Origin of the sequence: Citrobacter sp. Cy070 (genome assembly GCF_030332245.1) — a bacterium.
GTDB classification, from domain to species: domain Bacteria; phylum Pseudomonadota; class Gammaproteobacteria; order Enterobacterales; family Enterobacteriaceae; genus Citrobacter; species Citrobacter youngae.
The window spans coordinates 1-40,545 of the sequence record NZ_JAOWIG010000054.1; the positions used below are offsets into that span (position 1 = coordinate 1).

65 protein-coding genes are annotated in these 40,545 nt (G+C 49.0%); 4 read left to right on the forward strand and 61 right to left on the reverse strand.

The genetic code is table 11. The annotated features are described in order from the left end of the window. Positions 1–49 precede the first annotated feature (49 nt). The 16 genes from OGY19_RS08480 to OGY19_RS08555 form a co-directional block, all read right to left on the reverse strand. Complete coding sequence (locus tag OGY19_RS08480; protein WP_246917680.1) at positions 50–310, reverse strand: hypothetical protein; 261 nt, start codon at positions 308–310, stop codon at positions 50–52. Positions 311–351: 41 nt separating this feature from the next. Next, on the reverse strand, positions 352–525 hold the full coding sequence (locus tag OGY19_RS08485) for a hypothetical protein (RefSeq protein WP_009653096.1): 174 nt from the start codon (positions 523–525) through the stop codon (positions 352–354). 64 nt (positions 526–589) lie between these two features. Beyond that, the gene (locus OGY19_RS08490; RefSeq protein WP_009653090.1) at positions 590–814 is read right to left on the reverse strand and encodes a hypothetical protein; all 225 of its coding nucleotides are present in this window, start codon (positions 812–814) and stop codon (positions 590–592) included. Positions 815–951: 137 nt separating this feature from the next. Then, a complete protein-coding gene (locus tag OGY19_RS08495) occupies positions 952–2,583 on the reverse strand; it encodes an AAA family ATPase (protein ID WP_008786582.1) in 1,632 nt (543 codons plus the stop codon). A gap of 40 nt (positions 2,584–2,623) precedes the next feature. Next, complete coding sequence (locus OGY19_RS08500) at positions 2,624–3,109, reverse strand: hypothetical protein (RefSeq protein WP_172745723.1); 486 nt, start codon at positions 3,107–3,109, stop codon at positions 2,624–2,626. Between the two features lie 39 nt (positions 3,110–3,148). Then, a complete protein-coding gene (locus tag OGY19_RS08505; protein ID WP_007372313.1) occupies positions 3,149–4,153 on the reverse strand; it encodes a ParB family protein in 1,005 nt (334 codons plus the stop codon). After that, on the reverse strand, positions 4,150–5,403 hold the full coding sequence (locus OGY19_RS08510; protein WP_007372312.1) for a ParA family protein: 1,254 nt from the start codon (positions 5,401–5,403) through the stop codon (positions 4,150–4,152). The genes OGY19_RS08505 and OGY19_RS08510 overlap by 4 nt, the downstream gene beginning before the upstream one ends. A gap of 663 nt (positions 5,404–6,066) precedes the next feature. Further along, positions 6,067–6,336, reverse strand: coding sequence for a hypothetical protein (locus OGY19_RS08515; protein WP_008786584.1), 270 nt, complete (start codon positions 6,334–6,336; stop codon positions 6,067–6,069). A 46-nt stretch (positions 6,337–6,382) separates the two neighbouring features. Further along, positions 6,383–6,904: a hypothetical protein gene (locus OGY19_RS08520; protein WP_007372310.1), complete on the reverse strand. Its 522-nt coding sequence runs from the start codon at positions 6,902–6,904 to the stop codon at positions 6,383–6,385. Positions 6,905–7,359: 455 nt separating this feature from the next. Beyond that, positions 7,360–7,590: a hypothetical protein gene (locus OGY19_RS08525; RefSeq protein ID WP_172743054.1), complete on the reverse strand. Its 231-nt coding sequence runs from the start codon at positions 7,588–7,590 to the stop codon at positions 7,360–7,362. 442 nt (positions 7,591–8,032) lie between these two features. After that, the gene (locus OGY19_RS08530; protein WP_007372307.1) at positions 8,033–8,875 is read right to left on the reverse strand and encodes an HNH endonuclease signature motif containing protein; all 843 of its coding nucleotides are present in this window, start codon (positions 8,873–8,875) and stop codon (positions 8,033–8,035) included. Positions 8,876–9,442: 567 nt separating this feature from the next. Further along, complete coding sequence (locus OGY19_RS08535; RefSeq protein WP_007372306.1) at positions 9,443–9,607, reverse strand: hypothetical protein; 165 nt, start codon at positions 9,605–9,607, stop codon at positions 9,443–9,445. A 286-nt stretch (positions 9,608–9,893) separates the two neighbouring features. Further along, a complete protein-coding gene (locus tag OGY19_RS08540; RefSeq protein WP_007372305.1) occupies positions 9,894–10,337 on the reverse strand; it encodes a hypothetical protein in 444 nt (147 codons plus the stop codon). 59 nt (positions 10,338–10,396) lie between these two features. Continuing rightward, positions 10,397–10,675 carry a hypothetical protein gene (locus OGY19_RS08545; RefSeq protein WP_007372304.1) on the reverse strand — a complete coding sequence of 93 codons (279 nt, stop codon included), beginning with the start codon at positions 10,673–10,675 and terminating at the stop codon, positions 10,397–10,399. Next, positions 10,647–11,489 carry a hypothetical protein gene (locus tag OGY19_RS08550; RefSeq protein ID WP_007372303.1) on the reverse strand — a complete coding sequence of 281 codons (843 nt, stop codon included), beginning with the start codon at positions 11,487–11,489 and terminating at the stop codon, positions 10,647–10,649. Before OGY19_RS08550 ends, OGY19_RS08545 begins: the two co-directional genes overlap by 29 nt. A 41-nt stretch (positions 11,490–11,530) precedes the next feature. Continuing rightward, a complete protein-coding gene (locus OGY19_RS08555; protein WP_007372302.1) occupies positions 11,531–11,848 on the reverse strand; it encodes a hypothetical protein in 318 nt (105 codons plus the stop codon). Positions 11,849–12,002: 154 nt separating this feature from the next. Here OGY19_RS08555 and OGY19_RS08560 point away from each other — a divergent pair, with 154 nt between their 5' ends. From OGY19_RS08560 to OGY19_RS08570, 3 genes are read left to right on the forward strand one after another with little or no spacing between them, the layout of a single operon-like run. After that, positions 12,003–12,443: an Xre family toxin-antitoxin system antitoxin gene (locus OGY19_RS08560; protein ID WP_007372301.1), complete on the forward strand. Its 441-nt coding sequence runs from the start codon at positions 12,003–12,005 to the stop codon at positions 12,441–12,443. After that, positions 12,440–12,898, forward strand: coding sequence for an RES family NAD+ phosphorylase (locus OGY19_RS08565; RefSeq protein WP_007372300.1), 459 nt, complete (start codon positions 12,440–12,442; stop codon positions 12,896–12,898). Before OGY19_RS08560 ends, OGY19_RS08565 begins: the two co-directional genes overlap by 4 nt. Positions 12,899–12,941: 43 nt before the next feature. Next, positions 12,942–13,172 (forward strand): hypothetical protein, encoded by a 231-nt coding sequence (locus tag OGY19_RS08570; RefSeq protein ID WP_007372299.1) that lies wholly within the window; start codon positions 12,942–12,944, stop codon positions 13,170–13,172. Positions 13,173–13,239: 67 nt separating this feature from the next. On the opposite strand, the gene OGY19_RS08575 is transcribed toward OGY19_RS08570, so the two are convergent. The 4 genes from OGY19_RS08575 to OGY19_RS08590 all read right to left on the reverse strand — a co-directional run bounded on the left by OGY19_RS08575 (position 13,240) and on the right by OGY19_RS08590 (position 15,172). Further along, positions 13,240–13,506: a hypothetical protein gene (locus tag OGY19_RS08575; RefSeq protein WP_007372298.1), complete on the reverse strand. Its 267-nt coding sequence runs from the start codon at positions 13,504–13,506 to the stop codon at positions 13,240–13,242. A 49-nt stretch (positions 13,507–13,555) separates the two neighbouring features. Next, the gene (locus tag OGY19_RS08580; RefSeq protein WP_007372297.1) at positions 13,556–14,110 is read right to left on the reverse strand and encodes a hypothetical protein; all 555 of its coding nucleotides are present in this window, start codon (positions 14,108–14,110) and stop codon (positions 13,556–13,558) included. 158 nt (positions 14,111–14,268) lie between these two features. Further along, positions 14,269–14,610, reverse strand: coding sequence for a hypothetical protein (locus OGY19_RS08585; protein ID WP_007372296.1), 342 nt, complete (start codon positions 14,608–14,610; stop codon positions 14,269–14,271). A gap of 118 nt (positions 14,611–14,728) precedes the next feature. Further along, entirely contained in the window at positions 14,729–15,172 is a 444-nt protein-coding gene (locus tag OGY19_RS08590) for a hypothetical protein (protein ID WP_007372295.1), read from the reverse strand. Positions 15,173–15,409: 237 nt separating this feature from the next. Between OGY19_RS08590 and OGY19_RS08595 the strand changes: the two genes are divergently transcribed. Next, complete coding sequence (locus OGY19_RS08595) at positions 15,410–15,748, forward strand: hypothetical protein (protein WP_007372294.1); 339 nt, start codon at positions 15,410–15,412, stop codon at positions 15,746–15,748. A 362-nt stretch (positions 15,749–16,110) separates the two neighbouring features. Here OGY19_RS08595 and OGY19_RS08600 read toward each other — a convergent pair whose 3' ends face one another. The 41 genes from OGY19_RS08600 to OGY19_RS08800 form a co-directional block, all read right to left on the reverse strand. Continuing rightward, positions 16,111–16,437: a hypothetical protein gene (locus tag OGY19_RS08600; protein ID WP_007372293.1), complete on the reverse strand. Its 327-nt coding sequence runs from the start codon at positions 16,435–16,437 to the stop codon at positions 16,111–16,113. Between the two features lie 83 nt (positions 16,438–16,520). Continuing rightward, positions 16,521–16,919: a hypothetical protein gene (locus tag OGY19_RS08605; RefSeq protein WP_007372292.1), complete on the reverse strand. Its 399-nt coding sequence runs from the start codon at positions 16,917–16,919 to the stop codon at positions 16,521–16,523. Positions 16,920–16,929: 10 nt separating this feature from the next. Next, complete coding sequence (locus OGY19_RS08610; protein WP_016241556.1) at positions 16,930–17,217, reverse strand: glutaredoxin family protein; 288 nt, start codon at positions 17,215–17,217, stop codon at positions 16,930–16,932. 301 nt (positions 17,218–17,518) lie between these two features. Next, positions 17,519–18,049: an HAD domain-containing protein gene (locus OGY19_RS08615; RefSeq protein ID WP_016241557.1), complete on the reverse strand. Its 531-nt coding sequence runs from the start codon at positions 18,047–18,049 to the stop codon at positions 17,519–17,521. Between the two features lie 22 nt (positions 18,050–18,071). Beyond that, on the reverse strand, positions 18,072–18,689 hold the full coding sequence (locus tag OGY19_RS08620; RefSeq protein WP_007372289.1) for a hypothetical protein: 618 nt from the start codon (positions 18,687–18,689) through the stop codon (positions 18,072–18,074). A gap of 69 nt (positions 18,690–18,758) precedes the next feature. After that, complete coding sequence (locus tag OGY19_RS08625; protein ID WP_007372288.1) at positions 18,759–19,313, reverse strand: hypothetical protein; 555 nt, start codon at positions 19,311–19,313, stop codon at positions 18,759–18,761. A 154-nt stretch (positions 19,314–19,467) separates the two neighbouring features. After that, positions 19,468–19,626, reverse strand: a complete 159-nt coding sequence (locus tag OGY19_RS08630) for a hypothetical protein (RefSeq protein WP_016241558.1) — start codon at positions 19,624–19,626, stop codon at positions 19,468–19,470. 20 nt (positions 19,627–19,646) lie between these two features. Beyond that, the gene (locus tag OGY19_RS08635) at positions 19,647–19,955 is read right to left on the reverse strand and encodes a CcdB family protein (RefSeq protein ID WP_007372286.1); all 309 of its coding nucleotides are present in this window, start codon (positions 19,953–19,955) and stop codon (positions 19,647–19,649) included. A 2-nt stretch (positions 19,956–19,957) separates the two neighbouring features. After that, on the reverse strand, positions 19,958–20,197 hold the full coding sequence (locus OGY19_RS08640) for a type II toxin-antitoxin system CcdA family antitoxin (protein ID WP_007372285.1): 240 nt from the start codon (positions 20,195–20,197) through the stop codon (positions 19,958–19,960). A 138-nt stretch (positions 20,198–20,335) separates the two neighbouring features. Next, entirely contained in the window at positions 20,336–20,800 is a 465-nt protein-coding gene (locus tag OGY19_RS08645; protein ID WP_008786596.1) for a hypothetical protein, read from the reverse strand. Further along, the gene (locus tag OGY19_RS08650) at positions 20,797–21,471 is read right to left on the reverse strand and encodes a hypothetical protein (RefSeq protein ID WP_008786597.1); all 675 of its coding nucleotides are present in this window, start codon (positions 21,469–21,471) and stop codon (positions 20,797–20,799) included. The genes OGY19_RS08645 and OGY19_RS08650 overlap by 4 nt, the downstream gene beginning before the upstream one ends. A 457-nt stretch (positions 21,472–21,928) precedes the next feature. Then, positions 21,929–22,561 (reverse strand): hypothetical protein, encoded by a 633-nt coding sequence (locus OGY19_RS08655; RefSeq protein WP_007372282.1) that lies wholly within the window; start codon positions 22,559–22,561, stop codon positions 21,929–21,931. A 15-nt stretch (positions 22,562–22,576) separates the two neighbouring features. Further along, positions 22,577–22,717: a hypothetical protein gene (locus tag OGY19_RS08660; protein WP_007372281.1), complete on the reverse strand. Its 141-nt coding sequence runs from the start codon at positions 22,715–22,717 to the stop codon at positions 22,577–22,579. A 147-nt stretch (positions 22,718–22,864) separates the two neighbouring features. After that, entirely contained in the window at positions 22,865–23,323 is a 459-nt protein-coding gene (locus OGY19_RS08665) for a hypothetical protein (protein ID WP_009653093.1), read from the reverse strand. Between the two features lie 52 nt (positions 23,324–23,375). After that, positions 23,376–23,633 (reverse strand): Lar family restriction alleviation protein, encoded by a 258-nt coding sequence (locus OGY19_RS08670; protein WP_306083951.1) that lies wholly within the window; start codon positions 23,631–23,633, stop codon positions 23,376–23,378. Next, a complete protein-coding gene (locus OGY19_RS08675) occupies positions 23,596–24,291 on the reverse strand; it encodes a hypothetical protein (protein ID WP_007372278.1) in 696 nt (231 codons plus the stop codon). Before OGY19_RS08675 ends, OGY19_RS08670 begins: the two co-directional genes overlap by 38 nt. Before the next feature lie 130 nt (positions 24,292–24,421). Continuing rightward, the gene (locus OGY19_RS08680) at positions 24,422–24,613 is read right to left on the reverse strand and encodes a hypothetical protein (protein ID WP_016241560.1); all 192 of its coding nucleotides are present in this window, start codon (positions 24,611–24,613) and stop codon (positions 24,422–24,424) included. A gap of 181 nt (positions 24,614–24,794) precedes the next feature. Next, the gene (locus tag OGY19_RS08685; protein ID WP_024196081.1) at positions 24,795–25,190 is read right to left on the reverse strand and encodes a hypothetical protein; all 396 of its coding nucleotides are present in this window, start codon (positions 25,188–25,190) and stop codon (positions 24,795–24,797) included. Between the two features lie 26 nt (positions 25,191–25,216). Continuing rightward, complete coding sequence (locus OGY19_RS08690; protein ID WP_007372277.1) at positions 25,217–25,381, reverse strand: hypothetical protein; 165 nt, start codon at positions 25,379–25,381, stop codon at positions 25,217–25,219. Between the two features lie 81 nt (positions 25,382–25,462). After that, the gene (locus OGY19_RS08695) at positions 25,463–25,885 is read right to left on the reverse strand and encodes a hypothetical protein (protein ID WP_024196082.1); all 423 of its coding nucleotides are present in this window, start codon (positions 25,883–25,885) and stop codon (positions 25,463–25,465) included. A gap of 87 nt (positions 25,886–25,972) precedes the next feature. Then, positions 25,973–26,293, reverse strand: coding sequence for a hypothetical protein (locus OGY19_RS08700; RefSeq protein WP_016241561.1), 321 nt, complete (start codon positions 26,291–26,293; stop codon positions 25,973–25,975). 20 nt (positions 26,294–26,313) lie between these two features. Then, entirely contained in the window at positions 26,314–28,386 is a 2,073-nt protein-coding gene (gene dinG / locus OGY19_RS08705) for an ATP-dependent DNA helicase DinG (RefSeq protein WP_286596345.1), read from the reverse strand. Between the two features lie 94 nt (positions 28,387–28,480). Next, a complete protein-coding gene (locus tag OGY19_RS08710; protein WP_007372274.1) occupies positions 28,481–28,774 on the reverse strand; it encodes a hypothetical protein in 294 nt (97 codons plus the stop codon). Positions 28,775–28,786: 12 nt separating this feature from the next. Then, positions 28,787–29,092 carry a hypothetical protein gene (locus tag OGY19_RS08715; protein WP_016241563.1) on the reverse strand — a complete coding sequence of 102 codons (306 nt, stop codon included), beginning with the start codon at positions 29,090–29,092 and terminating at the stop codon, positions 28,787–28,789. Between the two features lie 154 nt (positions 29,093–29,246). Next, positions 29,247–29,519 (reverse strand): hypothetical protein, encoded by a 273-nt coding sequence (locus OGY19_RS08720; protein ID WP_007372272.1) that lies wholly within the window; start codon positions 29,517–29,519, stop codon positions 29,247–29,249. A 114-nt stretch (positions 29,520–29,633) separates the two neighbouring features. Next, positions 29,634–29,909 (reverse strand): hypothetical protein, encoded by a 276-nt coding sequence (locus OGY19_RS08725; protein WP_007372271.1) that lies wholly within the window; start codon positions 29,907–29,909, stop codon positions 29,634–29,636. 74 nt (positions 29,910–29,983) lie between these two features. After that, positions 29,984–30,460 (reverse strand): hypothetical protein, encoded by a 477-nt coding sequence (locus tag OGY19_RS08730; RefSeq protein WP_286596347.1) that lies wholly within the window; start codon positions 30,458–30,460, stop codon positions 29,984–29,986. A gap of 35 nt (positions 30,461–30,495) precedes the next feature. Beyond that, positions 30,496–30,954, reverse strand: a complete 459-nt coding sequence (locus OGY19_RS08735; protein WP_007372269.1) for a hypothetical protein — start codon at positions 30,952–30,954, stop codon at positions 30,496–30,498. A 108-nt stretch (positions 30,955–31,062) separates the two neighbouring features. Continuing rightward, positions 31,063–31,329: a hypothetical protein gene (locus tag OGY19_RS08740; protein ID WP_007372268.1), complete on the reverse strand. Its 267-nt coding sequence runs from the start codon at positions 31,327–31,329 to the stop codon at positions 31,063–31,065. Between the two features lie 92 nt (positions 31,330–31,421). After that, positions 31,422–32,015 (reverse strand): hypothetical protein, encoded by a 594-nt coding sequence (locus OGY19_RS08745; RefSeq protein WP_007372267.1) that lies wholly within the window; start codon positions 32,013–32,015, stop codon positions 31,422–31,424. A gap of 147 nt (positions 32,016–32,162) precedes the next feature. After that, entirely contained in the window at positions 32,163–32,498 is a 336-nt protein-coding gene (locus OGY19_RS08750; protein ID WP_007372266.1) for a hypothetical protein, read from the reverse strand. 792 nt (positions 32,499–33,290) lie between these two features. After that, positions 33,291–34,463 carry a hypothetical protein gene (locus OGY19_RS08755; RefSeq protein WP_048213837.1) on the reverse strand — a complete coding sequence of 391 codons (1,173 nt, stop codon included), beginning with the start codon at positions 34,461–34,463 and terminating at the stop codon, positions 33,291–33,293. A gap of 168 nt (positions 34,464–34,631) precedes the next feature. Continuing rightward, complete coding sequence (locus OGY19_RS08760) at positions 34,632–35,336, reverse strand: hypothetical protein (RefSeq protein WP_007372263.1); 705 nt, start codon at positions 35,334–35,336, stop codon at positions 34,632–34,634. A 62-nt stretch (positions 35,337–35,398) separates the two neighbouring features. After that, the gene (locus tag OGY19_RS08765; RefSeq protein ID WP_007372262.1) at positions 35,399–35,782 is read right to left on the reverse strand and encodes a hypothetical protein; all 384 of its coding nucleotides are present in this window, start codon (positions 35,780–35,782) and stop codon (positions 35,399–35,401) included. Positions 35,783–35,795: 13 nt separating this feature from the next. Continuing rightward, entirely contained in the window at positions 35,796–36,068 is a 273-nt protein-coding gene (locus OGY19_RS08770; RefSeq protein WP_016241565.1) for a hypothetical protein, read from the reverse strand. Between the two features lie 15 nt (positions 36,069–36,083). Further along, the gene (locus OGY19_RS08775; protein WP_007372261.1) at positions 36,084–36,335 is read right to left on the reverse strand and encodes a hypothetical protein; all 252 of its coding nucleotides are present in this window, start codon (positions 36,333–36,335) and stop codon (positions 36,084–36,086) included. A gap of 121 nt (positions 36,336–36,456) precedes the next feature. After that, positions 36,457–36,873, reverse strand: a complete 417-nt coding sequence (locus OGY19_RS08780) for a hypothetical protein (protein WP_016241566.1) — start codon at positions 36,871–36,873, stop codon at positions 36,457–36,459. Positions 36,874–36,885: 12 nt separating this feature from the next. Then, complete coding sequence (locus OGY19_RS08785; RefSeq protein WP_007372259.1) at positions 36,886–37,449, reverse strand: hypothetical protein; 564 nt, start codon at positions 37,447–37,449, stop codon at positions 36,886–36,888. Between the two features lie 594 nt (positions 37,450–38,043). Beyond that, entirely contained in the window at positions 38,044–38,652 is a 609-nt protein-coding gene (locus OGY19_RS08790) for a hypothetical protein (protein WP_226988884.1), read from the reverse strand. Between the two features lie 957 nt (positions 38,653–39,609). Next, entirely contained in the window at positions 39,610–40,158 is a 549-nt protein-coding gene (mobI, locus tag OGY19_RS08795; protein ID WP_286596349.1) for a conjugative transfer protein MobI(A/C), read from the reverse strand. 57 nt (positions 40,159–40,215) lie between these two features. Further along, the coding region (locus tag OGY19_RS08800; RefSeq protein WP_202096121.1) for a transposase at positions 40,216–40,545 on the reverse strand (330 nt) is incomplete at its 5' end.

Below are 40,545 nucleotides of genomic sequence, written 5' to 3' on the forward strand. Positions count from 1 at the left end.
ATGGCTCATGATGTCCCTCTGGGATGCGCTCCGGATGAATATGATGATCTCATATCAGGAACTTGTTCGCACCTTCCCTAGCGGTCACACGGCGGGCGCACCATTGATACGCTGCCTGACGTGATTCGAAAAACTCATAATCCGCGTGCAGGTAAACTGATGTGCCGTAGGAGACGGACATACGGTAACCCTTCGGCGTTTCATTGATGACTTCCCGTTCTTCTACACAGTTTTCAAACTCAGGGACATAATCCACGAATCGACGACGCAGAATGCAAAACAGCACCTTTATTTGGTTTTCATCAGTCATTTGTTATCCTCGTTATTCTTCTTATTTATCATCAACCTTTCTTAATTGTCGATGCTGAATACGGCGGAGCGGATTTCACGCTTGGCCTGCTGACGGGCGCGGTGTTTGCTTACACGAAGAGATCTATCGTATGCATTGTTTTTACGATAGCCACGCGAGCGGCACAGTGAACAAGTGCAGCCTTCTACTGAATAGAAAATCCCAAACGGTTTCATAAGTATCACCTTTAAGCTTGATAATAATGTTTATCATAGCTGGAGTTATTCAGGTGACGAATAGTTAAGGGGCGCGTTTTGCTTGGGTTTTTACACTATCGTTTATTGAGTCGATGAGGTCGGAAATAGAAAGGAGTTTTCTGCCAAAGAATAGTTTTCGTCTGGCTTCTATTTCGTAGCGGAAGGGTTCAATAATTTCATCTTCATGCATGATTACGAAACGATAGCCGTTATTAAGGAGTTTATGCAGCTTGTTTGTTTTTTTTCTTATGGGACTTAGCTTAAACATTGTTATCAACTTCTCATCATGATCACCTGAATTGTTATAACACAGTTATTTCCGACACGCTGCTGCTTTTGCTGAAGAACTCGGATTGCTTTGGGCTGGGCCAGCAGGTTGTATGCCGGGCGAACCCGGCATCGTTATCACAGGGCTTTTTCTTTTCCCTTTCGTTCTATCCCACGAAACATCGCGCATTTCCGCACAATATCCAGTGTCGGGATGCTACCACTCCCCTGCTCTTTCACGCTCATTCGCAACGTGAGCCGTAGCAACATCTTGATGTCACGTGGTGGAAGTTCTGGGTAAGTGTTTACAAGTGATCTGACCAGTTCATCAGGAATGTTCACGCCAAAGTTCTCACCCATAATCTTCCAGATCTTTTGGGCATCTGATTTCTCCGGCACATCATAGTGAATGATTGCAGCGCATCTTGGTATGATAGCCTCATCGATGTCACTACCCCGGTTGCTTGTCATGAACATCAACCCATCGAAATACTCCAGTGTACGGAGGAACTCCGCAACGATGGCATTTTGAGTCAGTGATGCTCCACGCTGCATGACAAACACATCGGCTTCGTCCAGAAGCAGGACACAGTTCCAGCGTTTAGCCCGGGTCAGAATCGTCCGCAGATTTTTCTCAATGTCATCGGCGTTGGTTCCCAGTGCGCCAGCATGAATTGAGTACAGGGGCCGTTCAATGACCTCTGCATACACTTCAGCAGTTAATGTCTTCCCAAGTCCGGGTGAGCCCACGCACATGATGATGTTACCCGCGCTTTTCCCTTCAACAATATCGCTGGTGAAAGCGCTGATATCCGTGGTCAGTATATCGAGTAAATCACGGTGGTCTTCCGGCAAAACCATCTTTTTTGGCAGTTCTTTATCATACTTGTATGGTTCTACGTTATTGGCATGTATCCAGATAAAGTCTTGCAGCGAGAGATCAAAATAACGCTGCACAGGAATTTCGGGTAAAAGGCCAAACTGGTCATCTTCAAAAAGAGGCGACTCCACTTCTGCACCGTAGGCATCGCACTCACTATCAGGCAAATCGTGTATCAGTTTATGCCCTGCTATTTCCAGATTCCGGTCGCTGTAGCTATACGATTCCATTCTGACAGCCCTGCCGGTTGCTTTAAACTGATTGCCAAATTGCCCGTCGACCACTTCCTTAAACCGCGTTAGTTGTTCCAGGTACTCTTGTTTCAGCTCATGCGTTTCATGGTAGATATCACGGTCGGCCAGTGTCTTAGCGACACTGCGCCGCGCCACCTCATTAGGCTCGAAATTCAGGGCGGTAAGCTGGGTTCCGTAAACCTTTTTGGAGTGCGAATATTCGCCGAACCCATACCAGCTGATTTGTAACAATAGTGATGGGGGACGGTCAGAGTTTTTTTCTGATTTTACTTCTTTTATTGCTGTAACAAGACCGGGGTACAGGTTGCCGTCATGACCGCGTCGGTATATCCAGCCATCAATTCGATTTGACTTCAGATACTGTAGTAACACACGACCGAATGCCGGAAAACTGCTCACAGGCTTATCGAAATCACCTTCCAGTGCAGTGATGATCGATTCAAGAGCTCGTCGATTTTTTGACTCTCCATCACCACGACATGCCTGTAAAAGTTCATTCAGATCATCCCGAGATAAACATAGCGGATCGACGGCAATCTCATCGTCAGAACTACGGTGGCTATAACGATTACGTAAAGCCTCAAATGTTGGGCTTGTGGTAGCTTTTAGTGTTTCTGTTTTTATCGTGAGTGCCATAGCCGTCCTCGTCAGTAATTTACTTTGATATGCCTTAAGTTCACATGGAAGGGGCAACTTCGAACGCATTAGGAACTCTGATCCGCGAGCCTATTTCCAGTTTAATGGTTGCCTTTACGTATTCACCCTCCTTCAGATAGGTGATGTCTTGGTTATGAAATGTTGACTTTTCATGTGTAGCCCACCATTCCATAGAGCTTGGGATTTTTAACGTTAGCCCAAGATGTTCAGTGAGATAGCATACTCCCATGTTTGAGTAGGTCTTAACGGGGTTCGGGTAGAATTGAAAGTTACCCTCTACGAGACAATCAGTACGAGGATCGATGAACGAAAGGAAAACGCTAAAAGTACCCTGACGTTTTAGCTCGGCGTAAGCCTCAAGAATCGTGAAACGCTTTAATGCGTCATTTGAAAACAGGGTTACAATTTTTTCCGAAAGCATAGCCACCTCATGAGCTGTTTTTTTCCTATTATCAACCGGTGTCTCCTCCTGACGAATAGGTTTGCGGCCAAAAAAAAACTGCACCAGGAGGTGCAGTTTCGATAATCAAGCAATGGCGAATTGTTATTTTTCGCTACTCAGTTTATCCGTAATAAATGCTTCAATTTCTGCCATGAGCTCGGTACTCATTCGGTTAAATTCAAAGCGAACTTTACGGCCTGATGCATTTTTGCTGATACGGGCGTATTTGTCCTTATTAGCAAAATTAGCCAGATCACGGGTTTCCCAACTTTTTGCAGGTGGCTTTTGATCGAGTAATTCAACCGCCTTTGTGATCTGCGCCATGACAATTTTCTGCGCTTCCGGGATGTCACTGATGTCCAGATTAGCAATTTCTTCTTTCACCCTATCAACTACATCTGCAAGAATGAAAAGGTTGCTCTCTACGTATTTCTGAAGTTTGGACAACCGGCTGTAGAAGGAGTTTGGTATACCTTCATAATCCGGGAACAGAGCTATCAACGAACCGTCAATACGCGCCGCCTGAATACGTTTAAAGACTGACACATGGCTTATGCCAAGAAAGAGGGCAAGCTCTTCATTTTTGGTGAATCCTTTTTCCTGCATTAGTTCCAGATACTGAAGCCCAACCTCTCGGTATGAGAATCGGCGTGATGTTTGTGCAGCGGTAATAATCGCCTTGATGTCCTCAGCTGATAGATCATCTGGTAGCACCCATAAAGGCAGATCTTTTTGAGCCGCAATACAGCAAAAACGTCTGCGGCTACCTTCAATAAGCAGGTACACGCCATCACGTTTAACGGCAACACCTTCAGTATCAACACCCCTTGACTCAATTTGTTGCAGGATATCTCGTACTGCGTTTGTGGTAAGCGCTTCCTGATTTCGCGGGTTCATTGGGTGAACGGCGGTCTCAGTAGCGACATTTTCAGCTGCTACAGTGACGTGCTCAGCTTCAAGTTTTCGCCCGTTATGAAGGGTAAAGAGTTTCTTAATGCGAGGGGGACTCTTAAGGTTAGCTAACCCGGAACGGTGGCCTACATCGGTTCGCTTTGGCGTATTTAGATAACGCGATTTATCGTTTCCGATATGCTGTTCATCACTCATGCGTTAACTCCTTCCTTCGCTGAAAAACTCTTTATCTCATTAATAAACTGTTGATATACGGACATTACGGATTCTTCGGCAATATCCAGCTGCTTTGGTGAACATAACTCTTCAGATTTCTTAATATCGAGAACCGACCTACCCCGTGACGCAGCTGCTTTGAATGCTTCAGAGTTTTTGATATTGGTTGCCATAAACAGGTCTTGAACGGTTCGAATTAACTTATCGAGGACTATTTTTTCGTATGGGCTTTTATCATCGACGTTAACGGCCAGTACTTTAAACCATTTAATATTTTCACCTTTATTGGGAGACTGACGGAATCGCTCACTGATCGTCAGCATAAAATCAGTTGTGGATGCATAGTCGTATTCTCGCGGAGAAACTGCGACAAGAATACCGTCAGCGGCCTCATCAGCGGCCCAGATAATTGGCGAGTCTTCTGGAGGGGTATCGAAGATAATAAGGTCATACTTAGCTTTCAGGACTGGCATTATCACTTCTTTGAATCGTAGCAACAACTGAGTGCGCTCTTCTTTACTGCACTGCCAGTATTTATCTTTGAATCTCGCATCGGTTGGGAACGCAGTAATTACATCAAGATTTGGCAGATGGGTTGAGAACGGCATATTCTCAATGATTTCAGCCTCAGAGTAACCCATGTCGAGGTATTTTTTATATTCAGAACCTTCTTCATACACGCCCAGGATTGCGTCGATTGCAGTCAGGAATACGTCGTCTTCAGATACGCTTTGAATCATACCGCTACCAATAGAGCCTTGCGGATCCCATTCAATTACTAAAACTCTGGCATTCAACTGGAGATCAAGTGCTGCTGCTACAGCCAGAGCCACTGAGGTCGTGCTTTTTCCTGTCCCACCTTTATGATTCTGAACAATGATTGTTCGGCTCTGGTAGTAATCTCTATAGCGCGGATAACCCAGGGCATCCATAATATTCTGGACATCCCAGCGGGTATAAAGGTGGTTTTTGTTCTGATAAATAGGTTGACCCACCAGCCTTTTTTCTTCGAGATCAGCGAGAATTTTATTGAAGGTAACTCGAGATTTTCCAAAGAAGTCGGAGAGATTTTTTTTATTCAGGCAGTGGTTATAGATAAGGCGATCTACCCCCTCCACACTGTCATCTGATACAGATACCCGGGAAGAAGCCAGTAACGATTCTTTCAATGAAATTTGTTCGGACTTCATGCGTTGCCCGACAAGGGCAATTTTATCTATTAGATTCATTCTCGTCATACCCTCAAACCTGAATTATGAATTTAAACGCATATGCGTATACTTTACGTATAATGCGTAAAATGACGCTCTATGCGTATAATTGTAACGGCAATCAGATTGAGACGCTAACATTCTATTTTGTTTTTTCTTCATTTTGCGATCTCGAAATGCAGTTCAATGACACATCATCTTTCTCTTCTGGCGATTAAGGGGGTTAAGTAATCCACGGGGCGGGCAGAACCCGGAGAGACTGACTGGCGATTAAGGGGGTTAAGTAACCCACGGGTCGGGCAGAACCCGGAGATGCTGGCTGGCGATTAAGGGGGTTAAGTGACCCACTGTACGGGCAGAAACCGGAGAGGCTGGCTGGCGATTAAGGGGGTTAAGTGACCCACTGTACGGGCAGAAACCGGAGAGGCTGGCTGGCGATTAAGGGGGTTAAGTGACCCACGGTACGGGCAGAACCCGGAGAGGCTGACTGGCGATTAAGGGTGTTAAGTAATCCACGGGTCGGGCAGAACCCGGAGATGCTGGCTGGCGATTAAGGGGGTTAAGTGACTTAGCGCTGGAGGATACGCCCTGCAACTATTGGTAAATGAATGACAAGGTTTCCCGTAAGACCCATCAAATAAAAAAGCCTCTGAAGTAGAGGCTCTTGGGTATTCGATATAGTTAGGCTAATTCGTCCGGGTCGTTGATGGCACTAACGAAGAACTCCGTGCGGTAATCATTCCCCCATCCCAACCAGACAGAAGGTGAACCCTCCTTTGCCAACGAACGGTCACCCGTCATGCTGTCCGCTTGGACAGGAACTGTCACGCATTCTTTAATAGTATCGGCCTCGGCAACCAGTCCAGTACTCTGGGTTTCAAATCCGGCAATTACGACAACAGCATCAGGGTCGTGTAGCTGAAGCTGGGCGATAAGCTCTTTAACTTTCATAGTGATCCTCTGCGCTAGAATTATCCAATTCTACCACGCTTGATGGTCAGGCGTATAAGTGCTTACTGTACAGCTCGAAAGCTTCATCATGTTCCAAATCGTCCAGGATAACGATATCAGGGCCATGTTCTTTTTTGATTTGTGCGATGTATGAAGCGTATTGAGCCTGGCTTTTGTAGCCCACTGTCCAAAGTCTACCTTCGCGTAAGACGCAGATTTTCTTGCGGTAAACCTTCTTGAAACTTGATTTAGTTTTCCGGTTACGCTCCTCGTCACTGACAAGCTGGTCGATTACTTCAATCAGGTTTGAGTCTATGAGAAATGGCTTGCCATTGTGTTCGCCAAGGCAGATTGGCAGAAGACCCTTCGCATATGATTCGGCCTGGCGGAACAGCTCTTTTTTTCCTGGTTCGAACAGTACGCGAGTTTCGCCACCATGCCCATCATTATCAGCTGTACCTATGCTCAGCCCGTCGAAGAGGACAGTAGCGTTAAAGCAGACTGTTTCCTGGCTCATGCCAGTATAGATTTTGAGGCCTTTCAATTTGATTCTTGTCTGAGTGTTCATTGTGTGTTCCCCGCTTTCTAATTGTGATTCTATTTTCAATCACCTTGAGCAGGTGACGAAGTGATACGGAGAAATAATTGTTGGGTCGCCTGATAGCCGGGCTGGTGGCAGCCGCAACCCTTAGTCAGTACTTCGGGATCGTAGTTCCGAAAAGCCACAACAGTCTCCACAGCGTTTTGGGGGTGTTAACCTCCATACGCTTTGAGACTTTGCCCTAGCGGGCCGCGAATTCGCCTAATCGCCCCGTGAGGGCTCTATTCGAATTTACATGTCGTGCCTGCTTCGCTTGAGAGCGAAGCTTTTGGACGGCGATTGCCCGCGTGGCGGGCAGACATTTTTACGTGCGCATTGCGCACGATTTTCTTCGGTTACATTACAGGGCTGGCTGGGGATTGGCTTATTGCAATATTCTACAACGAAGCTGGGAACGGCTGGCTGGAACGCGAAGATTTAAATCATACTCTATATCGACTGATATCAACGACGGTATCAGCGGGGTCTGTTGCCAGCTTACAGGTCACTTGACCTTCCTGATCCAGCATCAGTGTCGCGGTTAACGGTTCATTTTGAGCATCGATTACAGTGACATTCACGCGTAACCGTGTTGGAAGCATCATCAGAATTCGCGTAGGGCTCTCTGATAATGACACGTTTCTGGCTTGCAGAACCGCTAAAACACTCTTCATTAACTCTGCTTGGTCGATCATATAGTCACATGCCACTGGATGTATTGGGATGAAATCGTGCCTACCGCAGGGCTACACGAAAGATATAAATCAGTATGACATGCGGGCCGGACTCAAACCATCAATTACTGGAACCAGTCCGAAGATAGCGCTCTGGTTTTTATGCTGTTGAATTTACATAGTTGTTATTTAGTGAATTATTCGTACCTTATCATTCACTGATATCACTTAAATTCAAAGTGAACAGGAGAGGATTGGATTAAAAGTCCATAAAATGTGAATTAAAAGTGCGCTAGGAAATGCGATAAACTGATTGATTTGTTTTGATATGGTTTTTATGTGAATTATCGGTGAGTTACTTGTGTGCTACTTATCTCCATGCTGCTATGCCTTTCCAATAAATAGATTGGATAGGGCAGGGAGATGGAAGAGGGGAGAGGGCTTACTCCGCAGGTGATTTCACTTTAAATTCAAGCCATCTTGCCCCGAGCCTGTTTTTATCCAGATTGTAGAACAACGGTTTTATACAGACCCCTTCATACTCAGGGAACTCTATACCGCTGGCGAAGTGAATCTGTAGTGTATCAGGATCAATACCCATCATGTTTGTGTCAAACAGCCTGTGGAATGTTGGTGATAGCAAAATGCCGTTACTGGCGTTATAGCAGCCTGCTACGGATGTTGGTTCAATATGTGCTGCCTCCAGCACACCGTTGAGGTGTTTGCCCGATACCGCGCACAGGCTTCCGAAATTCTTATCCACCAACTCACGGAACTGAGACTGGACATGCACATCGCGAACGCTAACCTCTCGGCGGAAGCTCGGGGAGCGCATACGGATATCTGCATGGGGGAGGTGACCGCGTGGTAATGGCAATACAGCCGGTTGCTCATCCATTACTGGATTCTGCTCCTCGCAGTAGGTGTCCACGGACTCAATCAAACGGGATGTGTCATTACCAAATCGGCGAGTGAACCAGAGCCTGAAGTGAGCCAACCGTGATGCCGGAATTTTGTTACGTGCGTACTCCTGAGCATTCTCCTTTTCGATTTCAGTATTTAGTAAAGCCAGACGGGCCTGAGAAGCACGAATTTCTTCCTGGACTCTGAGATATCCTGCCAGTAGACAAACTTTGGATTCCTGATGTTCAGGCCGTCGCGGATAACCAGATCCTGTTTCAACCACGCCAAAGGCTTTGTACCGGAACATTCGGGGAAAAAGCGTTAATGCCACCCGGTTGTTACGACGAACGAGGGAACGAATCAGATTGGTTATCTTCCTCATGTTCTGAATAGTGCGGGGAGAAAAGAACGCGGCGTATTACCTCTGCTCTATCTATTCCCGACATTATCCCTCTGCGAATGACACCACGGAGGTGAGCATTATGTCTTGCCCCGCTTACTAGGCCGAACTCACGGGACAAACTGACATACTCTTTCAGGAGGTGATGCTTAGGGTCGGTAAACGCCTCTGGAGGAATCACCTGATATGCAACTGACGAAAGTATACGGAAAGTCAGTTCAGATGCTGTCCAGCCCTCACGCCGAAGCCGAATAATTGTTATAACGAGATCATCGATACCAGGCATATCCGGTTCGATATATAGGGACATCAGAGTGTCGTTCATTCCGGGAGGAAGGCTAGCAGAGTGTGACGGGTTGCTCATAGGGTAAGGTACTGATCGGACGTAGAAGAAGCGCTTATGTTACGGAATTCGCTCTGGTGGGTTTTAGCTCCAGTGGCGAACGCTGGAACTACGGGTAAAAAAATCCCCGGTTTACCGGGGAAGTTAACAACTACCTCCAGAAGGGTTGGAGGCAAAGCCGATTGGGCGACCGGCCACAGGGAATGCTACGGCTTAATGCCGAGTACTACACCGCCATAGACCAGGTACATCACGATGGCGAACAGCATGAAGAAATGGGTTACCGGGTGCGCCAGCGCGGCTGCTGCCGCATTGCTTGCGCTGAGCTTCAGTGAGCCAAAAGAGTGATTACGAACAGCTTGTGCTTTCATGGGTCGCTCCTGATAACGGGTTACATGTTGTGGCTTCTGTATCCAGTATCTGGTGAGTGACTCAGGTGACGAAGAAAACCAGGGCATAAAAAGCCCTGTATTTTCAGAAAGATAATATCGGTTTCGTTTTGTGTTGTGCTTGCTATTCCGGGCATAAAAAAACCGCCTGGTGAACCAGACGGCTTTGGGATAAACAGGCTTTACACAGACAGGTCAGTGGATCATTTAAGTCACTTAACCCCCTTAATCGCCAGTGTATTGCCACCAGCAGTACGTGGTCTAACGCTTAAATATCGTAGCGACCTTCTTTGATTTGCTGGAGCTGTTCAGCCAGCACCTTCGCCAGTGGTTCGGCTTCTTCTTCATCATCAAGATTGTCGATGAGCGTCAGATTCGACTCACCCGCACGGCGGGCATAAACCCCATACGCTCGCTGGCCGGAGATATCGGTGACCGAAGTCTGAGAGTGATCGCAGATGATATTGCCGTGACGGTCTACCGGCCCGAAGCTGATGGCTTCATAATCCGCATCGTGGCCCAATGGTAAATCGCGCAAAACAAACAGGCGTAATGGGAGAACGTCGTACTCAGCACCACATTTTGCTGCCACATCCAGATCGTTAATTTCACGGAGAAAATCTTTCGCTACCACCGAGTCAGAATGCATCCGGTAAATGGTCGATGCGGCCCAGATTGCACCAGCATAAAATTGTGATTCTTCTTTTGTCATTTAGCACCTGCTCTTATTGTCATGGGTATGCCGGTCGAACGGTATCCCCGTGCAGACCGTCAGTAAACGGTTATTTCCTTTGCGCAGCAGTCGCATTGGTATTCGTTGATACCACCAGTTGCGACCCAGTTTATTGCGCCGCAGCGGCAACTCAACAGCTGGCGCATACCAGGAGCAAGTGCCCGCTCTGAAAACGACTCAACCGGGACTTCGCCCGGGTAGTAGTAACCTTTTATCAGCTTGCTGCGTGAATGCCCGTCAGTGTCGGTGTAATGCAGATACACCTTCCGGGTATAAATCATACCCGAGTCAGTGCCGAACTGCGTTTTCAGAAGCATACATATCCTCCAGACGCTGAATACATTGTTGTGCGGCCTTATCAAGTAGTTCAGCCGTGGGTTCATCATAGATGCCACGTACCAGCAGACCAAATATTTCCGGGTCTACAGACAAATCGTACATGCATACGCGAACGCCAAGCGCTGTACGTAGCGCATAGACATGGCGGTTAGGCTTTCCGCCGATACCGGTGACTGACGCGACATTTTCAAAATTACCAGGGTTAACCAGGTTAATCACGGGGCACGATATACACTCAGGGATCCGCTTCAGAGCCACAGCATCCAGATACAGGCTGTGGCCCACTTTCAGGTTTTTTGGCAACGCTTGCAACGGCATGGCTTCGAGGGCCAGATTTTCTTCAAGATGCAGGTTATCCGGCAAAGTGGTAATACGGGTGTTTGACAGCATCATACTGCCAGCTACTTTCAGCGTATCCGGCAGATAGGCGATATCAGTACACATGATGTCCAGAACGCGGCCCACCGTCAGATTTTCCGGCAGATACTTAAGACGTGAAGAATTCGCCATGAGCGTACCGGTAATGGTCAGGTTGTCAGGGAGAGATTCCAGCTCAGAGTAGCTGATAAACAGATTGCGGGCCACCAGCCCGGCAGGGATGCTATGAATGCCCGACAGAATGGTCAGGGTGTTCGTCACGGTCAGATTCGCGGGAATATAGTCGCAGGGAATTGCCGGATCTTCTGGCTCAAGCGTAAACCCGACACGAAGATCGCCTTCAACGATGATTCGTCCGTCCTGAAGGGTAAAGGCCACACCATTCGCTGCCAGTTTATCAATGAAGTCTGTCATATCGGTTTCCTTTTAATGGCCCGACGAGCCGGGCCGGAGGTTCAGAGTTTGCTGACAAAGTTCTGCTGCGTGAACAGGTACATATCGCCCTGCTCATTGAACATGCACAGATTTTCGAGGATGCGCTTTTCAATCCAGACGACCGGCTTTTCACGCATATCCTTCGCGAGCGAAAAGGTGTTTCGCAGCCGGGTAATGCGGTGCTGATCATTGATTGCCTGGTGAATTGCGGCCTTTGACGCTGCCGCCTGCTTTTTTACGTTGTTGCGGGCACACCATAATTCGCCACTAGCGGCTGATGCCCGCGCTGCTGGCTGACGTGAGGAGTCCAGTTGGTCATAACGTAAGAGATTCGGCATGATGCCCCCTGTCATAGTTTTGTCGTTATTGACCTATTATCTGGCAGGTGGGGCTGGTGACGAAGGGCGCTGAGGTTGTCTGATGGTTAAAAGATTGCCGTTAGTGTTCCATATGGTATAATTGAATTACCAAATGGGAGGGCTAGTTATGACGATGAAAGTTTTTTCTCCAGACGTTACCAAAACGAATCAGCACTGCTTATGGCAGGTTGCTGGGCTGGATAATGACGGTATCGCGCTGATGGATAAAATCAATCACGGTCTCGATGGCACAGTAGCTAAGCACATTTCTGAATGGGCTAACATCACGCCGTCTGAGCTGCGCAAAATGTCGGGTATACCTAATACGACGTTTAATCGTAGCATCAAAGACCGTTTCACTGCCGATCAGAGCGAACGTCTGGTGCGCATTATCCGCGTAATTGAACGCGCTGTAGAGCTGTTTGAAGGTGACAAAGAAGCGGCGCACAAATGGCTGAACGAAGCGAACCGTGGTCTGAGCTGGAAATCACCGGCAGAGCTTGTTTCTTCTGAGACAGGTGCGCTTGAAGTGATGCGCCTGATTACGCGTATTGAGCACGGGGTATACTCGTGATCCTTTACCGACTGACCAAGACCCGTTATCTGATGACTGCGTGGTCTGGTCTGGGTGCGAAAGAAGCGGGGGGCCGCTGGAACAGCGTAGGCACTGCAATGGTCTACCTGTCTGAAACGGCCAGCCTTACCATGCTTGAAACGCTGGTACACATTCACGCGCCGCAGTTACTGGACGACTTTACACTGCTGAGTCTTGATGTACCGGATGATCAGATCCAGACCTTCGACATGAGCCGTCTCCCTGATAACTGGGCGAGTGAGGATGCTCCTGCTGAGCTGGCGCTCTACGGTGATAACTGGGCTGAAAGCGGTTCTTCTATCGCGCTGCGTATTCCAAGTGCGTTGTCTCCGGTTGAATTTAACTACTTGCTGAATCCGGCACACCCTGAACTCTTTGACCTGATGGCTACGGTTAAGAAAATTCCGTTCCGGTTTGATTCCCGCCTGAAATAACACACAGGCAACTCCCCGGCATTGACGAACTGAGGTGTCTCTGATGATTCAGAAAGCGAAAGTCGCTAAAGCGTTTATCTCTGTAATTGCCTTGTTCGCCTTTGTCTACTGGGGACTTGATCCCGATTCAATTTGTCAGGCAGTTGGTGACGCATCTCAAACCTGCGGTTACTCCGGCAAGAATGGCGATGCGAGTCTGGTTGGTTCCGTGTTTGCTCTGATGCTGACGGTGTTGGCGGGTGCGATGCTTTGGGCGTGGGTCAGGAAAGGCTAATCAGAACTCTTGCAACTCCCTCCGTGATGCCGGGTGACGCTCCTCACTGAGCGCCACCAGTCAGTCATTACAAACGGGTTGATGATTCAATCGCGGGCGGAAGGCTACTATTCAGCGCGTCGAACCCGCCAAATGCCCGGCCCTCTTTTGTCAGCACCAGATGCATCGGCGTTTCGTTGATATTACGGGCGATGTAATCGTTGATGAATGCCCGCGCCTGATCGGCATTTTTAACCTCTGCTGTTTCCGGCATGGAGTTATGGGAACGATTAAAGACGACAGAGACATAATTCCCTTCAATTCTTACCGGGCGAGTCGATACGGTGAGTTTCATGGTCATTTTCCTGTAGTGAGTGTTGTGTGTATTGGTGTTCTGCCACTATCTACTGCAACGTTGCGGCCACAGGGCGAAGAATTGCTATCGCCTTTGATAACGCCTGCCGCTCACCACCATCAAGGATTCTGACTGCTTCTACGCAAGCCGCTTCTGCTGTATCAGCACGTTCTACCAACGTCCTGACGGTATTTTCATATGATCCGCAATCAGGCTCCTGATTGCTGTCTTCGCTCAGCGTGTTCCATGACTCAGTGAGGTTAACTGCAACAGCGACCAATTGGTCAGTGCTGATATCACCTTTTACGCAACGGCAGGCCACTTCAGCGCCCAGACGTTCAGCAATGTCGTAGTACCAGACTCCCGGTTCTTCAGATGCCTGATACGCAGGTTCGCAGGCTTTACAGATCTGCTCTGCGGCATCCAACATCCAGTGAGCACATTCAATTTCGCCACCAGCCAGCGTTTCACAGATCATTGTCTGTACGCTGTCACAGTTGAAGGTGAGGGGGATAGGATTAGCCACTGATAATGCGGTCAGACGGGAGACTTCATGCTGGAAGCCCTGAAACATGAACATGGCGCAGATAGCTGGATTTAACATGGTAGACCCCTGTAGTTATGTGTGTTGTTCGTTTTGTTTACATAACCAGTTAACCACGCTCCCCGCAGGTGACGAAGGCTTTCGGGGCAGAAAATTCACAAAAAAAACCGACCATTAAGGCCGGTTATGATCTGGAGTATATGGGGCTGAAAACCGCGTTATGCCTTCACTTTCGCCATAAACAGCTGCATGGTTTCTTCAGCAAGCGGAGTGCCAACCTGCTCAAGAACATACTCCGCGACATGCGGGGTGAGAATGAAGTCGATAAACTCCGGCAAGGACATGCTGTTCAGGCTCGGTAGCTGTCTGGACAGTGCATTCTGGTAATTTTCCACTTCACCCAGTTTGCGCTCGGGCCAGCCCACCAGCTCAGGGTGCTTTTCCTTAAGTGCGAGGCCGCGCTCCGGGAAACTGTTACTGATGGGGTGTCTGGCGAGGGTGGGGATCAGGAGATTCGCCAGAAAATCCACTTTCTCGTAATCAAGACAGACAGAATTCATATAGGTTTACCTCTTGCCACTGGCTATGATGTTCGCTTGCTATCTGGAAAACTCTACCAAAGCGGCTGGCGATATCTCATTGAAAACGCCAGCAGAATGCGGTCATTTCCAGCAGGAGTTACCCCATCTGATAACTGTCATAAGATGCCCCGCAGGCTTCCACCAGCGCATCCAGATCACCGGTAAACTCTCTGGCCCGCTTCATCAATGCACGGTGTAATTCCGCTGGTGGAATGTCATCGCTACTCTTCGCCGGGTATTCAACACTGAACGCGATGGTAAACGCATGGCTATACCACGGCCCGGCATTCTGGTTTTCAAAGCGGGCCATCAGCTGGCTTTCGGTTGTATCGGTAGCAAATGTATCGAGGTGGACGACATCGACCGGCACGTTGAGTGCCCCGGCAGTGGTTGATGCCAGCTGCCGGGCTTCGTCTCCTCGCTCTGGTGGTGCGCAGTAGAGACATTTCCCGTTCAGTACCACCAGCGTCTGACCGTAGGTCGTACTGACGATACTCACGGTGTTAGCCGGTTGCGGGTGTGTGGTTGCAGTGTGCTGCATGGTGTTCTCCATTAGGTCACTCACATGGCAACCAGCTTACCCGGCACAATTCAGCTGACGAAATCAGGACGGACTGGTGTATATCGTTCGCAAAATAAAGATATTTTTTATCATCAGCACCGGTAGTTACGGGGCAAATTGCAGGTATCCGGTACAATGGTGATATGAAGGGCATTACATGCAGAATCGTGTGGCCCGGCAGACGGATACCGAATATCAGCAGAAGGAACCAGGACAATGCAGGAACTCGACTTTGACCATATCCAGATAAACCTGAACCCGCGAGCGTGTGCTGTCACACCTATCCCGGAAGACCTGAAAAGGGAGCTGGCTTATCTGGGCGCTATCGCAGAGAGAAAGAAATTCGCGGCAAGCCTGATTGTTAATCTCTACAACCCGGACGTTTGCGGGGCGAATATGTACAAACTCACGGCCTATTGCCGTAACGAGTCATGCGATACCCTTCGCGATGGCATGATGACCCTGATACAGCTTTGTGCATACATGGAGTCACATGAGATCTATGGCGAGACGTTTGTCAAAAAGCTGATTAAACAATGGGAGTTTCGTAAGTAGTCTGCTGCTTCAAAATACCTTTCTGACAGGGCGCTATGTGCGCCCTTTTATTTTAAAAAAACGGGAAGGTCTTGCCCGGGTATTACCTGCTATTTTCAACTACCAAACCACAACGGCAGAAGAAAATTGACCAGTCGAAGCAATTCGACCAGGAGTTCGACATACAGGAAATGGAAGTCTTTCATAACAGTCTCTTCATATAATTGGCTCGACAAAATCGTTGCATCACGACGATCGCAGGTGTGAGGTTTGTTTTCTTCGTGGGGGTTGTCAGCTATCACGACATTGAGGCAGGCAAGCGCAGGTGTCACAGTTTCGGGTATATTTTATGCTGGTGGGGTGACCACCAGCTGCGGGTATAGTTACTTAATGGTTTTCAGGAGGGTGAACTTGGTTTTGCACCGGGTGCATTGCGCTTTCAGAGACCCGGAGCGCACCTGTTTCAGTTTCCCGGCGCACTGGGTACAGGCTACGTCCTTCACACGTTGTGCCATTCGCTCATCCACAGCGAGTGTTTTGGTCGGGTTATGCTTACGCTTGGGAGCCTTCAAAAGCCCCAGCGCCCGCAACGTGGCTTTGTACTCCCGGGTGATCCATTGACCGTCGCGCTCATAGTGCAGGCCATCCCCCATCATATCGCCAAGCTGTATCAGCCGCTGATGCAGCACTTTTTCTTCTTCAGGACTCATATACCGTGCTCTCTTTAAATTATTGAGACGGAACCGAGCCGATTGATACCTCATATGAGGCCACCAGCGTCTTTACTGGCGTTTCAACGAAGCTGACGCTCTGCTGAGTAGAGTCGAATGAGAATCGCGTCCAGCGCCCCACAGAGCGCGATCCTGAAGCTTTCGCTATGACCGTCCCGTTCGCGCATCTCCAGAAGGGCATCCAGCTCGTTATCGTCAATCGGCAGTGGCCCGGAACAGAAGGTTTTCACCATGTCAGAGGTGTCAGGGTTTATACCTGCAATGCGCAGGATATCGGGAACCTCAGACCGGTAGATCACCGGTCGGCCTGATGGCGGTGTCCACGTTATCGGCTCTATCTTCAGTTGCGGTAAGCCAGCACCGGCGAGGGCGTTATTCAGATCGTCTATAAGCACGACATCCGCTCCTGAAGGAGGATGTACGCCGAGGGCCGCAGGGATTTCGACAGAGATATTGTGCATGGCGTTTACCTCAGTGAAGGACGTGATTAACCAGCGACGGGGGGATATCGAGTGACCCGACACTCCAGCCATTGGCAGTTGTCGCAATAAGATCTGGCCGGAACCCACCCCAACCCGTCACACGGCCCGAATCGTTGACCACCACCACCAGCGGCGCACCGGTATTTTGTGTCAGGCGAACGAGATCTGCGTTGTCCACCAGCGGGATCTCATTCACGTCCACCCCAGCCAGAGAAAAGCGGGTAAGCGTCATGCGACATTTCGGACAATCAGGGGCAGTAAACACAGTAATTTTCATTGGGATAGCCTGGTGTATACGGGATATATTCATTATCCCAGCTTTCCGCTTCTGACGAAGCGTTGCGCGGGTAATCAGAGCGTAAGCAGGTAAGATATTGTTGGGGCCATCCTGCAACATCAGTTGCGCCAGTTGCCTGGCTATTCGTCGCTCTCTCCATTAGAGAAAATAAACCAAATAAGCAGAACGCCTCCGACCCACATTCCAACAAAGAGGCAAATACCGATCAGGTCATAGACGTATTGTGGGATTTCATTCATAACGCATCCTCATTAATAATTTGTATTCAGCCTTAAACCGGTCATTTCATTAACCGAATCCGGTCTATCAAAGCGCTACCCTGCGTTGCATTCAGCCCCTCGTGCCGGTGAGTCAGGAACAGGGCAGGGCAGTCAGTTGGAAAGAGTCGAGCGGTATCGTCCACGAAGGTGTAATGCTGTAGGCCGAACCGTTTAACGACCGCCATGCATTCGTGATAACGCACGTGGTTATTCACCAGCCCATCCAGATCGGGATTGAGTCCAGCAATCCGATCGCGTATACCCGCAGGGAAATGACTCAGCACCATCTCCCGGGGTACGCCGGTACGCCAGTTTGTGGAAAGGATAATTCCCGTCTGCGGGCATTGCGTCAGCACGTGATCCAGCACAGGCATAAACTCCAGTGACCCGTTTTCCGCCCGGTGGAGTACACCGTCGATGTCCAGGAAAATCCAGTGACGACGGGCATCTATTTCCAGCCAGAACTCGCCCGCAGAGCGCCGGGTCGACATACAATCTATATCGTCCTGACAGGTAAACCTGACTAACCACTTCTGTAATAATCGGAACATAGAGGCCTCTCGCGGTAGTTGACTATATGCAGAACCGGCAACCATCAAAATCATACGGATTCTGTTGCCATGAAATACGGCCACACCCGGGGCAATTCCAGCGAGTCAGCCCCTTTGACTGTCGGCGATTTTGGCGTTTCAGCCAGGCAGGCATCAGCAGACCGGCCCCCTGCGTCATTTTACGGCGGTCTATCCGCTCAACACTGAAGGTAGGGCGCTTTGCAGCGTCAGGGATGTGATGGGGTAACCAGACGACATCAGGTCTATCTGCCTGTGGTGAGTCAAAAACTCTGGCAAGGGAAAAATCCGTGGTAGTACCCGCATCAGCCAGCCAGAACAGATCGTTTCCGTCCCATTGGCCATTAACGAAGCCGACATATTTGGTGGCGCTTTCGGAGAGAATGGTTTTTCCCGGTACAAACTGATGATCAACATGAAACACGAGATGGCGGTCGACTGCATCGGCATCAACCGGCAGGTCAAACTCCCGTCCCGTATTCCATGCGCGTTGTGCTTCCTCGCGGGTGTAAACCCGGGCATTACGCTGATCGGTGCTGTAACCTCTGCCGTGATGGCTATGAAAAGCGGTATTGCTACCAACGGTGTCACGCAAGCTGACCAGATAAAAACGGTCTTTCATGAAACACTCCAGAGGATGATGGCAGGAAAATAGCCCGGCGCGGCGGATACCGACACCGGGGAGGAGGGGTTAGCTTTCGATTTTGCTGACGTTTACGGTGTCATCGTCGTTACGCTTTACACCCAGCATGGTATCGCCATCGACTTCGATAATGCCGTCAAAGTAGTCGGTCATTTCGTCATAGCTGACTTCATCAAGGTCATCCAGCCGGTAGGAAGAGCCATCCGGCAGAACAAACTGACCATCCAGCGTGGCAAGGTCATACGCCAGCGGGGTAACCGTGAAGTAATACTCATCGGTGAACCAGACCGCGCCAACCACCAGTGGGTGAGAAATGTGGAATTCGACGGTGTTATAGCCCTGCGCTGCGATTGCATCCAGCAAATCAATGAAGCCGGGCATCGTATCGCCATCCCAGCCATCAGCCGATAAGGAAGGCTTGAGGTTATCCCAGTCGCTCAGACTGAAAAACACTGTGCCCTCACCGTCATCGCTGATATGGGATGAAATGTACGTCGCGCTTGCTTTTGAAGCCATTGCAAACAGGAAGTCCTCATCGAGCACGTGTTTGAGGGAGGTTTTAAAAACCTTGTCAGTGCCTGCTGCCGGGATAATCGCTAACATGAAACACCTCAGTGGTTGTGTTGGTCTGTTTTTATTATCGAACGACTGAGTCTGCTGACGAAGGAAAAAAGGGGACAAAAAGAGGCTGTTTTCTCAATAAAATCAGAAAGATTGTGACGGCCCGAATTCAGATGAAACGGGCGCAGACGGGGGGTTATTTGCTGGCGGATTCGGCTTCGTAAATGACTTCGTCGGCCCAGTCTCGATCAAATCCCGGCATCACCGGTAATGCTGCAACGACATCGGTAGGGAGGGCATCAATATAATCGCGCATGGCTTTTGCCACTTCCAGCAGTTCATTTTGCTTCATCATTTTCTCGCTCATTATCTCTGTCAGAAACCATCCAGCAGGAAGTCCACCGCACTTTTGATAGTGTGCCGGAACGGAGATGCGTCCATGACCGCCTGACCGAGCTGCTTCACGCGGACTGAAGCCATTTCATGCGTCATCAGGATAACGTCATTCCCTTCCACCTGTATGACCGGAGTTAATCGCGCAACCGGGGCCGAGGCTCCTTTTTTAAGCCGATGAAGGGGGATCACCAGGCGGGTATTTAACTCGCCAATGATGTCGCTCTGTATATCCAGCAGGTAAGGGTATGCCTGGCTGTTGCCGGGATTGCGGTAAACGGTATATTGCATTATCAGAACGTCCTGTATTCGTCAGACAGTAACCCATGCTCTTCAGTGATGCGGTTCAACTCCTGAATACCAGCACGATTCTGTCGTTTCCATTCTTCCGCTGCACTGGCCTTCAGTTTGCTCTGAAGCGCTTCTGCCAGCGTGGCGGACAAGTTAATCCCAGCGTCTTTTGCCTGCTGTACGAGCATTGGCTCAAGGGTGACACTGACGGTTTTTTTCTGGCGAGCAGCTGTAGCCTGCATGTGTCCTCCAATAAAAAAGCACGTGTCGATTACACGTGCTTTAAGTATGCGCCCATTTTATCCCACCAGCAAATTTGTTTGCCTCCGAGAGAGTCTACTGCGTCAGTTCAGCAGGTCAGATGGCCTAGACCGCAGAGGCTACGTTTTTCCAATCATGATAAGCAACACACGCCTGTTTGGCAGGTTGGCTGCAACTTTAGCTGCTTTATCAATGCTTTGTGCTGTATACACTACCCCTCTTTCTTTCAGGTTCTCCGCGTTCTGACGCAGCGTTTCCTCTGAAAAGCTGGACGACTCATCAATGCCAACTGGGCCGGGCTTTGCACCGCGCAAACTGAATGGCACAGGGCCATGCCAATCATTCTTTACCAGTAACAGTCGGGCATCAATGATCCGTCCTGGTAGCGTTCTTTCGATGAGGTAACTTTTTCCGGTTCCAGTGCTGCCAATCAGGCAAACGGTGTAACCGAAACGCAATGCCCATCGAATGATTAGAGCCCAATACCGCGCCCGGAACGCGGAAATGACAGGCATTTCACCTGGTCTAAATACCGCTGCGAAAAGACATGAATAGCTATATTTCTCAGCGTTACAATCTTTCATAAAACTTTATCCAGTGATGTGTTTTTGGGGAATTTTCTGCCCGCCCAGCAGGTAGCTGGTGTATCTGAAGTACATAACATCTTGTAGTTGCCTCTGACTATCTCTCTGGATATAGACTTATCAAATTCATTTCTATCCATATCAAATAGCCAGTAGAACCCATCAGCATAGATAATTGTGGTTCGATTGGGATCCGAAGCTACGACGCGAGCATCCGTAATCAAATTCTCCTCATAGCGCAAAGGCGAAGCGGAGAAAAAGAATATTATTAATACGAACCAACTCCCTATGAAACACGGTAAAACATGTTTTTTGCAATCCTTTAAACCATCTTTGTTGCCTTTCATTTTGTAGTCATAAAGACCAAGCAAAAAAAGTAAGAAAGAAAAAGCAAACCCCAGAAAAACGTGAGTATAAAACTGATGGATGCCGTCACTCCATGTAATACTGATACTTCCAGCATTTGTTCTTTTTGTTGTTATTTCTAATACGGAAATGAAAATGGCTGTTAACTGACTAAAACAAAATATTTTTATGCTTAATTCAGACTTAAACGCTTTGTTATATACTAATACAATCACAAAAAGTATTACGATTACAAAAGCTGTAATCATAAACTCACTCATCATCATGAGCACACTGTTATTAATACTGTAATTTATGTTCATCATCACTCCTTAATTTCACAACTTTTCATCATTTTATTTGAGAATTGACAGGCTTATCGAGTAGGGGGTTTAGCGTCCTTGAATATGTTCGCTCGTGTGGCGCTCACTAGACACCAGATAACAGAAGAAAGCAGAGCAAGCATTGCGTAAACCATTCGGAAGTTTGAATCCCACTTCGCGGTTACTATTGATTCATCGACCGCCTCGCGAACGCAGGGAGATTCGATAAGTGTCGGGGGAGTCGTGGATTGTGGCTCTTCGGTACATACCATTAGTTTGCCGACCGGAGCACCATCAATGACAGCCCTGGCTGCACTAACCAGATGCGCTGAAGGTGAACCTGAATAGTTCATGCAGATGAACGTGATAAATAAAGCAATCGCCGGGCCGGAGACCAGAGTGAAGAATGCGAAGCTGCGGCAGGCCGTAGTATGGCGATGCAAATTAGCGAGAAATGTCATCATGATTTGTCACTCTGGGTTTTAGTCGTATCCGACTCGGTGTCACATCGCTGGAAAGCTACTTGAGGAGGAATTTGATCAACCCCGGTAAAGCAATATTTCAGGGATAGTTGCTTTTTTCCCTCATCCAGTCCAACAAAAAAGATATCGACCGGATCTTCATGAAGTAGCTCTTTTGAGAGCCGGTTGTAGGCCATCCAGCTCCCAACCATATCGACCATTGGCTTAAATTTATCAGTTGCGTTATCTGTAGGTTTAAATGGAATTACACGGAAAACATTCCATCGTGAGCAACGAACCAGCAATTGAGCATCACTCTGAAAGACGTCCAGATCAGTGTTATTTGTCAGGACTTTACACAGCGACTTGAGATCGTTACCCCTGACCTCCAGTTGGCTGAAGCTTCTATAATACTTTTCACATCCAGTTAAGTGCTGAGCGTAGCACTGCTTCAACAGTGTTGTGTCGTTACTGGCCTGCAATTGAGTATCTTTCGCCACATAGGCATCACTGATAAGAAAATCGGGATAGAGGTGTCCCTCCCATAGCAGTTTCTCGGCGATAGCGCCCCCCAGCACCACCACCAATAAGATAAAAAAAATTGGGAACGTCTTACCCAGAGGTATTTTCATAAATCTCACCAGTCGTTAATTTGAGGTAAATTTGCTTTCCAGATTCAGAATGCATTTTTCATGTGCATACATGACGGCGGAATCATGGCCGTAATAGAGTTCGCCATTTTCACGCTGCCACTCACGCGCTTTTCGGGTACGGAATGCTTCTGACATATGTTTTCCACACAACTCACATGGCCCGAAAAAGTCGCTGCTGCGGCCTGTTGATTTTGTGAGTCTGACGATATTGCCTGTAGGTCTACCCATACTGCCCCCTGTGCTGCTGGCATTGACCGGCTGTCTGCCGTGCTAAATGAGTGGTTATTTATCCGCGTCATCATCGGATTCTTTCGGCACGAGTTTTGTATAGCTAAATGTCATATCAGAGGGACGGATCCCATAGCGCCACGGCTTTCTGCGGTAGTTAACTGCCTCGCTTACCATCCAGCAGATAAGAGCGATACCCGCCACTATCAGGTAGCCTTTGAGCAACAGCGAGTCCCATTGTTTAATGGCATCATCGGCATTCACCACGTGTCGCTGGCATTCTGAGGAGCGGAACGCGGCAAACACTGCTTTCTCTTTAGGGCAAACCATGACCGAGGTGCTGGTGGCATTTCCAACCAGACTACGGGCCTGATCGAGGAAGACCTTGGATGGTGAACTGGTAAGAACTGTGCAGAACAGAATGAGCAGTAACGCAACTGCCGGAGCAGTGACAAACGAGAAAATGAATGCCTGCCCGGATTTCCATAAAACGTCGCTGATGTAAAATTTCATGTCGGTGTTTCCTCTTATCGGTATTCAGGCCCAGAGCAGCCCGGGGCTTAATTTATGCTGACTGGAGTCCGCCAGATTGTTTCTCTTCAGCGCGGGTATTCCAGCGCGTCACAGCGGCTTGTTCGGAGTCCTGAAACGCCACCGTGGCCTCACATGAATTGCAGCAGGCGCGAAAATTATTCGAAATCTCCCGAACCCGGATAGATGAACAACCGCAGAAAGGGCAGGGCTTGACGTTATCGTGTCTCATCGTATTTCCTCGCTGGTGGGCTTTATCCACCGAAGCTATTGAGCCGAATTTCAGGTTCATCACCGAGCTCGTACATGTGTCCCATTTCGTTCATGATGGTGCTACTGCCATTGAACCAGGTAACCATGCATCGCCAGTGCTGACTGCCGTTTTCACCCCAGCGGCTCACGCCCGCAGCATCCATTTCGTCTTCAGTGATAAAGAAATCCGCGCCCGGCAGTTTCTCGGCATCAAGGCAGATCTCAGGCTCAACGACGAAGCAGATACCGTTGCTGTTCATGACGTACATACGCCGCTCAAGGGTTTCAGTACTGACAATGACCTGCTTATCAGAAGTAAGGTGTGATTTAGTGACTTCCATGCGAATCAGGTTCTTTGCATTAGCCTGTCCACTCGCAAAAACCATTGACGCATTGCGAACCATTAACTCAGCAGCTTCTTCACCGAAGCTACGAAGGCCCATCAGTGCAAGCAACTCACTACATTCGGCTTTACCGAGGTTGCCAGTAGTCAGATTAACCACGCCTTGTAGAGTGCTCAGTTCAACCGGTTGTGACCGGAGGATGTCGCGAAGCAGTGTATTACCCGCCGTGCCCGGGTCGCTCCAACTGGAGGATTCGGGACGCTGATTTTCAAGAAATAGGGCGCTTTGCAGTAAAGCCGCTGGTGGCTTTCCGGCAAAACTCAGTTTTACTCTGACCGAATCGAATGGGTGCATGACGGCGGTTTCTCCATAATATCGTGAAGCTAAAAACTGTTTTAATCCTATTATCCCACCGGTCGACAATTGACGAAGTAATCGGGTATGAAATGGACACCCCTTCGATAATTCACATATAGCGAAGCCTTTACGCCTTTGTCTTATCCGCAGGCTGGGGAATGCAATAACTTAAGATGGTGATAGTTTCCCCACGCTTTGCTTTAGGCGCGGCACTCTGGCATTCATCATAGGTTTTGTAGTCAGGTATTTTCTGAGAGGTGACACCACTTGGATTAAGACCACTTGAATAAAGCCCAATCACGAGAACTAAAGTAAACATGTTATTACTCCAGAATGTATTGATGGAAAGTAAGTGAGAATGCCATTATCCATTTCTCCTAAAATCCCGAAAAAACTTTTCAAGAAAGGTACTTTTCGGTTACTTCAGCGTAAGCATACTTAGATCGCAAAATGAGTGAATAAATAACTTTGCTCTGCAATTGTTTTTGCTGAACTTCAAATTAATCAGTCATCGATTTCATCAGGCAAGTGAAAAGCTGAGACGTAAAGCTTGCCATCATGAAAATCCAAACCATCTTGGCAGTGATAATCGGAAATTCGAGAGTGCCAATATAATAAATAATAATTATCAATCCCCCCAAGGCCAGACATCCAAGGAGACCTGCTGCTGCCTTTAGGAAATCACTGCCTTCAGGATTCTGGAATGTGAATCCAGTTATAATCAGCGAGGAAAAACAAGCGAACAAACAAGTTCTATACAAAGGCCAGTCCCCGGATATAACATTTTCTCGAATAAGCACTGCCCATATCAAAAATTCAATGCTGAAAATAATCAGCGGAACTGCGAGCACACGAAATGAAAGTTTTTCATATAAAGTGGTAATAATTGATGTCATAGCAAACCCCGCTTGCAATATTCAAATTAATTTTCGTGGTTTTTACCTGCTTTTAACAAACGCGTTATTTCATCAGTAAGGCAGAAACTTTTCCCAGATGATGGTTTCCCGATAACCACAACGTGACCAGTACTTGGAGTTCCCTCTACTTTAAAAAATGCAAGTTTTGCATCGATAATTTTATTTTTCATTGCATCGGTAACCTTGTATGACGTGGGGGTAAATTTTGTGCGTTAATGTTCAATGATAATATTAATCGCGAAATACTGTATCTATAGGGTCTGTTGATTAAGACTATCCCTCTTGAAGTAAAATACAATCATCATTCCTATCTGTATGGAATAGGAAGCCAATTCAGCATATGTTACATAATTGCTTGTGATGAAGGAAAAACCTCGCGCGATTACAAGTAGGAGTATTGATGCAATAAACACTAAAACCCAAACGGTAAGCATTCCCAGCACTGAAAGAAAGTACTCATATTCATTTGGGTCGTAAAATACAAATGCTGTTGAGAATATTGCAATAATACATAACGGAAGTGATGTAGCGAGTTCCGACCATTGAAGGTCAATTTTTCCAACCACCAGCAATGTAGAAATGACAGCGTACTGTATAGCCGATAGAACTGTTACCGGAATCGCAGCTCGAATGAACTTAAAAACAGAATGTTGTGTTTTAGCCTGGTTTTTCATGTGTTACCACCTGTCATTTGTTTCGAAACCAATCATAACCAGAGTGATAGATTTCAGAGTGAATAAACCACTACAAAACGCCCCCATTTATTGCTGGACATCATCCGCAGGAGTGGCATAAAACTCACGACCTGACGCGCCGAGTTTTTTCTGAAGCTTCTTTGTTGCTTCAGCCTGACTTCGGGCCTTGAAATAGAACGTCCTGATAAAATCCCCATTGTTGTAGTTAACGTCCTCTGGATTTGCCCATTTCTGCATAGCAACAAACCGGATAGAAGGCTTCGGGATGGTTTTCACCTCGACATACCCCCGGCCCTTGCAGCGAAAACACACACCGCCTTGAACGTGCCGGAACGCTCGGATCTCACCCTTACCACCCAGACAGCGTGGGCATTCAATTTTATGCATAGCAACCTCTCGACTGTTGATTAACGAATTTCGCGCCTGAAAGGGGGCAGGGATGCGAGGATGTCTTTCCCGTAGGCTTTTGTCTTCAGGCGTTTATCCAGGATAGTCACCGCGCCGGTATCGCTCTCTGTGCGGATAAGCCGACCAACGGACTGGGTCAGTTTGAGGCAGGCCTCCGGTATCGAGATTTCCCGGAAAGCATCACGCCCGTTTTTCTCCAGCCACTCCGTCAGGGTCTGGCCCACCGGGTCGGTCGGAACGCTAAAAGGCAGCTTGGCAATGATGACGTTGTTGCAGTACACGCCAGGCAGATCCACCCCTTCACTGAAAGAAGCCATACCAAAGATAATGCTCGGCTCACCACGGTCGATTCTGAGCTTATGGCGCTGCAGTATTTCCCGTTTTGGAAGTGCCCCCTGTATCAGCAGAAGCGGTGAAATGTGTTGAGGCATCGCCTTGCTGACTTCTTCCATCTGCCTGCGGGAGGCGAACAGCACGAGGCAACCCTGAAGCCGAAGCACCAGTTTGGGAAGGAGTTCGATGATCTCCGCCGTATGTTCTTCATGATTGGTCGGAACCGAGCGCATACGGGGGATGAACAACACGCCGTTGTTCTGGTAATCAAACGGGCTGCGGGCCAGCAGGGTAGGTGTATCGACTGGAAGACCGGCCTGCTCCAGGAATGCGTCAAACTTGCTAAGGGAGCGGATTGTTGCCGAGGTCACAATGGTGGCATAAGCCTTCGACCAGAGCTCGGATTTCAGGTGTTCGCCCGCATAGACCGGACTGCAATTAATCACCACTTCGGTGCTGCGTTTAGTACGACGGACGTTAATCCACCGGGCCATAGGCATACCAGAGACGGTTTTATTCCCGCAGTATGAGGCCAGAGCCTGATGCATACCCGCCAGGCGATTTGCCAGCTCGCCGACAGCCATCTTTTGAAGGGCCAGTTCTTCCTCGCTGATATCCCGCCCGGCCTCATCTACAATCGCCGTCATTTTCACAACGATATTCTGCATCTCGTTTACTGTCTTTAACCCAGGCTTAAACAGGGCCGCAATATCTTCAGGAACGAAACCTTCCGGGAAGCGATAGATGTCCGATTCCGTGCCATTTGGCATTTCGTGATCGTTTCGCCAGTTCAGGGAGCGTAAAAGTGTCCCCCGCAGCTCACCGAGCTCATCACCGGCATGGCCCGCAAGCTCCACCAGCTGCTGCACGTGCTTTTCCATAGTCCCGCCGTAGGACTCTGGCATGGTCATTACCATGTCGAAGATTTCGCTCATGAAATGCCTGCTGGCATCGAGAGAGGCGGAGGTCGCAAAGTGGTTAATTGCTTTCTGCGGAACGTGGTGACCTTCGTCGAACACATAAATGGACTCTTCCTGCGGGGGAAGGATAATACCGCCTCCCAGTGACAGGTCAGACAATACGATGTCATGGTTGGCGATAACCACATCCACCGACTCCAGCAGGGCGCGGGCGAGGAAGAACGGACAACGGTGATAATGTGGGCAACGCTTTTTAGGGCACTGACTGCCAATAGCATTGACCCGACCCCATACCGCCTCATTGATCTCATCAGGATAGGAATCACGCTCTCCTGTCCAGTGACCACCAGCAAAGGCCTTGCTGATATCCTCCACATCATCGCGGATGTAGCCATAGGCATTCATCTCGCTTTCCATATGAACGTCACAGCGCATCTGGCAGAAGTAACGGCTACGGCCCTTCGCCATCGCATAGGAGAAGCTCAGGCCCGCTCTCGCCTGTATTTCTGGCAGATCCTTGGAGATGATTTGTTCCTGAAGCGCAACGGTTGCCGTGGAGATGATCAGCGTCTTATGCTTTTCCATCGCCAGGGGGATCAGCGGCAGACAATACCCGAGTGTTTTCCCTGTCCCCGTACCGGCCTCAATAACCCCGACGCGATACTGCTCCTCAGCGGGGGTAGCGTTAACGACTGCGCTGCAAAACGCCATCATGTCTACCTGCCCGGCACGAGGGGACAGACCCTTTGCGTCCAGGAAGAAGTGATAGGCTCGCTCAGTCATTTCAGCGGCAGTCATCCGGGGTTTATTGTCTGGCATATCCGTACCTTGTCCTCTGCTGCTCAGGAGGCACAGCCCGGCAGCGGCTATCGAAGTCAGGTACATCCTCATGCTGGTGGATGTACCGGGTTCATCAGTCTTCCAGTGAATGGCCTTTAAAGCGTCTCACATAGCGTTTAATTTCAGTTTCGGCCTGTTCCAGTACAGCTCGGTTGCAGTGCTCAAGAACACAGTAAGGCCCATGTGCTGGCCCGCCATCGCTGGTTTCGCAGGCATCAAGCTTGAGCCGAACGGAGGCATCGAAGATAAATTGGGTGATTTTCGCAATGGAGATCTGGTCTTTGTCTTCCTGCTCTTTGGTGTCGATGACATCGCCGTTATACACGTCGAAATCGAGCCGCAGGCGGTAAACTGTGTCGATTGCCATAATCGGATCCCTTCAGAGGATGTCGTAGATGACTGGGACGCGGCCACGTTCTACCTGTTGATTCAGGGTGCGGAAACCACCGTGATCAACGATGTAGAATTCACCCGCCACGGCGGAGCGATGGAAGTCGGCGAGCTCTTCAGTGCCAAAGACGAAAACCGGGGTTCCAGAGGGGACGGTCATGCAGGCAGTTTTTCCGCCATAGCCGCGAACCGTAAAGGTGATTACCCCATCCGCGCTGGTGGGCAGGAAATCGGCGAAAATCGAATGAAAGGCTTTATTCGCCTTATCGCTGAATACGTCGGTCAGTGTCTGCATGATGCGCCCCGTGATCTCGTTTTATGTTGTACTGATACCAGTACAACACGGGCCCGGCAGGTGACGAAGGCGATACGTCGGGTATTATCAGAATGAATATGTCGGTCTGAAATGGTTTATCAGTGAGCCATCAGCTCCGGCCCCGGGACGCGAATCAACGGTCGTTATGCTGTAGCACCTCCACGAACTGTCCGCAGCTGTCGCAGCAGTACTCATTGGCGAACCTGCCATCGTCTTTCCAGTTGTTTGCCCCGCAGCGGCAGAGCAGTACACGTACCTGAGAAGGGCGGATGCGAGCTTGACCGAATTTGGTTGTCCACTGAGGCTCGCCATCAAAGCGAAAAGAGTCAATGCGAAACCTGCTTTCGCGTTCGTAGGTGTTGAGGTATTTGAAGTACAGCTCTTCAGAGAGAATGGCATCGGTCATCGTGTATTCCCTGTCTGGCCCCGTGGAGGGTGATTTGCGGCAGAGTGTTGCGTTGCGAAAACTGCCAGGTTGTCGGAGCCATTACACCACGGGTCATACAGGTCACGAAGGGGGTTACTTACCAGCCAGCGCTTTCTCTTCCCTGGTAGCCAGGCGCATTTGCCCGAAACCTTCACGGATCAGCAACGGCTTTTCTTTCTTCCAGCCCTTAACGACGGACTCACCGAAACGACGCGGGGCGTTACCATTCCAGGTGGCTATGACGTGGTTATCATGGACTTCGACAATCACGACCGGGTGGACGACAACTGTTTTAAGTGTGGTGTTGCCCATATTTACCCGGCTAACCGACCAGACACTCATCCCGACTTCCAGCTGGCTTATTTTCATCTTCATTTCCTTCTAAACGAACGTAGTGCGCCACGGCGTAATGTCGTGACGCACATTACCATGCCCGGGGCTTATCAGAACATAAGCCAGGTGGCGTTACCGGCAGTATTTCTGGACTGGTAGGCTTTTGCCTGCGCGTGAAGCAGCTTCCACAGCTGACGAAGTGTAGCAGCATGATTTTCACCACCAGCATTAACCCGCAGTTCGCCGATCTCGCGGGTAACAGTGAAACAATTCCGGCTCTCATCCCAGCCTGAATGTTCACGCGCTTGCACCACCAGATCATTAGACGTATCAGGGCCGGTCTTTGCTGCATTCAGCACGAACTCCGTTTTAACAGTAATACGGCTGGCGTTATCCGGCGCATCCAGAAAGACGGTGAACCCCTCAGTTCGGCGGTCAGTTATACGACGGCTCCCCCAGGAGGTGATCCCCCTCTGGACACGCATCATTGAAAGAGCGTGGGACTCGGTTGCCTGCACTGTGCGATACAGGTCGGTCAGGGAAGAAAGGCTGAAGCTTTCAGGGGCAGTCTGGATAGCGTCGGTCATGGTAGATCCTCGGTTATATGGTGTGTTTTCTGGCTTCAGTAGCTGTCGTTTGCCACGTAATAGGACGTGCCTGGATAGAAGTAGCGGTAATCCGGCTGCATGTCATTGGTGATGACGGATGCTTCTTCCCAGACCCCGCTGGTGGACATAAACTCATCTGTCGTTTCATTCTCCAGCCGCATATAGCGTTCAGGAGCGCATTCCGCCCAGGCGCGTTTCACCGTATCCCAGTTAGCGTACTGGCTGATTTCAATATTCAGGGGCGCATTCTTCTCAGGCTGGTTACGGCGGGAACTCAGCACGAAATTCAGCTTCAGGACGATACGACTGTCGTTGTCAGGAGTATCCATCCAGATCTGGTATTCAGCCGTAGGCCGGGATGACTGGTTTTTGCGGCCCCACGAGGTGACACCGGTTTTAACCTGGACTATCGAGACTTTATGCGCATCAGTCTTGCCAACGCTGGTCATCAATTCAGACAGACTTTTAAACATGGTGCATCCCCAGTGATTATTGGTATGTTCGTTTTGTTTACTTATTAAATCACTGGTTACCCGGGTGACGAAGTCAGAGCCGGGTAAAAAAAGGACAAAATTTGCGGATTAGTGGCTGGTGGTGGTATTGGCCTGCGGGACAGGGCCATCGAACAATTTGTCAAAAAATTCCACGCCACGCTGGTACACATCGCGCAGCTCCATATCTTCACGCTCGGTCAGGCCCATCTTATTGAGCACGGCAAGGCCGGTACGAAGGCGAGGAATCAATACGGTTTCCAGATAGATCCTGCGGCCCGCAATAATTTCCGGGGATGCTTCATTGATGTAAAAATCAACGGTTTTCGTGATGCTGAAGTGCTTTACTTCGCTCATCGTCTGGTACTCCTCAGAATGATGTCATGATACTCGGTTTGATTCAGGGGAGGGGAGCAACCCGGGCAAACAAGCCCGGGCGCAGGCAGCAGTTATTCGAGACCCAGTGCAACGTGATCGCCATCATCAGAAAGGCGAATGAATAGCATCTGCGTACCGCCGCTCAAGCCGAACTGGAGATCCCAGCCTGGGACAGAAGATGTCTCGCATTCACGCACATCGATGACCTGGTCACGGTAGAGCAAGAAGCGTGTATCAGACTTGTCATCTTCAGCGACGTGGGCCATCTGATCAGCAAATTTGTCTTCGAGGTCGAACCAGCTTTCCAGCCAGACCTTATCAGAGACCAGGCTGATACCGCAGGCGGATTCCGCCGTGCCGGTCACAGCCTCAGCGACTGGTTCTACAGAAGTCATATTAAATACCGCATCAACTACCAGTGCCTGCTCTGAGGTCGCCGGGTAGATACCTTGCAGATAAACGCTATTGCCGTTCACTTCGAAGCCGTCTTCAAGACTGATGTCGTCATGATCAACGTCATAAACATCCGCGAGGTTGCGAAGACAGATCAGGTTGGCTTCATCTTCGTTCTCCGCTTCAATGCGCATCAGTGGCAGTTCGCCACCACTGGAGTCGGATTCATAGTAGTGAACGTAGAATACATTTTTCTCTTTGCTGGTGGTCATGGCGTTGCCCCGTATTGTTCGTTTTGTTTACTTATAGTCTCACGGGGTATTCAGGTGACGAAGGAAATCGGGCATAAAAAAGCGGGGATTTAACCCCGCCAGTTTTGATATTTATAATTATGCCAACATGTAGTTCCAGCGCAGTTATTACTTAGGCCTTGGGCCTTTTCGTGTATTACTTTTTTCTGGCTCTTCCACCGACTCTTCTGCTGGTTTTTCCACCGACTCTTGTGTTGGCGTTGTAGTGGCTGCGGCTGCTGCTGCGGCAGTAGCGGTTGAATCGTCATAATCAGTGGTAGCAGTAACATCACCCGATTCAGTCATATGGAGAGTGACAGTGACAGGTTTGCCATCAACAGCAAAATTGAGACTAACTGAACCTTTCATCTTCAGTAAGAGTGCGGCCCGGGTATATCCATCGGAAAGTTTTAAACCAACAGAAGCTAAAGCATCAGCAATTTTGTTATGAATATCGTTGCTCATTTTCATTCCTTAATGTGTGTGTATTAGCGGAATATCAAATCATAAGACTTCAACTGAAAAAGGGTCAGAAGTGAAAAGTTATTTTCTATACGTATGATGGCACAGGAAGGTGGGGTGACGAAGAAGAATAAGCAAAAAAAAAGCGGGGTATTATCCCCGCAAAACTACACACAGCAATTCAATAAAACAACTTCCAGGGGGGCGATGCACACATCACAACTTCGGTCTGTCAGACGGGAACCGGCCTTGGGCGCTTGTATCCCATTTGACGAAAATTTGGTTTTAAAACCGGTAAATCGTTACTCTTTCTTCCTGCTACCCCGGTCTATCACCGGGGTAGCGGAGTCCGCCATTCTCGGCAGCGCCAGCTGATCAGATTACATAGACTCAGATTTAAAGTTACGCGTTCGCATATAACCTCCTTAGTGTGGGCCGGTTCACTGGATTGTGAATTGTCAGTAACGCTAAATTTGTAGACTTCAGGTCTACAGCCTGGCTTATATAGGCAGGCGCGGCAGTTTTTTAAGAGTTTGAACGTAACGAGAGCATTTACATAAATCCTCCTTTCTGTAGCTGACCAGATTTAACGTCTTTGTCTATTCAGTGAACCATACCCTATTCATGTGACGAAGGTTTCTGAGTGTAAAAATACGTAATAAGCAACGCTATTATCGCTAATTCTAAAAATAGGGCGAATTAAAATACCGGCAAAACGCGGACGTTTATACCGGTATTATTTCTGAGCTGCTGGTGCAATATCGCGAGGTAAGCTGTAGTCAGCGCGGCAGGTACTTAACGGCTAGGCTTGCTGGTGGTTAAGGCCTCATCCTGCGCCAGCAACGTGATCACATCCCCGGCAATCTCCGGGCGGATACCAGGCGATTTATGCGCGGCATGGGCCGCGACAGCCAGCGGTCTCCAGTTGAGTGATGCTGCAATACGTCTGATCTCTTCAATAACCCGGAATGTATCGCTCTCCAGCGCCAGACCCGCACGGGCGGTATCGAAAGATACGCGCTGCGCCGAAGTGAGCGGCGAGTGCTTCTTCAGTTCTGCGGTGATGATACGCTGCGCTTCAGCACCGATTGACGCGCCACCTTCGACGACCCCGGTTAAACCGACGAGCTTACCTCCATCACTGCGGCTATTATCGTCTTTAACCCTGGGTGGCGGGGCCAGGGCGGTCAGATCCACGTCCTGCTGTAAGAGCTCCAGCAGGTCAGCCAGCATATCGGGTTTAATCACACCTTTTAAACCCGCTGCGCGTTTCGCTAGGCTGACAGGAGAACGGCCCAGGCGGGCGGACATCGCAATAAGGCAATTAGCCAGAACAAAGAGGTCATCAACCCCAATCAGTGGCGCACACTCTTGCCTGAACGTCTGATCATCCCGGAATGCAGGAGCTGGTGGGGCCGGTTTAGGCGTTTTGGCCTTTGCCTGCGGCTTGTCATAACCACGTAGGGCTTTTTCTGCACTGTCTGAAACCTTACGGATGCTTTGCGTCAGATCATCACCACCTGCCAGGCCTGCGGTCAACTGAAGCATATAATCGAGCCTGCCGAGCATGTCAGGGGAAGCAAGCCCGGTCGCTATCTTCTGGCTGATGTCGTTAAGGTTGCTGAGTATACCACCGGCGATTTTAGACGGAGGAGTAACAACCGCCTGGACATTATGGCTGGTATGAATTTCCCGCGACACCAGGGTGAGGACTTTGCGCCAGTCAGGTTGTACACCAGCATCAAGCGTCTCAAGGTGGCTTATTGCATTTCTCAGGCTATCCCATCTGGATAGCTGTAGAGGGTCACCGTTCTGCTTTCCTGATTTCAGCCACTGAACGAGGTAGACGAAGTCAGATGTAGCTGAGGCCACCAGCCCGGCAATAACGCGCTCTCTTGCTTGAGGCGTTGTAGGGTTAGATCTTCGCACCGGCAGACGGTCATTTTTATGTGCCGTTGGTCTTTTCATTTCGAATATCTCAACTTGGTTCCATCAACGATAACTCCGCGCCCGGGAGCCAGACAGCATGAAACAATGTATTTACCATGTTTGATAAAAGCGCAACCGGCAGCGCCGTCAAAAAAATGCTATATGACAGCGCTGGTTAGAGCAGAAAGATTCAGGGAGGTTTTACATCTACTCTCGATCATCTGTGAGGAAGAGATGCAGTTGAGTCACAAAGGCATCGAGATAAGGGGTATTTCTGGCATTGTCTGCAAAGTTCATTTTGGCATTGGTGTCGTCGTATACATGCATCCAGCCGCTGTTTCTGGCAATACGACGTACATCAGTATTTGCCGGGTAGAGTTTCCCAATAGCTTCACGCAGACCTTCAATTTCTGAGATCAACTGCCGGGCATTCGCAGCAGGCTCAGGAGCCGATGGGACGAGAACCCGGAATTCAGCGGTTTCCGGCTGCATCTTAATCACTTCAATGACTTTGTCCCGGGCAACGGAATTCCATTCAGTAGTCATGCCGTTGTACTGGTTTCGGATGCGGAACTGGTAAACCGGCTGCTGTTCGTTAACAAGCAACCAGGCATCGGCAAGTGCAAGATAGAACGAGACAGGCCGGTTTATCATCTGGTGTTCCTGAAGGGCTTTTTTATAGCTATGGACATCTTCAGGAAGGACATCAGTGATACTGGAGGTGAATTTTAGCGGATCCAGTGGACAGACCGGGCCGATAACCCTAAGCACAGCAACAGGATTATTACCATCATCAGTAAACCAGAAGTCATTTTCTGGGCCGATATTGAGCCTTACATCTGCGGTCTGATTCTCTGCGAGAACGGCCTGCACCCGACGACCGTTCTGCCACCAGCGTGGTGTACCTTGCATACATACCTCGTACAGGAAATTAGCCCGAAGCCCACCTGCTGGTGGGCGGTCGGAACACAAGTCTACTGAAGGTACTGCTCTGCCTGAGCAATACGAGAAAGAGTACCGGCATTCGGTTCAATCATCTGGATACGTCGGCTGTCCTCCAGTAAACCGGCAATAAGGTGCTTGTCGGTATATGGGGCATCGTCATCCCCGAGCATACGGCGGATAGCAGATAAATCGCCGGATGGAACCGGGTATACCGACTCAATAAAGAGCTGGTCACCGTGAGGATTCTCCCACTCATATGGGGTTTGGGCGGAAGCAGCAAAACCCGAATCATTCAGACGTGCGAAATCTTCAAGCGCCTGGAGGCGGGCCGCAGATTCATCGGTAGCGTAGATTAGGATCATTCGCGCCGTCTCAGGCGATGAGCAGAACAGCAAAATGAGAAATGGCAGCATGTTATAGACTCCTTCAGTTTGCGACTTGTTGAGCTGGCGGTGTGGCTACGCTAGTGAGTTGCTTAAGGCGAATGTTCAGCTCATGAATTACATCATCGCGTTTGCGCCAGCTGGTGGATGGTAGAGCCAGGAGCGCTTCAGCTTCGGACACGGAGAGACCGGCCAGGTGAGCTTTCGATGAAATCTCTGCGTTATATAATTGCTTCAGCACAATCAATGAGTGCTGGGAGGATGCAGCCATCATCATGAAATGGCGAAGCACCGCACAATAGATTTGAGTAGACATATTAAGCCGCCTCGTTCAATGCGTGAGGTAATGATTAATGGCATGTTCAACATAGCCAACAGATTTACCCACCAGGTGTGCAAGCTGCTGCACATGATGATGGTGAACTTCACGGCACGGGCCAAATGAAGTGGTGTAGCGATACCAGAGGCTGCGGCCTACAGAAAAAAGTTCTTTCTCTGTCTGCGGGCGAACTGGATAACAAACAGGACGTGCAGATGTAGTGCGACGAACGTTATTTCGTACTTGATGAATTGCAGTATTCATAAATCACCCCGCGTATGTTTTTCGTTTTGTTTACTAACTTCAGTTAAACACACGCTGGGTGGCTGACGAATAGAAAATCCATAAATAAATGAGCTAAAGATTTAAGCTCTTTATGAAAGAATTATTCTGGGGTTGGAAACCAGATAATGTCCGAAATAGGCTTATTGCCCGTCAGTAAAGCGAGGCTGGAATGCAGTTCTTTAACGACCTGCTTATTATCCTGCGTTTGCTCAAGTGCGGTTATAGCCTTTAGCAGGGTATTTGCCACAGATGCTTTAGCATATGCCTGCGGTGAGCCGATTAGCACCTGACGCATTAGCTCCGCATTGTTAGAAGCCAAATAGCCTTGCTCCTCGGAAATTCTTTCTGCATCGGGTGCTGAAATAACCAATGCGGCAAGTTCGTGATCGTTTGCATAGTTGATAACATCAGATAGCATTTCGAGAGCTGTGGTATCTGTCATGATAAAGCCGTCAGCTACCCACTGAGGAGCAACATCGAAGCGAACTACCCAGGAATAAGGTTTAACGTTTGACATACAGAGACCTCATTAAAGAGAGATATAAGCGTCGGGATTTTCTTCAACAGAAAGAAACTCAATATCTTCGAGATGCATTCCTGCATTACGAATGCCTACCTCGGATAACCACGACAGTATTGTTTCATGATCCGGTTCACCAGAAAAATCAACAAAGGCTGGAAGAGCCCAGTCGGGTGTATAGCCAGCGCTATACATTACAGTGGCAGTAAAGCGCCCAATGTGGGGAATTTTGAAAAGGATGGATGCCTGCTCAGGGGTATTAATTACCATGCCGTGATGATAGACGACATCCCAGTTTACCCCATGCTCCCCTGTATTTCCTCGATAGAGATGGTGGCGGTCAACGGCCCAAAGGACACCTTCGCTATCCAACCAGCAGAAATAATTATTATCTGGGGATAACGTGATCCCAAGGTTCATTAACTCCGCCACCAGCAAGCAAGGGTTAATATCAGTTACAGTTTTAATAATCGTCAGCCCCATCTCGGTTCCGGTAGTAACTGTCAGTACCTTGGAGGCACTGATCCAGAATTGATAACCTGCTTCTTTAGCCTTCGCGATTAAATTAAACATTGTTGCTTCCCATTGAATGGCAGTTAGGTCAATAACAACATGAGGCTGGTGGGTGACAAACAGGGAATCTGACGATATTTCAAGAAAGAATTTAGCGATGAGAAATGCAGGGGGAACAATATGGTCTGTACTTGCCAGCGCTTCGCTCGGCCAACCCCTCGACAGCCCGAAAACAAGTTTCGGTCTGCCTCACGGTTATCTACTGACAAAGGCGGGGATTATTCGGGGTACTGTATGAACTACACAATTTCAATCGGAACAAAAGAAAGCAGCAACCCCTAAACAAATGATTGAGAGTAACCAGAAAAAGGCGAGTACTACTACAGCGCTTAAAGATAGTGGAACGGTTTTTGATAGCATAACGCCCATACCTACACCAAATGAACATAGTGCGATAGATCCTAATTTCAATTTGCTCTTATACGAAATTAACATTGGCTTCTCCTCAAAATAGGTGTGGTGCTTGCCAGCGCTTCGCTCGGCCAACCCCGAGACAACCCGAAAGCAAGTTTCGGTCTGTCCCGGGGTTCCGGGTAACGGCCAGACTTACCGCAGATCTTCTTTAGCGTTAATCATATGACATATGAATAAGAATTAATCACGATACAACTGGATAAAACTCTCCACACGGGTTCCATCACAATAGCTCGGCCAGGCGTTCATCACAGGTAGTTCTTCTGTTGTGAATCTTCCCAGTGCGAGAGCTACAGAATACCAGACCGGGAAAATCGTATTGGCTGATGTCATATTCCCATTGTTGATTAACTCATAGAGTCCGCGTCCATTAGCCCATGCACTTTCTGGTGTATCACCGGCAAGGTAGTTATCCACCCAGATGGATGGTGACAGAGCCTGACCTTTCGCCAGTCTCGCTAACAACTCGTACCACTTCAGATATTCCGTGGTTCGCAGTGAGAGAATCGGGATTCCGCCACGTCTTAACAGTGCTGCCGCAGAACGTGAGTCTACCGGTGCGGCAATTCTATCCAGGTGGTTACGGGCTTGCTTTATCCGTGCTGATATTCCCGCAGGGCTCACTCGGGAGATGTATTTCTCCACCGTCTCAGTAGCTTCAGCGATATCCGGGGCCAACGAACCATCAACATGGAGGGGACATAAAACAAGGCCGGTATCATCGTGAGTCACCCAGGCAGAATTGTCAGTCGGGTTCCTGACGATAGACAACGACTCACTTTGACCCAAGATCGTTAACCTGAATGACTTAAGCCTTTCGGCTATCCAGCTGCCTCCATCACCAAAAACCTCAATGCGCTCGTGACTCATACCGCATCACCTCTACAAGTGCTTTACATTCAGACCTAATCATAACGGCTTCCCCGTTCGGAACAAAATCAGGGCATAGCCAAACCATACTCAGGAAATTTACAGATATGTCGATCTACAAAACGCGCTCAAAACGCTCAGGCGCGTTTTAATCAATCCGATCGTGAAAATACCAGGGGGATAAGCTCAGAATCGTTCTGAGGCGATTCTGGCGTGGTTTTATCCCAATAACGGATCCTTTTGCGAATACAGATCGGTTTACAAGGGAATTTGGCTGGTATGAGACGGAGATGATCCACTTTGATAATCTGAGCGATAATTTGTTAATGGTTTCGTTTTGTTTACGCGTGTATCGGGAGGGAAGTTATTCCGAACGAGGGTATCGACTTCATATTGTCCGTTTCGATAGCCGATCACAATTTCTAAGCGGTACTCGCCGCGACAAAAACCCCCGGAGGAAAACCATGTTGGTTATTCACTTTTGGTTTTCCCCGGCGATTAAAACCAGGGCAACCTCCGGTTGCCCATAAAAACCCCCGGAGGAAATTCATCTTTCCTCCGACATCGTGCGGTTTGATTATTACCATGCTCAACCTCCCGATGTAAAAATAGAGAAAACCGACGCTATCGCTTCCGCTTTGTTTACCTTCCATATTCGCGCCCGCGAAATAGTCCGCTGCATTCCCACCCGATCATACCCGGGCGAAAACACTCGCGATCATATTGCGATCATCCTGATTCATTTCCGCCGCGATAAGTCCGCTATCGCCTGAAGGCTCACTAACAGATCGCCTGAAGGCTCACTAACAAAAATACCAGGTCATCGCCTGGTATTCATGTATATCCGTTATGTTTACTCCAGAGCGGTTTGTATTTCTAAAGCTGTTTTCTTAGGTGAGTTATTCGAAGTGAAAGTGCCTGCCGAATTGCACGGTTTTTTCGTAACTCATCACGCAACCAAATAAGCTGACCTTCATACAGTTCGATAAGCGCAAGTTCTCGCTGGCTTGCATCCTTAAATTTCGCTGGTGGATATGATTCGCCTTTGTTGAGAGGTAGGTATTTGGGAACGACACGATCAATGCCTCCACCAGCTTTGCGCAAAGGTGTCAATCTGGCCCAGCGGATCCTGATAGTTGTTCCTTGCCTGGTTACGTTAAAGCTGTACCGTGCCTTCTCGTCATCAGCAATAGCTTTGTCCCAGTATTCCTCCCGAAGACTATTGGCCTCGTTAAACAGAAGTTCTGCGGCTGAATCAACCGCATCACGAGCCTTTTCCAGATCATTGATGTACCCGACGAGTTGCATAAAACCACCTCGATGTTTTTTGATTAGGGAAGGTGCGAATAAGCAGGTCATTTCTTCCCAAGCTGACTCGCTGATTAAAATTTCGCGGATCTGGGCCGATTTTTTTCCCGCAAACACATCGAATCAGCCTATTTAGGCTATTTTTTCCACCATTTCTGGCGTTATTTCCGGTTTTTACTGAGATCTCTCCCACTGACGTATCATTTGGTCCACCCGAAACAGGTTGGCCAGGGTGAATAACATCGCCAGTTGGTTATCGTTTTTCAGCAGCCCCTTGTATCTGGCTTTCACGAAGCCGAACTGCCGCTTGATGATGCGAAACGGGTGCTCCACCCTGGCACGGATGCTGGCTTTCATGTATTCGATGTTGATGGCCGTTTTGTTCTTGCGCGGATGCTGCTTCAAGGTTTTTACCCTGCCGGGACGCTCGGCGATCAGCCAGTCCACATCCACCTCGGCCAGCTCCTCGCGCTGTGGCGCTCCTTGGTAGCCGGCATCGGCTGA

Coding starts and splice junctions, on each gene's coding strand:
- OGY19_RS08650 (WP_008786597.1), bottom strand. CDS start 21,471: ATGATGAACATAAATTACAGTATTAATAACAGTGTGCTCATGATGATG.
- OGY19_RS08755 (WP_048213837.1), bottom strand. CDS start 34,463: ATGAAAAGACCAACGGCACATAAAAATGACCGTCTGCCGGTGCGAAGA.
- OGY19_RS08680 (WP_016241560.1), bottom strand. CDS start 24,613: ATGTTTACTTTAGTTCTCGTGATTGGGCTTTATTCAAGTGGTCTTAAT.
- OGY19_RS08760 (WP_007372263.1), bottom strand. CDS start 35,336: ATGCAAGGTACACCACGCTGGTGGCAGAACGGTCGTCGGGTGCAGGCC.
- OGY19_RS08585 (WP_007372296.1), bottom strand. CDS start 14,610: ATGAATTCTGTCTGTCTTGATTACGAGAAAGTGGATTTTCTGGCGAAT.
- OGY19_RS08735 (WP_007372269.1), bottom strand. CDS start 30,954: ATGTTTAAAAGTCTGTCTGAATTGATGACCAGCGTTGGCAAGACTGAT.
- OGY19_RS08615 (WP_016241557.1), bottom strand. CDS start 18,049: ATGTTCCGATTATTACAGAAGTGGTTAGTCAGGTTTACCTGTCAGGAC.
- OGY19_RS08530 (WP_007372307.1), bottom strand. CDS start 8,875: ATGAGGAAGATAACCAATCTGATTCGTTCCCTCGTTCGTCGTAACAAC.
- OGY19_RS08670 (WP_306083951.1), bottom strand. CDS start 23,633: ATGAACCTGAAATTCGGCTCAATAGCTTCGGTGGATAAAGCCCACCAG.
- OGY19_RS08540 (WP_007372305.1), bottom strand. CDS start 10,337: ATGACAAAAGAAGAATCACAATTTTATGCTGGTGCAATCTGGGCCGCA.
- OGY19_RS08750 (WP_007372266.1), bottom strand. CDS start 32,498: ATGAGCAACGATATTCATAACAAAATTGCTGATGCTTTAGCTTCTGTT.
- OGY19_RS08710 (WP_007372274.1), bottom strand. CDS start 28,774: ATGGCAATCGACACAGTTTACCGCCTGCGGCTCGATTTCGACGTGTAT.
- OGY19_RS08695 (WP_024196082.1), bottom strand. CDS start 25,885: ATGAAAAACCAGGCTAAAACACAACATTCTGTTTTTAAGTTCATTCGA.
- OGY19_RS08720 (WP_007372272.1), bottom strand. CDS start 29,519: ATGACCGATGCCATTCTCTCTGAAGAGCTGTACTTCAAATACCTCAAC.
- OGY19_RS08600 (WP_007372293.1), bottom strand. CDS start 16,437: ATGAGTCCTGAAGAAGAAAAAGTGCTGCATCAGCGGCTGATACAGCTT.
- OGY19_RS08775 (WP_007372261.1), bottom strand. CDS start 36,335: ATGAATACTGCAATTCATCAAGTACGAAATAACGTTCGTCGCACTACA.
- OGY19_RS08510 (WP_007372312.1), bottom strand. CDS start 5,403: ATGAATCTAATAGATAAAATTGCCCTTGTCGGGCAACGCATGAAGTCC.
- OGY19_RS08645 (WP_008786596.1), bottom strand. CDS start 20,800: ATGAAAGATTGTAACGCTGAGAAATATAGCTATTCATGTCTTTTCGCA.
- OGY19_RS08545 (WP_007372304.1), bottom strand. CDS start 10,675: ATGCTTCTGAAAACGCAGTTCGGCACTGACTCGGGTATGATTTATACC.
- OGY19_RS08640 (WP_007372285.1), bottom strand. CDS start 20,197: ATGCAGGCTACAGCTGCTCGCCAGAAAAAAACCGTCAGTGTCACCCTT.
- OGY19_RS08485 (WP_009653096.1), bottom strand. CDS start 525: ATGAAACCGTTTGGGATTTTCTATTCAGTAGAAGGCTGCACTTGTTCA.
- OGY19_RS08635 (WP_007372286.1), bottom strand. CDS start 19,955: ATGCAATATACCGTTTACCGCAATCCCGGCAACAGCCAGGCATACCCT.
- OGY19_RS08620 (WP_007372289.1), bottom strand. CDS start 18,689: ATGAAAGACCGTTTTTATCTGGTCAGCTTGCGTGACACCGTTGGTAGC.
- OGY19_RS08770 (WP_016241565.1), bottom strand. CDS start 36,068: ATGTCTACTCAAATCTATTGTGCGGTGCTTCGCCATTTCATGATGATG.
- OGY19_RS08590 (WP_007372295.1), bottom strand. CDS start 15,172: ATGCAGCACACTGCAACCACACACCCGCAACCGGCTAACACCGTGAGT.
- OGY19_RS08520 (WP_007372310.1), bottom strand. CDS start 6,904: ATGAACACTCAGACAAGAATCAAATTGAAAGGCCTCAAAATCTATACT.
- OGY19_RS08725 (WP_007372271.1), bottom strand. CDS start 29,909: ATGAAAATAAGCCAGCTGGAAGTCGGGATGAGTGTCTGGTCGGTTAGC.
- OGY19_RS08780 (WP_016241566.1), bottom strand. CDS start 36,873: ATGTCAAACGTTAAACCTTATTCCTGGGTAGTTCGCTTCGATGTTGCT.
- OGY19_RS08700 (WP_016241561.1), bottom strand. CDS start 26,293: ATGCATAAAATTGAATGCCCACGCTGTCTGGGTGGTAAGGGTGAGATC.
- OGY19_RS08575 (WP_007372298.1), bottom strand. CDS start 13,506: ATGAAACTCACCGTATCGACTCGCCCGGTAAGAATTGAAGGGAATTAT.
- OGY19_RS08550 (WP_007372303.1), bottom strand. CDS start 11,489: ATGACAGACTTCATTGATAAACTGGCAGCGAATGGTGTGGCCTTTACC.
- OGY19_RS08660 (WP_007372281.1), bottom strand. CDS start 22,717: ATGTCAGAAGCATTCCGTACCCGAAAAGCGCGTGAGTGGCAGCGTGAA.
- OGY19_RS08525 (WP_172743054.1), bottom strand. CDS start 7,590: ATGAAGAGTGTTTTAGCGGTTCTGCAAGCCAGAAACGTGTCATTATCA.
- OGY19_RS08490 (WP_009653090.1), bottom strand. CDS start 814: ATGTTTAAGCTAAGTCCCATAAGAAAAAAAACAAACAAGCTGCATAAA.
- OGY19_RS08515 (WP_008786584.1), bottom strand. CDS start 6,336: ATGAAAGTTAAAGAGCTTATCGCCCAGCTTCAGCTACACGACCCTGAT.
- OGY19_RS08690 (WP_007372277.1), bottom strand. CDS start 25,381: ATGAAAAATAAAATTATCGATGCAAAACTTGCATTTTTTAAAGTAGAG.
- OGY19_RS08685 (WP_024196081.1), bottom strand. CDS start 25,190: ATGACATCAATTATTACCACTTTATATGAAAAACTTTCATTTCGTGTG.
- dinG (WP_286596345.1), bottom strand. CDS start 28,386: ATGCCAGACAATAAACCCCGGATGACTGCCGCTGAAATGACTGAGCGA.
- OGY19_RS08630 (WP_016241558.1), bottom strand. CDS start 19,626: ATGATGAAGCAAAATGAACTGCTGGAAGTGGCAAAAGCCATGCGCGAT.
- OGY19_RS08495 (WP_008786582.1), bottom strand. CDS start 2,583: ATGGCACTCACGATAAAAACAGAAACACTAAAAGCTACCACAAGCCCA.
- OGY19_RS08580 (WP_007372297.1), bottom strand. CDS start 14,110: ATGTTAAATCCAGCTATCTGCGCCATGTTCATGTTTCAGGGCTTCCAG.
- OGY19_RS08785 (WP_007372259.1), bottom strand. CDS start 37,449: ATGTTTAATTTAATCGCGAAGGCTAAAGAAGCAGGTTATCAATTCTGG.
- OGY19_RS08745 (WP_007372267.1), bottom strand. CDS start 32,015: ATGACCACCAGCAAAGAGAAAAATGTATTCTACGTTCACTACTATGAA.
- OGY19_RS08610 (WP_016241556.1), bottom strand. CDS start 17,217: ATGAAAATTACTGTGTTTACTGCCCCTGATTGTCCGAAATGTCGCATG.
- OGY19_RS08730 (WP_286596347.1), bottom strand. CDS start 30,460: ATGACCGACGCTATCCAGACTGCCCCTGAAAGCTTCAGCCTTTCTTCC.
- OGY19_RS08655 (WP_007372282.1), bottom strand. CDS start 22,561: ATGAAAATACCTCTGGGTAAGACGTTCCCAATTTTTTTTATCTTATTG.
- OGY19_RS08555 (WP_007372302.1), bottom strand. CDS start 11,848: ATGCCGAATCTCTTACGTTATGACCAACTGGACTCCTCACGTCAGCCA.
- OGY19_RS08570 (WP_007372299.1), top strand. CDS start 12,942: ATGATTCAGAAAGCGAAAGTCGCTAAAGCGTTTATCTCTGTAATTGCC.
- OGY19_RS08605 (WP_007372292.1), bottom strand. CDS start 16,919: ATGCACAATATCTCTGTCGAAATCCCTGCGGCCCTCGGCGTACATCCT.
- OGY19_RS08595 (WP_007372294.1), top strand. CDS start 15,410: ATGCAGGAACTCGACTTTGACCATATCCAGATAAACCTGAACCCGCGA.
- OGY19_RS08715 (WP_016241563.1), bottom strand. CDS start 29,092: ATGCAGACACTGACCGACGTATTCAGCGATAAGGCGAATAAAGCCTTT.
- OGY19_RS08740 (WP_007372268.1), bottom strand. CDS start 31,329: ATGAGCGAAGTAAAGCACTTCAGCATCACGAAAACCGTTGATTTTTAC.
- OGY19_RS08480 (WP_246917680.1), bottom strand. CDS start 310: ATGACTGATGAAAACCAAATAAAGGTGCTGTTTTGCATTCTGCGTCGT.
- OGY19_RS08765 (WP_007372262.1), bottom strand. CDS start 35,782: ATGCTGCCATTTCTCATTTTGCTGTTCTGCTCATCGCCTGAGACGGCG.
- OGY19_RS08560 (WP_007372301.1), top strand. CDS start 12,003: ATGAAAGTTTTTTCTCCAGACGTTACCAAAACGAATCAGCACTGCTTA.
- OGY19_RS08505 (WP_007372313.1), bottom strand. CDS start 4,153: ATGAGTGATGAACAGCATATCGGAAACGATAAATCGCGTTATCTAAAT.
- OGY19_RS08535 (WP_007372306.1), bottom strand. CDS start 9,607: ATGAAAGCACAAGCTGTTCGTAATCACTCTTTTGGCTCACTGAAGCTC.
- OGY19_RS08665 (WP_009653093.1), bottom strand. CDS start 23,323: ATGAAATTTTACATCAGCGACGTTTTATGGAAATCCGGGCAGGCATTC.
- OGY19_RS08675 (WP_007372278.1), bottom strand. CDS start 24,291: ATGCACCCATTCGATTCGGTCAGAGTAAAACTGAGTTTTGCCGGAAAG.
- OGY19_RS08625 (WP_007372288.1), bottom strand. CDS start 19,313: ATGTTAGCGATTATCCCGGCAGCAGGCACTGACAAGGTTTTTAAAACC.